The sequence below is a fragment of the Nonlabens sp. Asnod2-A12 genome (genome assembly GCF_045063745.1).
GTDB classification, from domain to species: Bacteria; Bacteroidota; Bacteroidia; order Flavobacteriales; family Flavobacteriaceae; genus Nonlabens; species Nonlabens xylanidelens.
Genome location: NZ_JBEFOB010000003.1, coordinates 3,121,030 through 3,178,700 on the forward strand (window position 1 = coordinate 3,121,030; position 57,671 = coordinate 3,178,700).

The 57,671-nt window shown below is 35.1% G+C and carries 52 protein-coding genes and 5 tRNA genes (2 of these 57 only partly in view); 24 read left to right on the top strand and 33 right to left on the bottom strand.

Annotation, left to right across the window (positions count from 1 at the left end):
* Together ACJJVJ_RS14145 and ACJJVJ_RS14150 are read left to right on the top strand one after the other, a co-directional pair.
* Nucleotides 1-21, top strand: the end of a protein-coding gene (locus tag ACJJVJ_RS14145; RefSeq protein WP_104516513.1) for a bifunctional aconitate hydratase 2/2-methylisocitrate dehydratase. 2,760 nt of this gene lie to the left of the window's left edge; only the last 21 of its 2,781 coding nucleotides appear in the window; the start codon falls outside the window, past its left edge; its stop codon occupies nt 19-21.
* Between the two features lie 184 nt (nt 22-205).
* The gene (locus tag ACJJVJ_RS14150; RefSeq protein ID WP_405371070.1) at nt 206-2,473 is read left to right on the top strand and encodes an aconitate hydratase; all 2,268 of its coding nucleotides are present in this window, start codon (nt 206-208) and stop codon (nt 2,471-2,473) included.
* A gap of 209 nt (nt 2,474-2,682) precedes the next feature.
* Here the strand turns inward: ACJJVJ_RS14150 and ACJJVJ_RS14155 are convergent, their stop codons facing one another.
* The gene (locus ACJJVJ_RS14155) at nt 2,683-3,231 is read right to left on the bottom strand and encodes an REP-associated tyrosine transposase (RefSeq protein WP_405371072.1); all 549 of its coding nucleotides are present in this window, start codon (nt 3,229-3,231) and stop codon (nt 2,683-2,685) included.
* A 165-nt stretch (nt 3,232-3,396) separates the two neighbouring features.
* The gene (locus ACJJVJ_RS14160; RefSeq protein ID WP_405371074.1) at nt 3,397-3,999 is read right to left on the bottom strand and encodes a M23 family metallopeptidase; all 603 of its coding nucleotides are present in this window, start codon (nt 3,997-3,999) and stop codon (nt 3,397-3,399) included.
* Between the two features lie 102 nt (nt 4,000-4,101).
* Here ACJJVJ_RS14160 and ACJJVJ_RS14165 point away from each other — a divergent pair, with 102 nt between their 5' ends.
* Both ACJJVJ_RS14165 and ACJJVJ_RS14170 read left to right on the top strand, forming a co-directional pair.
* Nucleotides 4,102-4,662, top strand: coding sequence for a TlpA family protein disulfide reductase (locus ACJJVJ_RS14165; protein WP_405371076.1), 561 nt, complete (start codon nt 4,102-4,104; stop codon nt 4,660-4,662).
* Nucleotides 4,663-4,767: 105 nt separating this feature from the next.
* On the top strand, nt 4,768-5,475 hold the full coding sequence (locus ACJJVJ_RS14170) for a DUF3291 domain-containing protein (protein ID WP_405371077.1): 708 nt from the start codon (nt 4,768-4,770) through the stop codon (nt 5,473-5,475).
* Here ACJJVJ_RS14170 and ACJJVJ_RS14175 read toward each other — a convergent pair.
* The 9 genes from ACJJVJ_RS14175 to ACJJVJ_RS14215 form a co-directional block, all read right to left on the bottom strand.
* Nucleotides 5,467-6,618, bottom strand: coding sequence for a lycopene cyclase family protein (locus tag ACJJVJ_RS14175; protein ID WP_405371079.1), 1,152 nt, complete (start codon nt 6,616-6,618; stop codon nt 5,467-5,469). The two genes, ACJJVJ_RS14170 and ACJJVJ_RS14175, sit on opposite strands and share 9 nt — an antisense overlap.
* On the bottom strand, nt 6,597-7,214 hold the full coding sequence (locus tag ACJJVJ_RS14180; protein WP_405371081.1) for a carotenoid biosynthesis protein: 618 nt from the start codon (nt 7,212-7,214) through the stop codon (nt 6,597-6,599). Before ACJJVJ_RS14180 ends, ACJJVJ_RS14175 begins: the two co-directional genes overlap by 22 nt.
* Nucleotides 7,211-8,677 carry a 1-hydroxycarotenoid 3,4-desaturase CrtD gene (gene crtD, locus ACJJVJ_RS14185; protein ID WP_405371083.1) on the bottom strand — a complete coding sequence of 489 codons (1,467 nt, stop codon included), beginning with the start codon at nt 8,675-8,677 and terminating at the stop codon, nt 7,211-7,213. Before crtD ends, ACJJVJ_RS14180 begins: the two co-directional genes overlap by 4 nt.
* Nucleotides 8,678-8,680: 3 nt before the next feature.
* Nucleotides 8,681-9,127 (bottom strand): sterol desaturase family protein, encoded by a 447-nt coding sequence (locus ACJJVJ_RS14190; RefSeq protein ID WP_104516531.1) that lies wholly within the window; start codon nt 9,125-9,127, stop codon nt 8,681-8,683.
* 2 nt (nt 9,128-9,129) lie between these two features.
* Nucleotides 9,130-9,969, bottom strand: a complete 840-nt coding sequence (locus ACJJVJ_RS14195; RefSeq protein WP_405371085.1) for a phytoene/squalene synthase family protein — start codon at nt 9,967-9,969, stop codon at nt 9,130-9,132.
* Nucleotides 9,969-11,429, bottom strand: coding sequence for a phytoene desaturase family protein (locus ACJJVJ_RS14200; RefSeq protein ID WP_405371087.1), 1,461 nt, complete (start codon nt 11,427-11,429; stop codon nt 9,969-9,971). The genes ACJJVJ_RS14195 and ACJJVJ_RS14200 overlap by 1 nt, the downstream gene beginning before the upstream one ends.
* Entirely contained in the window at nt 11,426-12,337 is a 912-nt protein-coding gene (locus ACJJVJ_RS14205) for a MerR family transcriptional regulator (RefSeq protein ID WP_104516537.1), read from the bottom strand. The genes ACJJVJ_RS14200 and ACJJVJ_RS14205 overlap by 4 nt, the downstream gene beginning before the upstream one ends.
* A 668-nt stretch (nt 12,338-13,005) precedes the next feature.
* Nucleotides 13,006-13,088, bottom strand: a tRNA-Leu gene (locus ACJJVJ_RS14210).
* 51 nt (nt 13,089-13,139) lie between these two features.
* Nucleotides 13,140-13,212, bottom strand: a tRNA-Lys gene (locus ACJJVJ_RS14215).
* Nucleotides 13,213-13,315: 103 nt separating this feature from the next.
* Here ACJJVJ_RS14215 and ACJJVJ_RS14220 point away from each other — a divergent pair.
* Complete coding sequence (locus ACJJVJ_RS14220; RefSeq protein ID WP_405371088.1) at nt 13,316-13,843, top strand: shikimate kinase; 528 nt, start codon at nt 13,316-13,318, stop codon at nt 13,841-13,843.
* Here ACJJVJ_RS14220 and ACJJVJ_RS14225 read toward each other — a convergent pair.
* From ACJJVJ_RS14225 to ACJJVJ_RS14235, 3 genes are read right to left on the bottom strand one after another with little or no spacing between them, the layout of a single operon-like run.
* A complete protein-coding gene (locus ACJJVJ_RS14225) occupies nt 13,835-14,332 on the bottom strand; it encodes a phosphoribosyltransferase family protein (RefSeq protein WP_405371090.1) in 498 nt (165 codons plus the stop codon). The two genes, ACJJVJ_RS14220 and ACJJVJ_RS14225, sit on opposite strands and share 9 nt — an antisense overlap.
* Complete coding sequence (locus ACJJVJ_RS14230) at nt 14,329-14,910, bottom strand: SAM-dependent methyltransferase (protein WP_405371092.1); 582 nt, start codon at nt 14,908-14,910, stop codon at nt 14,329-14,331. Before ACJJVJ_RS14230 ends, ACJJVJ_RS14225 begins: the two co-directional genes overlap by 4 nt.
* Nucleotides 14,907-15,284, bottom strand: coding sequence for an RNA-binding S4 domain-containing protein (locus ACJJVJ_RS14235; protein WP_104516707.1), 378 nt, complete (start codon nt 15,282-15,284; stop codon nt 14,907-14,909). Before ACJJVJ_RS14235 ends, ACJJVJ_RS14230 begins: the two co-directional genes overlap by 4 nt.
* Before the next feature lie 81 nt (nt 15,285-15,365).
* Between ACJJVJ_RS14235 and ACJJVJ_RS14240 the strand changes: the two genes are divergently transcribed.
* Nucleotides 15,366-16,541, top strand: a complete 1,176-nt coding sequence (locus tag ACJJVJ_RS14240; protein ID WP_104516706.1) for an FKBP-type peptidyl-prolyl cis-trans isomerase — start codon at nt 15,366-15,368, stop codon at nt 16,539-16,541.
* Between the two features lie 169 nt (nt 16,542-16,710).
* Entirely contained in the window at nt 16,711-17,349 is a 639-nt protein-coding gene (locus ACJJVJ_RS14245; RefSeq protein ID WP_405371094.1) for a hypothetical protein, read from the top strand.
* Nucleotides 17,350-17,418: 69 nt separating this feature from the next.
* On the opposite strand, the gene ACJJVJ_RS14250 is transcribed toward ACJJVJ_RS14245, so the two are convergent.
* Together ACJJVJ_RS14250 and ACJJVJ_RS14255 are read right to left on the bottom strand one after the other, a co-directional pair.
* A complete protein-coding gene (locus tag ACJJVJ_RS14250; protein WP_405371096.1) occupies nt 17,419-18,372 on the bottom strand; it encodes a transketolase family protein in 954 nt (317 codons plus the stop codon).
* A 33-nt stretch (nt 18,373-18,405) separates the two neighbouring features.
* Entirely contained in the window at nt 18,406-19,251 is an 846-nt protein-coding gene (locus tag ACJJVJ_RS14255; protein ID WP_405371098.1) for a transketolase, read from the bottom strand.
* A 247-nt stretch (nt 19,252-19,498) separates the two neighbouring features.
* On the opposite strand from ACJJVJ_RS14255, the gene tgt reads away from it, so the two are divergent.
* From tgt to ACJJVJ_RS14295, 8 genes are all read left to right on the top strand, one after another.
* Entirely contained in the window at nt 19,499-20,629 is a 1,131-nt protein-coding gene (tgt, locus tag ACJJVJ_RS14260; RefSeq protein ID WP_104516702.1) for a tRNA guanosine(34) transglycosylase Tgt, read from the top strand.
* Nucleotides 20,629-21,699, top strand: coding sequence for an LptF/LptG family permease (locus tag ACJJVJ_RS14265; protein WP_104516701.1), 1,071 nt, complete (start codon nt 20,629-20,631; stop codon nt 21,697-21,699). Before tgt ends, ACJJVJ_RS14265 begins: the two co-directional genes overlap by 1 nt.
* A complete protein-coding gene (locus ACJJVJ_RS14270) occupies nt 21,686-22,585 on the top strand; it encodes a DMT family transporter (protein WP_405371101.1) in 900 nt (299 codons plus the stop codon). Before ACJJVJ_RS14265 ends, ACJJVJ_RS14270 begins: the two co-directional genes overlap by 14 nt.
* A 315-nt stretch (nt 22,586-22,900) precedes the next feature.
* Entirely contained in the window at nt 22,901-23,854 is a 954-nt protein-coding gene (locus tag ACJJVJ_RS14275; RefSeq protein ID WP_104516699.1) for an acetyl-CoA carboxylase carboxyltransferase subunit alpha, read from the top strand.
* A gap of 286 nt (nt 23,855-24,140) precedes the next feature.
* Nucleotides 24,141-25,682, top strand: coding sequence for a replicative DNA helicase (gene dnaB / locus ACJJVJ_RS14280; RefSeq protein WP_104516698.1), 1,542 nt, complete (start codon nt 24,141-24,143; stop codon nt 25,680-25,682).
* 133 nt (nt 25,683-25,815) lie between these two features.
* On the top strand, nt 25,816-27,078 hold the full coding sequence (locus ACJJVJ_RS14285; RefSeq protein ID WP_211289304.1) for an asparagine synthetase B: 1,263 nt from the start codon (nt 25,816-25,818) through the stop codon (nt 27,076-27,078).
* 3 nt (nt 27,079-27,081) lie between these two features.
* Nucleotides 27,082-27,537 (top strand): hypothetical protein, encoded by a 456-nt coding sequence (locus tag ACJJVJ_RS14290; protein ID WP_405371103.1) that lies wholly within the window; start codon nt 27,082-27,084, stop codon nt 27,535-27,537.
* 119 nt (nt 27,538-27,656) lie between these two features.
* On the top strand, nt 27,657-28,214 hold the full coding sequence (locus ACJJVJ_RS14295) for an REP-associated tyrosine transposase (RefSeq protein WP_405371105.1): 558 nt from the start codon (nt 27,657-27,659) through the stop codon (nt 28,212-28,214).
* 961 nt (nt 28,215-29,175) lie between these two features.
* Here the strand turns inward: ACJJVJ_RS14295 and mqo are convergent.
* From mqo to ACJJVJ_RS14315, 4 genes are all read right to left on the bottom strand, one after another.
* A complete protein-coding gene (mqo, locus tag ACJJVJ_RS14300; protein ID WP_405371107.1) occupies nt 29,176-30,660 on the bottom strand; it encodes a malate dehydrogenase (quinone) in 1,485 nt (494 codons plus the stop codon).
* Between the two features lie 164 nt (nt 30,661-30,824).
* Nucleotides 30,825-30,909 (bottom strand) — tRNA-Ser (locus tag ACJJVJ_RS14305).
* Between the two features lie 212 nt (nt 30,910-31,121).
* A complete protein-coding gene (locus tag ACJJVJ_RS14310) occupies nt 31,122-31,781 on the bottom strand; it encodes a vancomycin high temperature exclusion protein (RefSeq protein ID WP_104516694.1) in 660 nt (219 codons plus the stop codon).
* Nucleotide 31,782: 1 nt separating this feature from the next.
* A complete protein-coding gene (locus ACJJVJ_RS14315) occupies nt 31,783-32,169 on the bottom strand; it encodes an acyl-CoA thioesterase (protein WP_104516693.1) in 387 nt (128 codons plus the stop codon).
* Nucleotides 32,170-32,316: 147 nt separating this feature from the next.
* Between ACJJVJ_RS14315 and ACJJVJ_RS14320 the strand changes: the two genes are divergently transcribed.
* On the top strand, nt 32,317-32,943 hold the full coding sequence (locus ACJJVJ_RS14320; protein WP_104516692.1) for an NAD(P)H-dependent oxidoreductase: 627 nt from the start codon (nt 32,317-32,319) through the stop codon (nt 32,941-32,943).
* A 64-nt stretch (nt 32,944-33,007) separates the two neighbouring features.
* Nucleotides 33,008-33,502 (top strand): thioredoxin family protein, encoded by a 495-nt coding sequence (locus ACJJVJ_RS14325; protein ID WP_104516691.1) that lies wholly within the window; start codon nt 33,008-33,010, stop codon nt 33,500-33,502.
* A gap of 109 nt (nt 33,503-33,611) precedes the next feature.
* On the opposite strand, the gene ACJJVJ_RS14330 is transcribed toward ACJJVJ_RS14325, so the two are convergent.
* Together ACJJVJ_RS14330 and ACJJVJ_RS14335 are read right to left on the bottom strand one after the other, a co-directional pair.
* The gene (locus ACJJVJ_RS14330; RefSeq protein WP_104516690.1) at nt 33,612-34,415 is read right to left on the bottom strand and encodes a DUF4249 family protein; all 804 of its coding nucleotides are present in this window, start codon (nt 34,413-34,415) and stop codon (nt 33,612-33,614) included.
* Nucleotides 34,416-34,419: 4 nt separating this feature from the next.
* Nucleotides 34,420-36,783, bottom strand: a complete 2,364-nt coding sequence (locus ACJJVJ_RS14335; RefSeq protein WP_405371110.1) for a TonB-dependent receptor — start codon at nt 36,781-36,783, stop codon at nt 34,420-34,422.
* 163 nt (nt 36,784-36,946) lie between these two features.
* Here ACJJVJ_RS14335 and ACJJVJ_RS14340 point away from each other — a divergent pair, with 163 nt between their 5' ends.
* The 4 genes from ACJJVJ_RS14340 (at nt 36,947) to ACJJVJ_RS14355 (ending at nt 41,162) form a co-directional block, all read left to right on the top strand.
* Nucleotides 36,947-37,918 carry a nitronate monooxygenase family protein gene (locus tag ACJJVJ_RS14340; protein WP_104516688.1) on the top strand — a complete coding sequence of 324 codons (972 nt, stop codon included), beginning with the start codon at nt 36,947-36,949 and terminating at the stop codon, nt 37,916-37,918.
* 105 nt (nt 37,919-38,023) lie between these two features.
* Nucleotides 38,024-39,592: an NAD(P)/FAD-dependent oxidoreductase gene (locus tag ACJJVJ_RS14345; protein WP_405371112.1), complete on the top strand. Its 1,569-nt coding sequence runs from the start codon at nt 38,024-38,026 to the stop codon at nt 39,590-39,592.
* A gap of 92 nt (nt 39,593-39,684) precedes the next feature.
* A complete protein-coding gene (locus ACJJVJ_RS14350; RefSeq protein ID WP_405371113.1) occupies nt 39,685-40,059 on the top strand; it encodes a hypothetical protein in 375 nt (124 codons plus the stop codon).
* Between the two features lie 125 nt (nt 40,060-40,184).
* Entirely contained in the window at nt 40,185-41,162 is a 978-nt protein-coding gene (locus tag ACJJVJ_RS14355) for a VPGUxxT family thioredoxin-like (seleno)protein, type 2 (protein ID WP_405371114.1), read from the top strand.
* A 3-nt stretch (nt 41,163-41,165) separates the two neighbouring features.
* Here the strand turns inward: ACJJVJ_RS14355 and ACJJVJ_RS14360 are convergent, their stop codons facing one another.
* Complete coding sequence (locus tag ACJJVJ_RS14360; RefSeq protein WP_104516684.1) at nt 41,166-41,687, bottom strand: adenine phosphoribosyltransferase; 522 nt, start codon at nt 41,685-41,687, stop codon at nt 41,166-41,168.
* Between the two features lie 231 nt (nt 41,688-41,918).
* Here ACJJVJ_RS14360 and ACJJVJ_RS14365 point away from each other — a divergent pair.
* Nucleotides 41,919-41,992 (top strand) — tRNA-Arg (locus ACJJVJ_RS14365).
* A 255-nt stretch (nt 41,993-42,247) separates the two neighbouring features.
* On the opposite strand, the gene ACJJVJ_RS14370 is transcribed toward ACJJVJ_RS14365, so the two are convergent.
* The 8 genes from ACJJVJ_RS14370 to ACJJVJ_RS14405 form a co-directional block, all read right to left on the bottom strand.
* Nucleotides 42,248-43,666 (bottom strand): efflux transporter outer membrane subunit, encoded by a 1,419-nt coding sequence (locus ACJJVJ_RS14370; protein ID WP_405371115.1) that lies wholly within the window; start codon nt 43,664-43,666, stop codon nt 42,248-42,250.
* Nucleotides 43,667-43,671: 5 nt separating this feature from the next.
* Nucleotides 43,672-46,809: an efflux RND transporter permease subunit gene (locus ACJJVJ_RS14375; RefSeq protein WP_405371116.1), complete on the bottom strand. Its 3,138-nt coding sequence runs from the start codon at nt 46,807-46,809 to the stop codon at nt 43,672-43,674.
* 22 nt (nt 46,810-46,831) lie between these two features.
* Nucleotides 46,832-47,959 carry an efflux RND transporter periplasmic adaptor subunit gene (locus ACJJVJ_RS14380; RefSeq protein WP_405371117.1) on the bottom strand — a complete coding sequence of 376 codons (1,128 nt, stop codon included), beginning with the start codon at nt 47,957-47,959 and terminating at the stop codon, nt 46,832-46,834.
* A gap of 12 nt (nt 47,960-47,971) precedes the next feature.
* Nucleotides 47,972-48,475 (bottom strand): GbsR/MarR family transcriptional regulator, encoded by a 504-nt coding sequence (locus ACJJVJ_RS14385; protein WP_104516657.1) that lies wholly within the window; start codon nt 48,473-48,475, stop codon nt 47,972-47,974.
* A 288-nt stretch (nt 48,476-48,763) separates the two neighbouring features.
* Nucleotides 48,764-49,606, bottom strand: coding sequence for a M57 family metalloprotease (locus ACJJVJ_RS14390; protein ID WP_405371118.1), 843 nt, complete (start codon nt 49,604-49,606; stop codon nt 48,764-48,766).
* A gap of 707 nt (nt 49,607-50,313) precedes the next feature.
* A tRNA-His gene (locus ACJJVJ_RS14395) sits at nt 50,314-50,389 on the bottom strand.
* 115 nt (nt 50,390-50,504) lie between these two features.
* Entirely contained in the window at nt 50,505-51,221 is a 717-nt protein-coding gene (gene bshB1 / locus ACJJVJ_RS14400) for a bacillithiol biosynthesis deacetylase BshB1 (protein WP_405371119.1), read from the bottom strand.
* A 1-nt stretch (nt 51,222) separates the two neighbouring features.
* Nucleotides 51,223-52,380, bottom strand: a complete 1,158-nt coding sequence (locus ACJJVJ_RS14405) for a trans-sulfuration enzyme family protein (protein ID WP_405371120.1) — start codon at nt 52,378-52,380, stop codon at nt 51,223-51,225.
* Between the two features lie 128 nt (nt 52,381-52,508).
* Here ACJJVJ_RS14405 and hutI point away from each other — a divergent pair, with 128 nt between their 5' ends.
* Entirely contained in the window at nt 52,509-53,759 is a 1,251-nt protein-coding gene (gene hutI / locus ACJJVJ_RS14410) for an imidazolonepropionase (RefSeq protein ID WP_405371121.1), read from the top strand.
* A 5-nt stretch (nt 53,760-53,764) separates the two neighbouring features.
* Nucleotides 53,765-54,784, top strand: a complete 1,020-nt coding sequence (locus tag ACJJVJ_RS14415; RefSeq protein ID WP_405371122.1) for a formimidoylglutamase — start codon at nt 53,765-53,767, stop codon at nt 54,782-54,784.
* A gap of 311 nt (nt 54,785-55,095) precedes the next feature.
* Here the strand turns inward: ACJJVJ_RS14415 and ACJJVJ_RS14420 are convergent, their stop codons facing one another.
* Both ACJJVJ_RS14420 and ACJJVJ_RS14425 read right to left on the bottom strand, forming a co-directional pair.
* A complete protein-coding gene (locus ACJJVJ_RS14420) occupies nt 55,096-56,928 on the bottom strand; it encodes a cytochrome-c peroxidase (protein ID WP_405371123.1) in 1,833 nt (610 codons plus the stop codon).
* A 1-nt stretch (nt 56,929) separates the two neighbouring features.
* Nucleotides 56,930-57,671 carry the 3' portion of an alkaline phosphatase PhoX gene (locus ACJJVJ_RS14425; protein WP_405371124.1) on the bottom strand. It continues 725 nt past the right edge of the window, so only the last 742 of its 1,467 coding nucleotides appear in the window; its start codon lies off the right edge, out of view; its stop codon occupies nt 56,930-56,932.

Here is a 57,671-nt window from a genome sequence, read left to right on the forward strand (position 1 = left end):
AAGAACTTAGTTGTTGCTTAAAACAACAAACTATTTAATAGAATTAAAGCCTGAATCATTAGATTCAGGCTTTTTTAATTGCTATTATTTCTACTTGTTATTAATTTTAACTATCAGTGCAGTGGTCAATTTTATATTTATATTATAAATAGTACTTCTATAATTTTGTATATTTAAAACACTAATAAAACTAATAATATACCTTATGGCATTTGATATCGATATGATTAAGAAAGTGTATAGTGAGATACCGTCTCGTGTTAATAAAGCTCGAGAACTAACTGGTAAGCCCCTTACACTCGCTGAGAAGATTTTGTATTCACACCTTTGGGATGGAATTCCAGGAAAACCCTTCACTAGAGGAAAAGATTACGTGGATTTTGCACCAGATCGTATCGCATGTCAAGACGCCACTGCACAAATGGCTTTATTACAATTCATGCAGGCTGGTAAAACAGAAGTTGCTGTACCTACCACAGTACATTGTGATCACTTGATCCAAGCAAAAAACGGTGCTAGTTCTGACCTTCAAAATGCTTTGAATACTTCTAACGAGGTATTTAATTTTTTAGAGTCCGTATCAGATAAATATGGTATCGGTTTTTGGAAACCAGGAGCAGGTATCATTCATCAAGTAGTCCTTGAAAACTATGCATTCCCAGGAGGTATGATGATCGGGACAGATTCTCACACCGTAAATGCTGGCGGATTAGGAATGGTAGCTATAGGTGTAGGTGGAGCAGATGCTGTAGATGTTATGGCAGGAATGGCTTGGGAATTAAAATTCCCTAAACTTATAGGTGTTAAACTAACTGGTAAATTATCAGGTTGGACAGCGCCTAAAGATGTAATTCTTAAAGTAGCTGAAATCCTTACCGTAAAAGGTGGTACAGGCGCAATTGTAGAATATTTTGGTGATGGTGCTGCAAACCTTTCTTGTACAGGAAAAGGAACAATTTGCAACATGGGAGCAGAGATAGGAGCAACGACTTCTACATTTGGGTATGATGCCTCAATGGAACGTTACCTGCGCGCAACTGATAGAGCTGATATTGCAGACGCTGCAAATGAAGTTAAAGAATATCTTACCGGTGATGATGAGGTGTATGCAAACCCAGAGCAATATTTTGATCAAGTAATTGAAATCGATTTAGATACCTTAATGCCACATTTAAATGGGCCATTTACTCCAGATCTAGCGACTGAAGTTGGTTCTATGAATGAAAAAGCAACTGAAAATGACTGGCCACTTAAAGTAGAATGGGGACTTATAGGTTCTTGTACGAACTCTTCTTATGAAGACCTTTCTCGTGCAAGCTCGATAGCACAACAAGCAATTGATAAAAAATTAAAAACTAAAGCAGATTTTGGTATAAATCCTGGATCAGAAAAAGTGCGTTACACCACAGAGCGTGACGGTATTTTAGGAATATTTGAAAATCTAGATGCTAAGATATTCACCAATGCTTGTGGGCCATGTATCGGTCAGTGGGCACGTTATGAAGATCCTAAAAACGCGCCCAAAAACTCTATCATACATTCATTTAATAGAAACTTTGCAAAGCGTGCCGATGGAAATCCTAACACGCATGCCTTTGTAGCATCACCAGAAATGGTTGCTGCCATTGCTATAGCAGGTAGACTAGACTTTAATCCTATCACGGATAAGTTGATTAATGAAGATGGAGAAGAAGTAATGCTAGACGAGCCTACAGGATGGGAATTGCCTCCTAAAGGTTTTGAAGTAAAAGATGATGGTTACCTAGCTCCACAAGAAGATGGAAGTGGTGTGGAGATAAAAGTTAGCGAAGACTCTGATCGTCTTCAGTTATTAGAGCCATTTACACCTATTGGGACAGATGTTTCTGAAGCAAAATTATTGATCAAAGCATTTGGTAAATGTACCACAGATCACATTTCTATGGCAGGACCATGGTTGCGTTATAGAGGTCACTTAGATAATATTTCAAACAACTGTTTAATAGGTGCCGTAAACGCATATAATAAGCAAACTAACTTTGTTAAGAACCAGTTAGATGGCGAGTATGGAGCTGTACCAGCCACAGCAAGAGCTTATAAAGCAGCAGGGATCCCTTCAGTAGTAGTGGGAGATCACAATTATGGAGAAGGATCTTCTCGCGAGCACGCTGCGATGGAGCCACGTCATCTAGGTGTAGTAGCAGTGATTGTAAAATCATTTGCACGTATTCATGAAACGAACTTGAAAAAACAAGGAATGTTAGGACTTACGTTTGCAAACGAGGCAGACTATGATCTTATTCAAGAAGATGATAACTTCAACTTTGTAGACCTTGCAGACTTTTCTCCGGATGTGCCATTAAACATTGAGGTAACTCATGCAGACGGTTCTAAGGATACCATAAAAGTAAATCATACCTATAATGCTGCTCAAATTGAGTGGTACCGTAAAGGAAGTGCATTGAATAAAATTAAAGAAGATAACGCTGCTTAATACCACGTTTTCTATTATATTAAAATGCCTCTTGAGATTTCAAGAGGCATTTTTGTTTGTTGTAGTTCCGCTTTCGCGAAAGCGGAATAAATTTAAAGACATTTTTAAAGATCAAATTTTAATCTTCTGGTTCTCTCGTCGCGCGCGTTTGCAACGCGTTCGTTTTAAGTTAAGCATTTGCAATGCGATTCACAAAGTTAATTCAACTTTTAATACCATTTAGTAATTTCAACATTACTAGTTCCATCATCTAAATATGCACTAGCACTACTATGAATCCAATGGCGTTCTTCCTTCACATAACCTGCTTCTATAGGATTGTAATGGATGTAGTTAAAAGCGGCTTCTAACTTTTTAACTCTATCCATTATTTTAGGATGAAAGCCATCTTGCCAAACTTTATAATTAGAATGTCTTTTGGACTTATCAGCGAGAAAAGAAAAAGTACCTAACAACCACTCTTTGCGACTTTCTCCAGGTTCATTGATAGCAACAATTATTTTTTTAGAAGTGAACTTTTTAAGATCTCTAATAATATCATTTATTGGTTTACCAGTAGTTCCTACTATCATGTGTACATGACTGGGCATTATGACATAGGCATAAACAATAAGTCCTTTTTCTTTAATACAATGATTTAATGAGTCCTCTAAAACATGAATGTATCGATCTCTAGTGAATATATCAATCCATTTTACAACCGTTAATGTGATAAAATAATTTTCTTCTTGATCTTTTACTTTGTATCGTTCCGACATAGTAGCAAGATAGCTTATTGTGAATCGCATTACAAATGCTCAGCTTGTTGAGCACACGTTGCAAACGCGCGCGACAAAAAAAAGCTTTTTGAGAAACCAAAAGGCTTTTTTGTTGATTGTTGTCTTTGTATTCGCTTTCACTATCCCTTGCAACCTGACTTAATTTCATCGATGGTCCTTAATGAACTTAGTTGGATTCAAATAACCTTCCGTAGTTTCGGAATAACCACCACCGATATGCATTTCTAGGCTATCTCTAATTTCAAAATGTAGATGTGCGAGGTAAGCACCATTTGCAGTTCCTATAGTACCTATTTGATCTCCGCGTTTAATGATGCTATCTGTTGAAACTAAAATTTGATCGCAATGAGCATAAAGTGATTCTATATAAGTACTGTCTGGTAATTTATGTGATATCCTAATTACTTTTCCCCAACCGCTGCCTATATCTTTTGCAAAAGTGACTTGACCATTTGCTATTGCATATATAGGGTCTCCTAAATCTGAATCGCCACCAGTTACAGCATTCCAGTCATCACCTAAATGATCGTTTTCACTAAATTTTTGTGCATTGTAGTATCCCTTTGCATTTGGTTTGCCTACCGGATAATCAAAATGAGTTGCAGTCGGAATCGATTTCTTACGTTCTACTATCAATTCTTTTTTTATAACAACAGTTTCATGTATAACGGAAATAGGTTCTTTGTCACTATCAGATTGTTTACAAGAAAGTAAAAACAGTACTATTACTATCAATATGTGTTTCATTATTTAAAAGGATGGTTCATATTTACAACAGTAAATTAACGATTTTAATTGTACAGCCATTTATCTTTGTTAGCTAAGTCATAGCAATCTATAGAATAGTTTATGAAAAAGCTTTCTCTCAGTAATATAATTTTTATTGTTGTAATAGCATTACTTATTATTCCTCAAACTAGAAAGCCTATTCAGGTAGCGCTTCAAAAAATAAGAGTACAGTTGTTTTCTCCGTCTACTTTAGATAAAGAGGATCAACAACAGCTTGAGCCTTTTACTTATCATTTGAGAACGCTCGATGGAATTTCCAAAGGAATTGAAATAGGACAAGGACGTGTGACTTTTATAAGTTATTGGGCGACATGGTGTCCTCCTTGTATTGCAGAATTTCCTAGTATCGATAAATTGTTTAAAGATTATGGTAATGAAATAGATTTTCTTTTAATTACTAATGAAGATCCAGAAATAGTAAAACGATTTTTAAAAGAAAAAGAGTTTGATATACCAGTTGTGTTACCACAAATGAATACACCTGAAGAACTTTATGAATCTAGCATACCTACCAGCTATATTATAGATGCAACAGGTAAAGTTATAATTAAAGAACAAGGTGCGGTAGACTGGAATAGTACCGAAATAAGAGAAGTAATAGATCAGTTGATTATCAATTAATGAAGGCAGACTTATAAAAGACGGTGCTATAAGTTTTTATTTCCAAATATTAATTTACCACAACATTTTATTCATTTAAAGTAAGAGGCATCTATCTTTGTTCTTATGTCTCAACAAATCACAACGCTTACTTTTTTTAAATATCCTAGCTTTAAACAAAAAGTTTGGGCTTTTGGAATGATGCAATTTGCACACGGTCCATTAAAAAAGACAGCTGGACTAGAGTTCTATAAGTTGTTAGGTTCAGGAAAGGAGAATTTTGATCCCAAACCAGACTGGAGTGTTTATGGATTATTACAAGTATGGGAGAATGAAGAGTCTGCAAAAAGCTTTTTTGCCAATTCAAATTTATACAGTAGATACTTAAAGCACAGTTCTAATCAGCTTACTTTCTATATGAAATGTATAAAAGCGCACGGACAGTGGTCTAAGAAAAATCCGTTTAAGGTGAGTGAGAACTTAGATGAACATAACGAGTTTATAACCGTTATTACTAGAGCCACTATTAAACTAAATATGCTTAAGAAGTTTTGGGATTATGTGCCTAAATCGCAAGTAGATTTAATTGATAACCCTAACTTACTATTCACTGCAGGAGTAGGAGAGCGACCAGTAACTCAAATGGCTACTTTTAGCCTTTGGAACGACGCAAGAGCTTTAAAGAAATTTGCTTACCGCAGTCAGAATCACAGACATGCAGTACAACAAACACAGGCATTGCAATGGTATAAAGAAGAGTTATTTACTAGATTCCAACCCTATAGTATTAAAGGAACATGGGCAGACTTTGAAATACCTCAAAGCTTAAAATAACTTTTTAAAGAAAGCACTTAAAAATGGTACTGATGTCATGGGCAGCATTATACCTAGCTCCTGACTTAAACTAGTTTCTTGGTCTAGAAAACTGAATATAGTCTGTATCTTGTTTTTTCTATATAAAGTATGAAAAACCTCAGGTCCTCGAGCATTATCACTGTGTAATACATCGAGCATGATATCATCATAAAAGCGAAATTTCTTAGAAATCATACCATGATTCAGCTCTCGTTTTAAAGTAATATTATCTACTAATTGTACTGCTTTTTTCTCACTCATTTTAAAACTATAACCAGTAGATGGTTTTACCCAACCACCAGCGGTGCCTATTTTTAAGTGGTTTTTTCTATGGTGCTGCTCAAATTTATAGGAGGTCATAGGTATAACACCTTGCTCTGTTTTTTCAATAGAAAAGTTAGTAAGCTGCAAGTACTTTGCAATATATTCTTGGAGATACTTTTCATAAGTATCATCGCTTACCACATCTTTAGAAAAATAGGTAAATTCTACAAGAGCTTGTGTTGTAGAATAAGGTAAGACGTAGGTAAAGCTAGTCGTGCCAGCATCTCTTAATCTATAATCCATCATGGTAAACACCTCTGGATCAAAAGTAGGTCGCTCTGTTTTAATCACCCAACCCTTAAAATGTTGTTGTAGAGTAGTGGCTTTAGTATCTTTAAAAAACTTGGGATCTATACGACTGTCTAAAACTATAGAAGCGCTTAGGGTTCCAGTGGAGTAATCTATGTGGATTTTTTTATTGTGCCCTTTTTCATCATCATATTCTACGTTGTTTACTTTCTCTTCAATTAAAGTGTAATTAGATTTTTGTTGTAATTCCGCTTTCGCGAAAGCGATAAAATCACGACTCTCAATAGTCTTGTACACATAAGGATCGAGATCGAGAGGTATAAAATCATCAGGCATTATATAGCTGCCTTTTTTCCAACTGTGAGAGATTAAATGGTCCCATTTACCATTTCCTTTTTCCCAAAAAGACCAAGTTTTATCTAACGACAAAGCCTTAAAATCATCTATAATAACAATGTTAAGATCGGTTTTACGGCGCAGTAATTCTTGCACAATGTGGCTGCCAGCGCAACCCATGCCTATTATGGCTATATCGTAATGACTATCCATAGACCTATTGCAAAAAGTAGTTGTACACCATATAAATGATAAGAAAGAATTTTATTTCCTTTAAGTTTAAAATGTAACGCTATGGCATGTAAAATAGCAGCTACCACGTACCAGCAAATATAGTTATACCAGCCGGCACCATTTTTAAAATGCCAGAATCCAGCAAAATCGCATATTTGTTCTAGAAAGAAATCTAGACCTACCATAAGTGCCGCGCCACTAGCTATAATGGCTATAGGTGATGTGAAAACTTTTTTAGCAATAACATGTGTGGTAAAGGTAAGTAAAGCCCAGTTGACACCTATTAGTACAGGGATTCCATCTATTTTAGGACCAAAATTTATACCGTAATAATAATCACCGAATAAGCTACCTGTATGCACACCTATCCATTCTACGAGAATGCCGGTGAACATAAAAGCGATAAATAACAGCACAGCCTTACGTGACTCTATCTTGAAAAAGAATATCAATAGAAATAACAAGTAAATCATCGTAAACGGTGACTTAGGTAAGAAAAAATCTTCATATCCTATAGCAATACCTATAATGGCAGCTATATGAATGATCCATAAAAAGATGATTGCTATTCTCATGAATTAGCTTTAGAGATAAGGTCTGCTGTGATTTGTGCGCTCAATAAACATAAAGGAATTCCACCACCTGGATGCACAGATCCACCTACGTGATAAAGGTTTTTCACTTGTTTATTAAAATTAGGATGTCTTAAAAATGCAGCAAATTTATCATTACTAGCTGCGCCATAAAGAGCACCGCGATAAGAACTGGTATTAGCCTCGATACCTTGAGGTGTCAGGATATATTCTGTTTTAATATGATTTGAAATATGTACACCTAGACATTTTTCAATTTTTTTGATGATGTCTTTTTTAGCTTCTTGCACGATTTGTTTCCAGTCCTGACCATAATCTCCTGGTGCATTAATCATAACAAACCAATTTTCATGTCCTGCAGGAGCGTCTTCTAGTGATTCTTTACTAGTTATATTAATGTAAACAGTAGGATCTTTTGACAAGGTCTTGTGCTCAAATATATGTTCAAATTCTGTATGATAATCTTCAGAAAATAGAATGTTGTGCAGGTCCAGTTCTGAGAAAACTCTATCGATTCCCCAATAAAAAATAAGCGCACTGCTAGATCGCTCTTGCTGGAGTGTCTTTTCTGGAGCCTTGATATCCTTCATTAAATTGCGATAGGTAGGATAAATATCCATGTTGGAAACAACGAGATCTGCTTCATAAGTTGCACGATCTGTTGTGATACCTGTTACTTGATTATCGAGGTGATTGATATGGGTAACGCTTTCGCGAAAGCGGAATTCTATTCCCACCTTTTCACCCATTTCAAACAATGATTGTGAAATGCTGTGCATACCACCGTGCGGATAATAGGTGCCTAGACCCAATTCTAAATGAGGAATCATACTCATAATACCAGGTGTCTGATAAGGAGAAGATCCATTATAAGTGGCATATCTATTAAATAGCTGAGTCAGTTTGGGGTTTTTGAAAACTTGGTTTTCCTGATCTAGTGTATTTGAAATCCCTAAAAAAGGGGTGTTGATCAGAGCTTTTACCGTGTCCATGGACAGATAAGTAGATGCTTTGTGAAGTGATTTTTCTAAGAATAGACTTTTGGTAAGGTTGTATTTCTTTTTGCTTTTTTGAAGATAGGAGTATAGCGTTTTCTCATTTTCATTAAATATGGCAGCCGCAGTACGGACAAATTCTTGTGAATCTGTACTGGCTTTAAAAACGGTGCCATCTTCCCAAAAATAATGACAAGCTATTTGTTTAGAACGGTAAGAAAATAAGTTTTCATGTTCTGGAAACAGTTGTAATAAATCGTCAATAAGGTGAGGTAATGTGAATAAAGATGGACCTAGATCAAATCGATATCCATCTTGATCTATGGCATGTAGTTTACCACCTGCATAGTCATTTTTTTCAATTACTATAACATGATAGTCTTGTTTTTTAAGCCTTAATGCTATGGCAAGACCACCTATTCCAGCGCCTATAACTATGGCTGTTTTCATAAATTATTTAAAATACTTGAACGGGACAACTAGCATACCGAAGTTTTCACCATCTTCTTTACCCAAGTGTTTGTGGTGCATTTTATGAGCACGTCGCAATCCTTTGGCATATTTGTTATTTGCTTTACGCAACCACTTAAAACGTTGATGTATAAAAACATCGTGCACTATAAAGTACGCAATACCATATGCTAGAATACCAGCACTTAAGGGTAATGTCCACCAGATGTCATAAAAACTATGGACTAGTTTTAAACCTATGCTTATTGCAGCATAAAAGACAAAAAAGAAGTCGTTTTTTTCAAACCAGCTATCGTGTTGTTTATGATGGTGATCTTCATGCAGGTTCCATAAAAAACCGTGCATGACATATTTGTGCATCCACCAGGCATTAAATTCCATGATGCAAAATGTGGCAATAAATATGGCTATCCAGTATAGTACATCCATGTTTAGATCATATTGAGTTTATAGGCCATATAGCCTTTGGACAATAAAAATATTTTCTCGTAGTTAGGCACGCGTATTCTTGCGTTTCTAATTTCTTTAGAAGGAGTGCGTTCTAATCTAGTGAGAAGTCTTCTATAATACGTGTATGCGGTATAAACTCCTAATTTGGCTTCTATAGGTAATCTTTGAATACCTTTGAGACCAGCATCAAAGTCTTCCTTTATTTCTTGAATAAGTCTGGCTTTGTCCTCTTCACTTAAATCATGAAGATCTGTATTTGGGAAATAGCTTCGTTCTAGCGTGTCAAGATCTGCTTTAAGGTCTCTCAAAAAGTTCACCTTTTGAAAGGCACTACCTAATCTCATGGCGTCATCTTTAAGATCGTTGTACTTCTCCATATCACCTTTTACAAAGACTTTTAAAGACATAAGCCCTACGACGTCTGCGCTTCCATAGATGTAATTTCTATATTCTTCGTCAGTTAGATAAATGGATTTATCTAGATCCAGACGCATACTGTGAATAAAGGCACCATACATATCTGGTGTGATATCGTATTTATTAACTGTTTCTTGAAACGAATTCAAAATAGGGTTTAGACTTATCTTATCATCGATAGCTCTTTTTACATCTTCTTCAAAACGGTCTAGTAAGTCGCGTTTATCATAATCGTGAAAAGTGTCCACGATCTCGTCTGCAAATCTTACAAATCCATAAATATTATGGATATCCTGACGTATGCTAGGTCCTAACATTTTACTGGCTAGTGAAAATGATGTGCTGTAATTATGTGTTACAGCTCTACTGCATTCTCTTGAAACTTTATCAAATAAGCTCTTCATTAGTGGTCATTTTTTTTAATAAGTTCAGCTGCTAGTTTTCCAGATATAAGTGACGGTGGCACTCCAGGACCTGGTACTGTTAACTGACCTGTAAAATATAGGTTTTTTACTTTGCGACTTCTTAAATTAGGTCTAAGAAAAGCAGTTTGTAATAAAGTGTTAGCCATTCCATAGGCATTACCTTTATAACTATTATACTCTGATATAAAATCATTAACACAAAATGATTCTTTAAATATAATATGATCTGTTACATTTTGTTCGGTTCGCAATTCAAATCTTTTCATGATTTTATTGAAATACTCTTCTCTTAATTCTGGAGTATCTTCTAAATCTGGTGCTAGCGGAATAAGGAAAAAACCATTCTCGCAGCCTTCTGGTGCTGTAGATGGATCTGTTAGGGACGTGAAATTTGCATAAAACAAAGGTTCTTCTGGCCACTTAGGGTCTTCGTAGATTTCATTTGCATGTTTTGTAAAATCAGTGTCAAAGAATAAATTGTGATGATCTATATTCCTTAACTTCTTATCAAAACCTACATAAAAGATCAATGAGCTAGGAGCAAAAGTCTTTTTATCCCAATAGGATTCAGAGTACTGTCTGTGTTTTTTAGGCAATAGTGTTTCAGAGTGATGATAGTCAGCACCAGAAAGAACAATAGGGTAAAGGTGTTTTTGTCCTTTAGTAATTAGTCCTTCTATTCTACCTTTTTCATCAACAAGAATCTCTTCTATAGGACTCTCTGTCTTGATAACTACACCTAGATCTTCGGCAAGTTTTTTCATAGCTAGAATTACTTCATACATACCACCTTTAGGATGCCATGTACCTAAACCGAAATCTGCATAGTTCATGAAGTTATAAAAACTAGGTGTGTTTTGAGGTGTCGCACCTAGAAATAAAACAGGAAATTCTAAGATACTAACTAATTTTGGGTTAGTAAATTTCTTTCTTACATCTTTAGAAACGTTGCCTATAAAAGCTCCTACTTTTTGAGCAGTTTGTGGTGTAATCAATTCTAGCGGAGACTCTCCAGGTCTATAAACAAGATTTTTAATCGCGATCTCATAGTTTTCCTCAGCCTTAGACATAAATTGTTGTAAAGGTTTTGAACTACCTTTTTCTACTTTTTCAAAAGTAGATTTAATGTCTTCTAGATTATCTGCTATTTCAATTTTATCATCTTCAAAAACAACAGAGTATGCAGGGTTAAGCTTATCTAACTGATAATAGTCAGAAGGTTTTTTATTAAAATCTGCAAAGAATCTCTCAAAAATATCTGGCATCCAGTACCATGATGGACCTATGTCAAAGGTAAAACCATCCTTAACAAGTCTGCGCGCTCTACCACCGACAGTGTCGTTCTTTTCATAGATAGTAACTTCGTAGCCGTCTCTTGCTAGATAACAAGCTGCTGCAAGTGATGAAAACCCAGATCCTATAACTGCTACTTTGTTCATGCTTCTACTAATTGAGGTATATTATTTATAACGTCTGATATGCCTTTAAAGACCTTATGATTATCAGATAACTGTTCTGATTTTATTTTTTGAGCCATTTGTCCTAAAATCCAAAGTTCTATATCACTATCTCGGTTCACTTTACGGTTAAATTTCTTTAAGAAAGATGGTAGCTCTTTTTCTACAGGTTGTACAGTTACGTAGGTTATATACGTAGGATTAACACCTTTGTTTTTGAAGAAAGGCAAATCATCTAGTATCATGCTGGCACCTAGGTAAATAGTTTTGTTACCTCTTTTTAATAACTCATAATTTAAGAATAATAATCCTAGATCATGCATTTCATTTTCAGGTAGAAATAGCACATAAACACTATCGCTATCATTTTTAGATCGATATTGAACTTTCTCTAAATTGATAAGAACCTTTTGTTTAATCAAATGACTGATAAAATGTTCATGCGCAATATTGATAGTTTTAGACTGCCATAAGAAACCTAATTCCTCTAGAAAGGGAATGAACAAATCATAGAAAACACCTGTAAAACCTACCTCTTGCAGTACAGAGTCATAAACTCTACTGAACATGGTCTGGTCAAAGTTAACCATCGCAAGTTTTAACTCTTGTATGGCGTGGTCGTTTTTATTATTTCTTATAGCTAGATTACGCACCTGATTTTCAATATCACTGCCCGTTAAACTAGCGATTGTAGATATTTTAATACCAGCATTTTTAAGATAGCTAACATTTAAAATCTTGCGCAATGCACTGAGGTCATAAGTTCTTATATTAGTTTCTGTTCTGTCTGGTTCTAATAGATTGTATCGTTTCTCCCAGATTCTTATCGTGTGAGATTTGATACCACTCAAATTCTCTAGGTCTTTAATACTGAACTTACTTTTTATCAAAACTAATTTGTTTACTTATTACGCGGTAAAGTTAAACAAAATTACTTATCACGAACTAAATTGATATTTAATTAACTATTAAAGTAAATTCTTGATAAACTATATGCGATTCATTTTTATTGATTTTGCATGAACTGGTTTTCTGTTTAGAGTAAAAAAGGCCTTGCTATATAATTAGGTGCAGTGATGGTTTTGAATTCGCTTTCGCGAAAGCGTAACTCAATTAGTAATTATAGTCGTCTAACTGTACTTTTTAAGCAAATGCTCTATGTATAATGAAGGTCTAGCCTCGTACTAGAGGAGTCCTGTTACTAACAGGGTGATGGTAAACCGGATTCTTGCAAGTATTTCTTTATCTATGATTCTCTATTTTACCTAGCAAAAATCAAGTACCGATTTCATTTAAAAGCAATCAATTATTAAATAGATGATAGTATAAAGCAGGTTGATCTATTGGTAGGAATGAGTATTTATGTATGTAGAGCGTTTAAGGTGTTTTAACCGCCTAATTAACATATGTTACGTTATTAACTTTATAAAATCACAAAGTGTCTCTATGGTTCTTAAAATAGATATGGAATGCGACAGGGGCTTATGTAAAAATGATTAAGAAAAGGTCTTAAAATTCAAAAGCTAGATAACATAAATATTATCTAGCTTTTGTGTTGTACCTGGAATGGGACTTGAACCCACACGTACAAAGTACACACGGCCCTCAACCGTGCCTGTCTACCAATTTCAGCACCCAGGTAAATAAAAAAAGTCCTTAATAAATTAAGGACTTTCTCGTTAACAATTGTTGTGATCTGGCTGGGGCTCGAACCCAGGACCCTCTCCTTAAAAGGGAGATGCTCTGCCAACTGAGCTACCAGATCTTCGTGTTAGCGGCTGCAAATATACCGCTTTTTATTTCTTCCAACCTAATTTTTTTTAGATTATTTTTAAAAAATCTTATTTTTAATTAGAAAAATATAAAAAATGGCGTTTAAAATAATCTTATTAGGATATATGGGGTCGGGCAAATCTACTGTAGGTCAGTATCTTGCAAGCGATATCTCTTTTGATTTCTTAGATTTAGATTTTGAAATAGAAAAAGAAGAAAAAATTAAAGTTTCTGAAATTTTTCAGACGAAAGGTGCAATTTACTTCAGAAAGAAGGAAAAAGAAGTTTTAGAAAAATTAATGGGTTTAGATAAAAACATGGTTTTATCATTAGGTGGTGGTACACCATGTTATTTTGATTCTATGAACTTTCTAAATAATCTAGAAGATGTAAAGACGGTTTATTTAGATATTCCTATACCTATATTATCTGATAGGTTGATGAAAGAGAAAGACCAAAGACCTCTTCTACAGAATGTGAATTCTGAAGAAGAGATGTTAGAATTTATAGGAAAGCATTTATTTGAACGTAGACCATTTTATAATCAGGCCAGTTTAAAAATAAAAGTAGATGAAGAAACTGCAAGTGAAGTTGCACAGCAAATAGCGGCTAGTTTATTCTAGCATCACACTAAAGGGCTTCTTTTCTAACTGTACCTCTATATGTTCTTCTATAGTAGTAGAAAGAGAGAGGCCTTTAAAATCTGCTTTTACTGGGTACTTTTTGTGGTTTCTATTTACTAATACAGCTGTTTTTAAACGATCTAGTGGTACATTTAAGAAGTGCTTTACCGCATATATTAAGGTAGTACCACTATTCAGGACGTCATCACAAATAATTACTCCTTTGTTCTCGTAGTCACTAGTAGGTATACTGGTTTGAATAGCTGCAAGTGGGTTGGTCTTATCTATGGTTACTTTGCACAAAACAATTTCTGTGTCTATTATTTTAGATAGAGCCTTTTTAAGCTCTTTTGCAAACGTATAACCGCCGCCCACTATTCCTGCTAGTATGATGCGGTCGTGGTTTAAATATACTTCGGCTATTTGATAAGCAATTCTTCTTATTTTATGTTGTACCTGATTATGGTCTAGAATTTCATTTTTAATCATTTCTTTTTCATATTTATTAGGAGTTCCTTTCCTTTTCTAGAATCTTCAGATGTCTGGCATCTATTCATTTCAATGATATCAAATTTTTTCTCAAACAACTTGATATATTCTTCTTTATTTCCTGTGTATGGTGGTTCCGTTCTTTGAGAGTCAAAATCAAATAGAACACCTTTTACATGACCATTCTCATTTAATAGATCATGACATTTTTTTATATAGCTTTCGCGAAAGCGAGTTTCCAAAGCACAAAAGAACGTTTGTTCTAATATTAGATCATACTTCCCAGTGTGTTGAAAGAAATCATCTTGTACCGTTTTAAGGTTATCATTAAGTAAAAACTTCTTTTTAAGCGACTCTAAAGGCTGGCTAGCAATATCGAGTACGGTAACATTTTTAAAACCTGATTCTATTAAATAAATCGCTTCATAAGAATTGCCAGCTCCAGGAATTAGTATTTTACTGTTCTTGTCACGCAAATTATCTATAATATGGGTAAGCGGTAAAGATGGATGGCCTAGATCCCAACCGGTAGAGTTGTTCTTATATCTGTTTTCCCAATAAATTTTACCGTGTTTCATTCTTCTTCCTCTTGGTTCAAGACATTAGTAAGATCTCTACGATCTTTTTTAGTAGGTCGTCCTTCTCCTTTAATCCTGTAGTAATCCTGATTTAAGGCTATAAGTTTCTTTGCATCAAAATTTTCTTGAGGCGTACGATCTAGTCTATATAGGCTAACAATCTTGTTACCCACACGGCCGTCTGGTAGATCTAGTACTTCTACCTTATATTCTATTTGATCTTTACGCAATTGAATAATGTCGCCAGGATATACATCTCTAGCAGGTTTTACAATAGAGTCATTTACTCTAATACGACCTTTTTTTGCGGCATCTGTCGCTTTACTTCTGGTCTTATAGTATCGTACACTCCATAAATATTTGTCTACTCGCATAAGAAGCTTTGTTATTAAACGTTATCACATCACTACAAAAATAGTTGAAAATACTATCTTTGATCGCTTTAAAAATTGATGATGAAAAAAATTAAGTATTTATTATCCTTTCTTGCAATAGGAATGGTGTTGGTCTCTTGTGGGTCTGACGATGATAACGATGTTGTAATAAGAGATAGGAATGAGGTGTATACAGAAGATCTTGCAGAATTGCAGGAGTATTTAAATACTCATTTTTATAACTATGAAGAATTTGCAACTAACCCTGCAGGTGCAGATTTTAATATAGTTTTTGACACTATAGCAGATGTAAATGCTGGTAAAACGCCACTTGCAAGCCAGGTTAACTCTAGGGTTTTAACTAGAGATGGTATAGATTATACTTATTTTACATTAAACGTACGTCAGGGTGGTGGTGCTTTGAGTCCTACGTTTGCAGACAGTACGCTGGTTTCTTATGAAGGGTTGTTATTGGATAACAGTGTGTTTGATGGGTCTACTAATTCTATATGGTTTGATTTACCTGGAGCAAGTGTCTTTGGTGGTGTGGTAGATGGATTTGCTGCTGGTGTGTCAGAATTGAATGAGGCAACTGCCATAACAGCAAATGCTGATGGTACTTTTTCTTTTACAGACTCTGGAGTAGGAGCAGTTTTTATGCCTTCTGGATTGGCTTATTTTAGTACGTCTCTTACAGGTATACCTGCTTATTCTCCTATTATTTTTACTTACCAATTAAGAAAAGTTAATTTGTCTGATCATGATGGTGATGGTATTCTTTCAAGATTTGAAGATCTGGATGGTGATTTAGATTTGCAATCTCCTGACGATAGAGATAATACTGATGAAGATTTAATAGGTGGTTTTAACTATCTAGATGCAGATGATGATGGAGATGGAGTGCCTACTATTTTTGAGAACCCAGATCCTAATGGTGATGGTGATCCTAGCGATGCTGAAGATCTTGATGGCGATGGAATACCTGGTTATTTAGACTCTAATGAGGTAAATATCGATATCGATGGTGATGGTATCCAGAATAGATTTGAAGGTCCAGATCCTAATGGTAATGGTAATCCTAGCGATGCACTAGATACAGATGGAGACGGTATCCCAGATTATCTAGATGATGACGATGATGGTGATGGAATACCTACAGCTTTAGAAAATGCAGATCCTAATGGTAATGGAAATCCAGATGACGCTTTAGATTCTGATGGTGATGGTATCCCTGATTATCTAGATGCAGATTCATAGATAATACTTCTCATAAAAGACTTTATAAAAAGGAGCTTCATTCTACATGAAGCTCCTTTTTTTATTTCAGTGCAGTTGTGATTTTCGCAAATGATATTTCTTTAGGTTTGATTTATTGCAAATTTAAATGTGATTATCGCTATAAGTTTGAATTATAAAATTACAACTTATGAAAGCATTTCTTATTACTACGATAGCTATACTAGCTGCATGTTCCTTATCTGCTCAAGATTATTATGACTATGATGAGGTTGATGCTCTCGAATCTTCTTTAGAAAACTCGTTTTTGAAAATAGGTGTAGGTTATTGGTTGCCCAATGGAGAGTTATCTCAATTTATTGATAATTCACCTCTGTTTGAATTGGCTTACGTTGTGCCAGATTTAAAAAGAAATAGATCTTTTGAATTAGGAATACAGCTGGCTGTACCACAGCAAAAAGAGTTTTTTCTAATAACAGATGGAATAGAACAATTTGAGATAGAAGCAACATCTATTATTAATGGATATATAAAGTTTAATAAGTATATCTATCAAAAATCTAATGATAAGCTAGGTTTTGGTATTGCTCTAGGGATAGCTTCTATATTTGTTGATCCGCTAGAAACTGCAGGAACGCAAGCGCTAGATTATGACAGTATCAATTCTGTATTGATAGCACCTGGTCTATCTTGGGACCATACCTTTAATGATAGTTCTATGGTGCAATTTTCTATGGACGTTCAATACACACCATTTAAGATGGAGAGAGCTGTTACTAGAGATTTAAATTCTTTTTCTATAGTTCCAAAAATAGCCTATCGTTTTTAAAATAGGCTAAATAAAAAAGAGTCTTTAATATGTTATTAAAGACTCTTTTGATTTATGAGTGTAAGTAAATTACTTTCTTTTAATTACCGCTTCAGCTTTAAGAGCGATATTTTCAGCATTTAAGCCATATTTTTCTAGTAATTGTGCTGGTGTTCCACTTTCACCGAAGGTATCGTTAGTCGCGACAAATTCTTGTGGAGTAGGATGGTTAAGAGATAAAGTTCTCGCAACACTTTCACCTAGACCGCCTAAGAAATTGTGTTCTTCAGCAGTCACTACGCAACCTGTTTTCTTAGCAGATTTGATTATAGCTTCTTCGTCCAGAGGTTTTATCGTGTGAATGTTAATTACCTCTGCGCTTATTCCTTTTTCATTAAGAGCTTTTGCAGCTTCTAGCGCTTCCCAAACTAAGTGTCCAGTAGCGATAATAGTTACATCAGTTCCTTCTTGTAGTAAGACAGCTTTTCCTATTTTAAACTCTCCGTTTTCTGGAGTAAAGTTTGCTACCTTAGGACGACCGAATCTTAAATAAACAGGTCCGTGGTGTTCAGCGATAGCTAGAGTTGCCGCTTTAGTTTGGTTATAATCACAAGTATTGATTACTGTCATGCCTGGTAGCATTTTCATCAATCCTATATCTTCAAGAATCTGGTGTGTTGCACCATCTTCACCTAGAGTTAATCCAGAGTGAGAAGCACATATTTTTACATTCTTGTCAGAGTAAGCAATACTTTGTCTGATCTGGTCATATACACGACCAGTAGAAAAGTTTGCAAACGTACCAGTAAAAGGTATTTTACCACCTATAGTCATACCAGCTGCCATTCCCATCATGTTAGCTTCGGCAATACCTACTTGGAAAAAACGCTCTGGATGATTATTTGCAAAAGCATTCATTTTAAGCGATCCAGTAAGGTCTGCACAAAGTGCTACTACATTTTCGTTTTTTTGTCCTAGTTCAGTAAGTCCATCTCCAAATCCGGATCTCGTGTCTTTACTTCCTGTGTTTTCGTAAATTTTCATATCTAAAATCTGCTGGGCAGATGCTCTTTTAAATTAATAGTCGCCTAAGGTTTCTGGATTCTGTCTTAATGCCTCAGCAAGTTGCTCGTCATTAGGAGCAATTCCATGCCATGCATGAGATCCCATCATAAAGTCTATTCCATTACCCATTTCAGTGTGTAATAAAATACATATAGGTTGCTTTTTACCTGTAAGAGTAAGAGCTTCTTTTATACCTGCAAGAACAGCGTCTACATCGTTACCTTTTGTAACCGTAACTACTTTCCAGCCGAAGGCTTCAAATTTACCTCTTAGATCACCTAGAGCTAGTACCTGGTCTGTGCTACCGTCTATTTGCTGTCCATTAACGTCTATAGTAGAAATAAGATTGTCTACATCGTTTGCCGCAGCATACATAGCAGCTTCCCAGATCTGACCTTCTTGTAATTCACCATCACCGTGTAAAGTAAAGACAGTTTTTGTGTCACCGTTTAATTTCTTTACAGCAGCTGCACCTATAGCAACACTCATTCCTTGACCTAAAGAGCCACTTGCTATACGTACACCAGGTAAGCCTTCATGTGTAGTTGGGTGACCTTGCAATCTTGTGTTTAATTTTCTAAAAGTACTTAACTCTTCTACAGGGAAATATCCTGAGCGAGCTAATACACTATAGAAAACTGGAGATATGTGACCGTTTGATAAGAAGAATAAATCTTCATTAACACCATCCATGTTAAAAGATGGGTCGTGATCCATAACCTCGTTGTATAGAGTTACTAGAAATTCTGTGCAACCTAGCGATCCACCTGGGTGTCCACTACTTACGGCGTGTACTTGTCTAACGATATCGCGACGTACTTGCGTTACTAAATCTTTTAAGTGCTGTGTATCAGCCATTTTGGAGTTTTTAAATGATCCTTCAAAAATAAGACTATTGACTTATAAGATGGTTTAATACTTTGGTCAGTTATTAACGATATGATAGGTTTTGTGAACAATAGAACGTAAATATGTAAAAAGTATGCTAGTTATAAGGTAGGGAATGGGCTGGATGTTGTTCTCGCTTTCGCGAAAGCGAAACATATCAAAAACTCTTAACGCTTAATTCTTAACTCATAACTAACAAATAGTATCTTTGCCATTCATGAAATTTGATTTATTACAAAACGATCCAAAGAGTCAGGCGAGAGCTGGAGTAATCCACACTGACCATGGGAAAATTGAGACGCCTATATTCATGCCGGTAGGTACGGTAGGTACGGTTAAAGGAGTTCACCAGCGAGAGCTAGAACAAGAGATTAATCCAGATATTATTTTGGGTAATACATATCACTTGTACTTGCGCCCAGGAACTGATATTCTAGAAAAAGCTGGTGGACTGCACAAGTTTATGAATTGGGATAGACCTATTCTAACTGATTCTGGTGGTTACCAGGTGTATTCTTTAAGTTCTAATAGAAAGATAAAAGAAGAAGGTGTAAAGTTTAAGTCTCACATCGATGGTTCTTACCATACGTTTACTCCTGAGCGTGCGATGGATATACAGCGCAGTATAGGTGGAGATATTATCATGGCTTTTGATGAGTGTACACCTTATCCTTGTGATTATAATTATGCACGTCGTAGTATGCATATGACTCATAGGTGGTTGAAGAGATGTATTACTCGTTTTGACGAGACGCCAGATCTTTATGGACACAAGCAAACGCTTTTCCCTATTGTACAAGGTAGTACTTATATAGATTTAAGAAAGCAAAGTGCCGAGGCTATCGCAGCAACAGAGCAATTTGGTAACGCCATAGGTGGACTCTCTGTAGGTGAACCTGCTGAAGAAATGTATGCCATGACTGAAGTGGTTACTGCTATTTTACCTAAAGAGAAGCCACGTTACCTTATGGGTGTAGGTACGCCTATTAATCTATTAGAAAACGTAGCATTAGGTGTAGATATGTTCGATTGTGTAATGCCTACTCGTAATGGTCGTAATGGTATGATCTTTACGGCTCACGGTACTATGAATATGAAGAATAAGAAGTGGGAAGAAGATTTTTCTCCATTAGATCCTGCAAATTATGCATGGGTAGATACGGCTTATACTAAGGCTTATGTGCGTCATCTATTTACGGTTAATGAAATGCTAGGTAGACAAATTTGTACCATACACAATCTTTCTTTCTATTTATGGTTAATGAGAGAGGCGCGCAAGCATATTCTTGCTGGAGATTTCTCTACGTGGAAGGATAAAATGGTAAAACAATTAGATAACAGACTCTAGTGTTAAGTATATTAGATAAATACATATTAAAAAGGTACTTAGGTGCATTCTTGCTGTTACTGGCATTGTTTTTACCTATTATGGTAACAGTGCATATTGCAGAAAAGGTGGGTAAAATCATAAGTAAGGATGTTCCTGCTGGTGAGGTTTTTGTGTACCTGTTAGATTTTACGGTGTATTTTTCTAATTTCTTATTTCCTTTATTCCTCTTTATTTCTACCATGTTTTTTACATCAAAACTGGCTATGAATACAGAGATAATTGCCTTTTTAAGTTCTGGTGTTTCGTTTAATAGATTTTTACGTCCTTATATAATAGGTGCGAGTATAGTCTGTGTGGGTGCGTTGATTTTTAGTGCTGTATTTGTGCCAGACTCTGCCGCAGGGTTTAATGAGTTTCAGTACAAATACTTTAAACGTGGAGGTGATAAAAAAACGACCAATGTTTTTAGGCAAATAAATGATAACGATTACATTTATGTAAGTAATTACCAGTCTTCTAGTCAGACAGGTTTTGATTTTACACTGGAACATTTTGAAGAAAATGAGTTGAAGTATAAAATCTATGCCAACCGTATAAAGTTTAAAGACAGTACCTACACTTTAAGTGGATATAAGAAAAGAATCATTCTTGAAAATGGAGAGAAAATAGAACGTGAGCAGAAAAAAGACACGCTCTTTGATTTTGACATTGCAGAACTCACACCATCAGAGTATATAGCGGAAACCTACCAGTATGCAAAGCTCAATGAATTTATAGAGTTAGAAGAAAAGCGCGGTAATGCAAATATGAATATTTACTATGTAGAGAAGTACAAGCGTACCTCGATACCGGTAAGTGCTTTTATTTTTACCATAATAGCGGTCGCAGTGTCATCTGTTAAAAAGCGTGGTGGTATGGGAATTAATCTTGCTATAGGTATAGTGATAGCGATGACTTATGTTTTTCTCGATAAGGTATTCGGTACCATTGCAGAGAAAAGTACCTTTGATCCATGGATAGCAGTATGGTTTCCTAATATATTCTTTGCCATAGTGGCACTTTTCCTGATAAGAAATGCGAGACGATAAATTACTCAATTACCTTCACTTACATCTTATAGTATTTATTTGGGGTTTTACCGCAGTATTAGGTGCGTTAATAAGTATCGACTCTATACCGCTAGTATGGTGGCGCATGAGTATTGCAGTAGCACTCATATTTATCTATATGAAATGGAAAAAAATTCCATTACAGTTAGTAGGTAAAGGAGCTTTACCGCGCAAACGTATTCTAGGTTTCTTATTAGCAGGCGTGGTAATAGCATTGCACTGGGTTACTTTCTTTGGTGCAATAAAAGAATCTAACGTTTCTGTAACACTGGCTATGCTGAGTATGGGAGCGTTTTTCACAGCGTTGCTAGAACCTATATTTACTTCTAAGAAATTTGTGTGGTACGAGCTTATTTTTGGAGCAGTGATAATAGGTGCACTATATTATATTTTCCAGATAGAGACGGAGTATGTAACAGGTATGATATTAGGATTAATAAGTGCTTTTTTGAGTGCTGTATTTTCTATTATGAATGTAAAATGGGCAAAGGATCATCCGCCATCATTGATATCATTTTATGAATTGTCTAGCGGTGTGGTATTGCTTTCTACCTTTTTTATATTCTTGCCAGTAGATTTTGTACTACCTACAGCACTTACTCAAATGGACTGGTTGTGGTTAGGTATTCTAGCTTCAGTTTGTACTGCTTATGCTTTTATAGCAAGTGTAAAAGTGATGAAGGTGTTGAGTGCTTATACCGTTATGTTAACCACAAATTTAGAACCGGTTTATGGGATTTTTCTAGCCTATCTTATTCTAGGAGATTCTGAAGAAATGACACCACAATTCTATATAGGTGCCTTAGTTATTCTAGCGGTAATCATAAGTAATGGAATATTGAAAACACGACTGGCTAAGAAATAGATGTTGTTTCCTATTTAATGACATAGGCAGGCAGTACTCTTTTATAGTAGGAGACTTTACGTGTTTAGTGAATATTGAGCTTAATTATTCATCTAGGGTCATTCCGTTTTAAGTAAAGAATTCATTGCTATTTTATATCGTTTTGAAAAGTTGTTGTTTTGAAGTTCAAATATCTTTAAATCAGTTTTTTAGTGTGTTTTTTTAAAGTGTAGAAGTTATGATTGTTTTAGAATTAGGTATAGTTTCAAAATCAATTAGACGTATACTTCAACTCATATCACTATATTTGTTGACCCAAAATATGAATTCCCTAATATGGAGTATTTAGAATTTGAATTACCGATTAAAGAGCTGGAAGAAAAGCTTCAGCAAACACTAGCGATAGGACAGGAAAGTGATGTAGATGTTAGTGCAACCATTAAACAAATAGAGAAAAAGCTTAAAGCAACTCGCAAAGATATATATGCTAACCTTACGGCATGGCAACGTGTACAAATGTCACGTCATCCTAGCCGTCCATACACCTTAGATTACATAAAAGCTATATGTGGTGATACCTGGTTAGAACTACACGGTGATCGCAATGTTAAAGATGACAAAGCGATGATAGGTGGTCTAGGTAAAATAGGCGAGCAAAGTTTCATGTTTATAGGTCAGCAAAAAGGTTTTAACACAAAGACACGTCAGTACCGCAACTTCGGTATGGCAAATCCAGAAGGTTACCGCAAGGCACTTAGATTAATGAAAAGTGCCGAAAAATTTGGTGTGCCTGTCGTAGCATTAGTGGACACTCCAGGAGCTTATCCAGGTCTAGAAGCTGAAGAGCGCGGTCAAGGTGAGGCTATTGCTAGAAATATTCTTGAAATGACACGCCTTAAAGTACCTATTATCGTTATGATTATAGGTGAAGGTGCAAGTGGTGGAGCACTAGGTATAGGTGTAGGTGATAAAGTAGTCATGTTAGAAAACACATGGTACTCTGTAATCTCACCAGAATCTTGTTCTTCTATTTTATGGAGAAGCTGGGAATACAAAGAAAAAGCTGCCGATGCTCTTAAACTGACATCAACTGATATGAAAAAGTTGAAGCTAGTAGATGAGATCTTACGCGAGCCACAAGGAGGAGCGCATAAAGATAGAGAGACTATATTTAAATCTGTTGCAGATTGTATTCTTAGACAGTACGACGACCTTAAAGATCTAGATTCAAAAGAACTAGTAGATAGTCGTATGGATAAATATGCAAACATGGGTGTTTATAAAGGATAATCCTTCCTTTTACAAAACCATATTATATCATAAAGCTACAAAGTTATATCTATAATTTTGTAGCTTTTTTAACCGCTTGTTTTTAATTTTAAAGTTAAAAGACTTATCAACTTAACAAGCGTATTATAAATCAATAATTATTTTTTGGTAGTAGTGAAGTTTACTAGCTTTCAAAAAACAATCGTGGTTATCAACATGTTATCAACGTGTTTTATGGTGCGATTGTTGACTACCTTATCATAACCCTATTCTAATAAACCTTATTTAAAACCTACTTTTGAGTTCTATGGAAAAAGTTCAAGCACGCGCTAATAATGTATCAGGAAACACCTCTGTTGTCACCCTAGAGAAAGGTAAAATACCGCCTCAGGCAGTTGATTTAGAGAAGGTTGTGATAGGAGCGTTGATGATTGATGGTAAAGGAGTAGATGAGGTTATCGACCTGCTTTCTCCAGATGTTTTTTATCAAAAAAGCCATCAATTTATCTTTGAAGCCATTGATCTACTCTTTAAAGAAGGAAAACCAGTCGACTTATTAACCGTTAGTGCTCAATTGCGTAAAATTGAAAAACTAGAGGCTGCTGGTGGTGACCACTATCTTGTACAGTTATCTCAATTAGTAAGTTCTACAGCGCACATTGAATTCCACGCAAGAATTATTCTTCAAAAATTCATACAACGTAGTCTTATTAAGATCTCTACAGAGATTATTAACGAGTCTTATGAAGAGTCTACAGACGTATTTGATTTACTTGATAAAGCAGAATCAAAACTATATGAGGTTACCCAAGGTAACATAAGAAAAAGTACAGAAACTGCCATGGACTTAGTACGTCAGGCAAAAGAACGTATTGAAGAAATTGCAAATCGTGATGGTCTATCTGGTATACCTACCGGTTTTACAGATCTAGATAGATTAACGAGTGGATGGCAGCCGTCCGATTTAATTATTATCGCTGCACGTCCAGGTATGGGTAAAACAGCTTTTACACTAAGTATGGCTCGTAATGTGGCTGTAGGTAGTAATATACCGGTGGCATTTTTCTCTCTAGAGATGAGTTCGGTACAGTTAATTACACGTTTAATATCTTCAGAAACTGGACTGAGTTCTGAAAAGCTTAGAACAGGAAAGTTAGAAGCGCATGAGTGGGAACAGTTAAACGTAAAAGTAAAAGATTTAGAACGTGCTCCTATTTTTATTGATGACACGCCATCGCTTTCTATCTTTGACCTGCGTGCAAAATGTAGAAGACTTGCCTCTCAATATGGTATCAAGTTAATCATGATTGATTACCTGCAGTTAATGACCGCGCAAACAGGTGCCAAAGGTGGTAACCGTGAACAAGAAATTTCAACTATCTCGCGTAACCTTAAAGCACTAGCTAAGGAGCTTTCTGTGCCAGTAATAGCACTATCGCAGCTATCTCGTGCGGTAGAATCTCGTGGTGGGTCTAAACGTCCACTACTATCTGACCTGCGTGAATCTGGTGCGATCGAGCAAGATGCAGATATTGTATCCTTTATCTATAGACCAGAATATTATGGCCTAGAAGAATGGGATGACGACGACCGCAGCCCGACTAAGGATCAAGGTGAATTTATAGTAGCAAAACACCGTAACGGTGCGACGGACTCTATACGTTTAAAGTTCTTAGGTCAGTTCGGTAAGTTTGATAACCTCGATCAGTTTTTTGGAGCTCCAGAAGAATTTGGTTCTAAAATGAATGCCGCAAACGACGACACATTTAAACCAGACGCATTTGACTCTCCTAAGGCTGCAAGTCCAGGAGATGCATTTGACATCCCTAACGACGACATGCCTTTCTAGTTCTAAGACTTGATTTAATTATTGCTTTACATCTCGTTTTCAATTCTTATATTAGTGGACTGCTTTTATAATTTAGGAATTAGTGGGTTATAATTCCGCTTTCGCGAAAGCGAGATCAACATAATTATCAAGAATGTTTAAAAGATATTTTTTACTGTTATTACTATGTGCAAGTGGGCTATTTGCACAGGCACAATATTTATTTATCCCAATGGATGCAGACACACAGTCGGACCATTTAAAGGCCTATGGGATTTCTTATTGGGTACTTTCTAAAGGGACCAAAGTAAAGTGGTTGCTCAACTATCGTGGTGGTTCTTTTCTAGTGCCTAACGTGCAAGAGATTAAAAACGAGCTGATAGTGAGAGGTGTGAGCTATGAAGAGATGTCTGAGGCAGAGGTAAGCTCTATCCTAGAACTAGTCGCTAGCCCATCACAAAATATGCAAGAAGTCTTGCTAGAAAAAGCACCTAAAATAGCTGTTTATACGCCTAGCGGTAAATTGCCATGGGACGATGCGGTAACCATGGTTCTTACCTATGCAGAGATACCGTATACAAAGGTATATGATGAAGAAGTGCTGTCAGACGAGCTGTTGTTATACGACTGGTTGCACCTACATCATGAAGATTTTACTGGTCAGTATGGTAAGTTTTACCGCAATTATAGAGCAGCACCATGGTATATAGAAGAAAAGAAAAAGGCTGAAGAACTAGCGCAAAAATTAGGTTACAATAAAGTAAGTGAAGAAAAGCGAGATGTAGCTCTTAAAATTAGAGATTACGTAGTAGGTGGTGGTTTTATGTTTGCGATGTGTAGTGCAACAGACAGTTTTGACATAGCACTGGGTGCTGAAGGTGTCGATATTGCAGAGCCTATGTTTGATGGCGATGCAAGTGAGGCTGGTTATCAAAATAAGATAGACTATTCTAAGACGTTTGCCTTTACCGATTATAAACTAGAGCGTTCTCCTATGGTGTATGAATTTAGCTCTATAGATATGACTACAAAGCGTGATATTAAAAGAGAGTTGGATTACTTTTCTTTAATGGATTTTAGCGCAAAATGGGATCCTATTCCTACCATGTTAAACCAGAATCACACCAGTCTAGTTAAAGGTTTTATGGGACAGACCACTAGTTTTTACAGACCTGAAGTAAAGAAAAATGTGCTCGTACTAGGAGAAAATAGAGCCAACAAAGAAGCAAAATACATACATGGAATACGCGGTAAAGGATTCTTTACCTTTTACGGTGGTCACGATCCAGAAGATTACCAGCATAGAGTAGGAGATCCACCTACAGAATTGAGTTTGCACCCTAACAGTCCAGGATACCGCTTGATTTTAAACAACGTATTGTTCCCTGCCGCTAGAAAGAAGAAGCAAAAGACTTGATGTATGGAGTTGTTAAATGATATTATCGGTACCAACAATGTTATCACGAAAGTGGTCCGAGATGAAGAAAATAAATGCTCGTATTATTTTTATTCTTCTAAAAAGTATATTCAAAGTAACTTTAACGATAGATTCATTCTTATAGGTACAGGTCCTGTTCTTGTCAAAGATAATGGACAAATAATAGAGCTTTCTTCTTTTGATTTTTATAATGATCATGCTAACAAAGAAATCTTCTCTAAGATCGTTAAAGAACAAGAATCACATAGTTTTAATGAAGTGATCGCCAATATAAAATTAAGAAAGCATATTAATGGAGATGAATTCGAATTCTTCATGGATCATTTTAATCTAGAACATCATCGATTAAGCATGGAGTCAGACGATTTAATTTATGAAAAAGTTGTTTGTTCATCCCCTGCTGGCGCGAGTATACAAACCGCTAGTGCCAGTTTTTAACTGGTACCGAGTATGAGTGAAATACTAAGAATAACAAAGTCTGTGCAACACGTACAGACTTTGTTGTTTTAAAAAATTAACTCTTAATAAATTATTTTAACTTTCCGTATATTTAGTTGATGAGTAGAAAGTATAAATTCCATAATAAAAGTGGTGCTTACTTTGTAAGTTTTGCAACAGTTAACTGGGTAGATGTCTTTACGAGACATGTTTATTTTAATGAGTTAGCCAGTAGTATAGAATATTGTAGAAAGCATAAATCAATGGAATTATATGCTTACTGTTTCATGCCTAGTCATGTGCATTTAATATTTAGATCATCTATTGATCAACCATCAGAATTACTGAGAGATTTTAAAAAATATACTGCAAAGAAAGTGTTGCAAGCAATTAAAGAAAATCCTCAAGAAAGCAGAAAAGAATGGTTATTATGGATGTTTGAAAGAGCAGGTAAGAAAAGTGCTAATACCTCTCAATATCAATTCTGGCAACACCACAATCAACCTATTGAATTATGGAGCCCTAGCGTAATCAAGCAAAAAGTAAATTATATTCATAATAACCCTGTAGAAACAGGTTTTGTGATAGATCCTGTAGACTGGAAATACTCTAGTGCTAGGAATTTTCAAGATGATCACACTGTTTTACAAATTGATGATATAGGTTTTATGGAATAAGAATTAACTGCTTATCAGTTAAATTGTGTATAATTTAAGTTATCATTTACTTCTTAGTGTACTTAACTATGTATAAAGAAAAAGCCCTTACATCACTATAAAGACTTCTTTATATTCTTTTAAATTATTCTTACTTACTCAAACTCGGTACTAATTACAAATTAGCACTAGCGGCCGTGTATACTGGCGCCAGCAGGGGAGCGCGACGTGGAAAAGACTTCTTTATATATTCTTTTAAACTCTCTTATTTACTCACACTCGGTACCAGTTACAAACTGGCACTAGCGGTCGTTTATACTGGTGCCAGCAGGAGGTTCTGCGATTTGCCCACTCACGCCATCAGGGGTGAATCATTATTTTTTTTCTATACTTTATCATAAATAAAGAGTCGTTTTTCTTAGTAATTGTTTGTTTAATCTCATATTCCAAATTAGATTTCTGATAAGATGTTATAAAGGTAGTATCACTAATAATAAATGACACGTTAAATAGTTCATGATCACCTTCTATTTTCGAAAAGTCAAATCTTATGTCTTTACTATCAGTTGGAATATTCTTAAATGTGAGTTTTTCAGATAAATAATCGTATTCCGAATAACTTAAATATTCTCCAGATAATTTATTATCAGATACCTCTAGTTTTGAACACAGTTCTTCAGAGACTTCATTTTGATTTATAGAAATTGTCCAAATTCCATTAATAATGAGAGTAGAAGCTATAGAAAGAATCACAATTTTTAACAACTTTAGTTTATCAAATTTTATAATTAAAATCAAAACTATTACAACCAAAATATTGAAAATTAAAATCCCTAAATACCCACGTCGCGAGCGTTTGTAACGCGTTCTTATGAACTGGGCATTTATAATGCTTATAGCTTTAAAAGAGCATGAGTAAAAGAGTAAAGGAAAGCTAGTTACAGCTTTCCTTTTTTATTATTAAATCAAGATAGGTAAGAATCTATACTAATGGTTTGTCTAGTTCTAGTAGTTGCTGTGCTTTTACTAGTTCTTGATGGAACAATTCTTCAGTAACATCTGTTTTATAAAACGGAATCATTTGTTGTAGTTTTTCTAAGCATTTTGGGTCTTCTGCTATTTCTGGGAAAGCTTTTTCTAGAACATCTAGCATTATTTTTACCGATGTAGATGCTCCTGGAGAGGCACCTAGTAAGCAAGTGATGCTGCCGTCCTTACTTGATATTACTTCTGTACCAAATTGTAGCTGTCCGCCTTTATAATCGTCTTTCTTAATTATTTGAACGCGCTGTCCGGCAACTTTATATTCCCAGTCCTCATTTTTTGCATTTTTATAGAATTTTCTCAAATCATCCATACGGTCATCAAAGGACATGGATACTTGATGGATCAGGTATTGGGTAAGAGGTAGGTTGTCCCAAAAGGTATCTAGCATAGGTTTGATATTACCTGTTTTAATAGATTTAAACAGATCTAGATAAGAACCTTTCTTTAAAAACTTAGGACTAAAACCAGCAAATGGACCGAATAGCAACTCGCGTTTTCCATTCACATACCTAGTGTCTAGATGCGGTGTACTCATAGGTGGATCGTTAGGTCCTGCCTTAGAATATACTTTACCTAGGTGCTGTTTAATAATTTCTTTATTCTTACAGACTAGCCATGCACCACTTACTGGAAAACCACCATAACCTTCTTTCTCATCTATTTCTACTTTTTGAAGTAGCAATAAACTACCGCCACCAGCGCCTATAAATACATGATGAGCACATAAATGTCTCTCGTTACCAGTAATGGTATTCTTTGTAATGACATCCCATTCTATATTATCATCAGGATCTACATCTTGTACCTCTTCATTGCAACTAACAGTAACGCCATATTCGTTTTCTAAAATGTCAAATAAATGTCTAGTCAGCGCTCCAAAATTCATCTCTGCACCACGATCTATACGTGATCCAGCCATAATATCGCTACCATCTCTATCTTCCATAATTAACGGAAACCACTCTTTCATCTTTTCAATGGAGGTACTATATTCTATGGTGTTAAACATAAAGTGTTCCTTCATTTTTTCATATCGGTGCTCTAGATATTCTACGTTATCCTTACCGTGAACCCAGCTGTTATGTGGTACAGGATTGATAAAAGATTGAGGGTCTTTGATAAGATTTTGATCTACTAGAAAACTCCAGAATTGCTTAGACATCTCAAATTGTGTACAAATATCCACCGCTTTTTTAATGTCTACCGTTCCGTTTTTTTCGGGACAGTAATTAAGCTCACATAGTGCACTATGTCCTGTACCGGCATTATTCCATGCAGCGCTACTTTCTAGGGCTACGTCATCTAGACGTTCTAGAATTAATATGTTATGATCTGGTTTTAATATTTTGGTAATTAAAGCTAGTGTAGCAGTCATTATTCCTGCGCCTACACATATAAGGTCGTAATCTTTATTTTTCATTCCTGTAGAAATTGTTGTTCTAAAGATAGATAATAAGTAGGTGGTTTTACCTTAATGAGTAGATGGATGTTTGTCTCGCTTTTGCAAAAGCGGAATGTCTAATTAAATTGTAAATAGATAGAAAATAAAAAACCCTGATAATCAAAAGATTATCAGGGTTGCAGCGGAGAAGGAGGGATTCGAACCCCCGGAGGTGTGACCCTCGCTGGTTTTCAAGACCAGTGCATTCGACCACTCTGCCACTTCTCCAGTCTATTAAAACAAAAAAAGCTTTTTGTTTTAGCGGTTGCAAATATATAATTAAACTTTTAAAAATCGGCTATTTTTGAAATAAAATAAAGGTTTTAATTTTAATTTATTATTAATGGGTTGATAGTTAAAAGGTTGTAACCAGGTGATTTGTTTAAATAAATACGATAGATTCTTCACTCACCTAATTATAAGGGGAAAAAACGTGAAATTTAATTTTTATCGTGTGATAAGCTGCTTTCTCCTGTAATAGGGATCACCTTGCCTGTGTACGTAGGTGATTTATCTATATTAAGTTCCATCCATGCTTTTATGTTAGCAAGCCATTCTCTTCTTGCAAAATGACTGTTGCCAGGGTATTCACGATTATCTGCAACATAACCTTGTACGTCTAGGCCCATTTTCTTTGCGATGTAAACAGCACGTGGTAAATGAAATTCTTGTGTGAATATGATAGCGTTGTCGACTTTAAAAACATCGCGTGCTCTAAACATGGTGTCGTAGGTGTCAAAACCTGCATGATCTAAGAAGATATCCTCGTCTGGTACGCCTTTATCATTTAGATAATTTTTCATGGCATTTACTTCGTCATAGTTTTTCTCACCATGATCACCACTGAGTAGAAATTTCTTAAACTTTTTATTTTCATAGGCTAGTAGTGCCGCATCTACACGATCTTGTAAAATAGGAGAAAGTGTCTTGTCTGGTTTTACACTAGCCCCTAGAACGATACCGGTATAAGCCGTTTTTAACTCGCTAACATGAGTTGTGATAACGTCTCTAGAGGTACGTTTTACATGTAATTGTAAAATAAGTATACCAGCGAGACCTATTATAATACCGAATACTAGTATGTTTAAGAGTCTGCGCATATTATAGAATAGAGGTAGGGTTTTTATTATCGTCTATTGCGACAAAGGTAAAAGTACCTGTTACTACCTTTTCTCTAGAGTAGCTGTACATGTCTTCCATATAAATGCTGGTTTCTACGACACAACTCGTGTTACCTACTTTAGAAATTTTCCCTACCAGCTCAATAATGCTACCTTGAGGAATAGGTTTTTTAAAATCTATTTTATCAGTACTAATAGTCACTACCTTTTTTCTAGAAAATCTCGTAGCGCATATAAAAGAAACTTCGTCCATGAGATGCAACGCGGTACCACCAAAAAGGGTATCGTAATGATTTGTTGTATTAGGAAAAACGGCTTTAAAAATACTTGTTTCTGATTCTTTAATACGTGTATCGATGTCTTGCATTGAAATAAGTTATTGGAAAGCTAATAAAAGATCTTTTCCGTAGGTTATTTTTACGTTTAAATAAGGAAGATGTTTGGTGTAGATTCCGCTTTCGCGAAAGCGAAACTAACATCCATCTCTCGATCACAAATATAACGCATCATACATATGGATAGTATAGAAAGTTTACAATGGAGGTATGCAACAAAGAAATTTGATGCTGATAAAAAGTTATCGTCTGCACAGTTAGATGTGCTAGCGCAGGCATTTAACTTAACAGCAACTTCTTATGGTTTGCAACCTTGTAAGTTAGTTATCGTTACAGACCAAAAGGTAAAAGACCAAATGGTGGCACATTCTTATGGCCAGTTGCAGGTTAAGGGCGCTAGCGCGGTACTTGTGATATGCATTACAGAGGTAGATGAACCGTTTATCGATTCTTATTTTAAGCTGGTTAAAAAAGTACGCAACACTCCAGACGAGGTTTTAAATCCGTTTAAGGAGTTTTTAATAGATAGTTTTTCAAATAAAAATACATTAGAAATTGAGCAATGGGCAAGGAGTCAGGCTTATCTTATTTTAGGTAATCTACTTACAGTTTGTGCCCATGAACAGATAGATTCCTGTCCTATGGAGGGTTTTGTGCCAGAGAAAATGGATGAGCTTTTGAATCTAAAAAGTAAAGGATTAAAAAGTGTGCTATTGCTTCCTGTGGGACATCGCTCTACTGACGATTTTATGGCTCAACTTAAAAAAGTGCGCAAGCCGCAACAAGAAATGATTTCATACGTTTAGAAAGTGGCAAGATAATTGTCTGTTATCTACTATTAATTTACCTTTGAATTGAAAATTTAAACAAATGAGACTACTTTTTATTCTTCCGTTTTTACTTTTTTCCATGGCCGTTAGTGCGCAAGACGAGGCTTCTAACGATGTTCAAGTTGCTAATAGTGAAGAAGTGACTTATGATTTACAATGGTTAACTAGTCTAGACGAAGCTAAGAAAGAGGCTAGAAAAACTAAAAAACCTATCTTGGTTTATTTTACAGGTAGTGACTGGTGTACACCATGTGTTAAACTAGAAAAATACTTTTTTCACACCGATAAGTTTGTAGAAGAATCTGCAAAATATCATATCGTGTATTTAGATAATCCTTATCGCGATGATATCATTTCCGAGAATGAGAAAAAGACCAATAAAAAACTCTCAGATAAATATAAAGTAAAGTATCCAACTATAATCGCTCTAGATTATAGAGGTTCAGAACGCAATCGAGTAGAACGTTTTAGTGGTAATGACCCTCGCTATCACTGGCGCTTTATGGATGAAAATAAATCTATTTTCAGATTATAAGTTGTCAATTATAATATGAGACTAAATAATAAAAAGAGTGACTTTTATAAGTCACTCTTTTTTTGTTTAGAATTATGTGCCTTATGTAATATGCGAGTAACTTAGTTATTTATTGAATGGTGTATTCTACTTCAAAAACTTCGGATATTCTAAAATATCCAAATGGGTAACGATCTGAATCTGTAGAATTAATAATATTACCTCTGACTACTGCAGGTTGAGTAGCAAATGGACTGCCGCTATCTCCGGCCTGTTGTAATAATACCTCATAAAAATTAAAGCATCTCTGGTCTATTCCCATTATTTTTATAGTTGCAACTGTACCTGGTACAGCATCTTCTACAAAGAATATGGTATCAGCATTATTACCGTCTATAAATTCATCATCACCTATATCTACTTGGTCATTATCTATGTCGTCATACTTAAATAGATAAAAGTCGCCTAGTCCTGCAGGATCATCAAAGGATGCCGTTATTTGTAAAAACTCGTCATCAAAACCGTCAAAAGATTCTTGCTCTACACCTGTAAAAGTAGAAGTGCGCTCTAGTTGCTCACTGCTGGTATAGGTGTCTGCTTGGTCCACAATGGTTAGTGTGTAGATGTTGCTATCCTGCAGGTTTATAGTGTTATTAGTATAGATGCCTTGATTACCTGTGGTTGTGAAATTGTGTACTGTACCGTTATCTTCAGTTATAAAAACGGTAGCGTCAGTAACGCTAGGATTTTCTTCTATATAAAAGCCTGCCGTGCGAGTTAATTCTACAATAGAACTAGTGGTACCGTCTTCCTGTAGTTCTAGTCTAGCGTCTATAACTAGTCTAGGGTCTGAATTATTAAGATCTAATTCTACCACATCAGAGCAGGATATGAGAAAAAGTAGAGCGATAATTATGTAAGGTGACTTTTTCATTTTCTTAAAATTTAAAATTATAAGTGACGGCTGGTACGACACCAAAAATGGATAATCGTGTAGCTTCATTTCTATCAGTATCTTCATTTTCGGCAAATGAGATGCTTACTGCATTGCGTCTATTATAGGCATTATATAAACTGAAAACCCAGCTCGATTGCCATCCTTTTTTCTTATTAGGTTGAGGTGTGTAAGTTGCCGAAAAATCCAGTCTATGAATAATAGGCAGTCTACTACTATTTCTAGACTCAAATGTGGGAACAAATAAACCGTTAAACTCATACTGTCCGTTTGGATACGTGACCGGCTGTCCTGTTTGTAAAGTGAAATTTGCGCCAAGGTCCCATTTTTTATTCAGGTCGTAATTTGCTGTTATGGTAAGATCATGGGTTTTATCCCACGCAGCATTATACCATTCTCCATTATTAATGCCTGGTTCTACGGCTGTTCTTCCAGGAGTGCGCTGTTCACTTTTTGAGAGTGTGTAGGCTATCCAGCCTTGTAATTTCCCTTCGTTTTTTCTGAATAAAAATTCTAGACCATACGCTCTGGCTTCGCCTTCTAATAGTATTTGTTCTACAGCATCGTTTGCAATAAGATCTGCACCGTCTATATAATCCAGTCTATTTTTTACTGTTTTGTAAAAAACCTCTGTTTCAATAGAATAATCACCTATGTTTTTAAAAAAACCTGCAGCTACTTGATTTCCTTTTTGTGGTTTAATAAATGTACCACTAGGTGCATATAAGTCAAATGGGGTAGGTGCATTAGTATTAGAGATTAAATGTATGTATTGATTAATACGCTGGTAACTGGCTTTAATACTCGTGTCGTCATCTATAGAATAGGCTATAGAAAATCTAGGTTCTAGATTAATAAAGGATTCTAGTGTCTCACTGCGACTGCTGGAAAAAGTATCTACGGCATCTTCACTTTCATAGATTTCTAACTCTTCATTATAAGAAAGTGCTTCATTATTTTCATAAATATTAAGGCTTTCCTGCCCTAATCTATTAAAACTGCTTATTCTTAAACCTGCATTGATATTAATTTTATCGCTTAGGGTAAACTCGCCGTCTGCATAGATGCCGTTTTCCCACGCATATTTTTTAACGAGTTGTCTTTCATTGATGCCACTGGTAGAGCTGGTAGGTTTAATTTTTCCTGGGTCAAATTCATAGTAAATGGTGTTGATTCCATATCTCATTTTCACCTTATCATTTACAAAATGGGTGAGGTCATACTTTGCATTAAGATTAGAAATACCGCTGTCAAAGGTGAATTCAACAAAGTCTAATTCTAATCCATAATTGTAATCGCTGTAAATAAGCGATGCGTTAGAAAACCACTTATCATTAAAAAGGTGGTTCCATCTCAGGTTTACAAAACTATTACCAAAAGTGTTACTGAAAAGATTATCTACATTAAAAACATCACGACCAAAATAACTAGACATATACAAACGGTTACTATCGTCCAGATTAAAACTAGCCTTAGCGTTTAAATCATAAAAATAAGCGACATTATCCACGTCGAATAGTGGTAAGAATAAATGGGCATAACTACTGCGACCGCCTATTAAAAATGATGCTTTTTCTTTAATAATAGGACCTTCTAATAGCAATCTACTTGCCACTAGTCCTATACCACCAGTACCACTCAGTTTATTTTTATTTCCATCACGTTGATAGATGTCCAGCACGCTAGAAACTCGACCACCATATCTAGCCGGTATACCACCTTTATACAGTTTAAGATCTTTAATAGCGTCTGGGTTAAATACAGAGAAGAAACCAAATAAATGATCACTTCCATAAAGAGTAGCCTCATCAAGTAGAACCAGATTTTGGTCGGCAGCGCCACCTCGTACATTAAAACCACTAGCGCCCTCGCCAGCATTAGTAACACCAGGTAATAAAGTAAGAGACTTTATTAAGTCCGTCTCTCCTAGTACGACAGGTATTTTTTTTATAGTTTCTATAGAAAGAGCATTCACACTCATTTGAGGTGATTTTGTGCTTAATTTTTCTACATCGTTAGTCAGTATAATCGCATCTAATTCTTCTCCTTGTTCTTTAAGAGAGATGTTTAATTTGAGATTTTCTTCTAGTAAAATCCTACGTTCTATCGTAGCATAACCTATACTGGTAAATTGAATGTTGTAGGTTCCTACAGGCAGTGTGATAGAGTAGTAACCGTATTCATTTGTTATCGTACCGGTTTGTAAATCTGTGATAATAACATTTACGTTAAGCATGGTTTCCCCAGATGCTTCTTCGGTAATAGTTCCTGATAGAGTTGCTTTTTGTGAGTGCGCTTTCGCGAAAGCGAGAACACTAAAAACACTTAATAATATAAACTTTTTCAATGGCTAGAGGTTACAATTTATAAAATAACGGAGGCACAATCAATTTGTTACAAATGTAATGTCTATTGTGATTAGTTCGTGCAGAAGGTAGTTTTTTAAAGATCTGTTTAATTTATTATGCATACATAGTAATACTTTGTTAACTTTGATGAAAACAATATTTATGACCACTTCACAATTCACAAATAAACTATCGTTGCCAGTTGTTGCAGCACCTATGTTTTTAATTTCTGGACCAGAATTAGTTATTTCCTGCTGTAAAAATGGTATCGTAGGTACTTTTCCAGCACTTAATCAGCGTTCTAGTGAAGGTTTTGAAGAATGGTTGATACAGATAAAAGAGGAATTATCCCAATGGGAAAAAGAAACAGGAAAGACGGCAGCACCTTTTGGTGTTAATCTTATCGTTCATGGAAGTAATCCAAGATTAGAAGCAGATTTAAGACTGTGTGTAAAACATAAAGTGCCACTTATTATCACCTCATTAGGTGCTGTGAGCGATGTGGTAGATGCTGTACATAGTTATGGGGGAATTGTATTTCATGATGTAATTAAGAAACGTCACGCTCAAAAAGCTCAAGAAGCTGGTGTGGACGGATTAATATTAGTTTGTGCAGGAGCAGGTGGTCATGCTGGGACTAATAATCCTATGCCTTTTATAAGAGAGACTAAAGAGTTTTTTAAAGGGACTATTTTACTTTCTGGTGCAATGAGTTCTGGTCAGGATGTAGCTAGTGCATTACAAATGGGTGCAGATCTCGCTTACATGGGTACACGTTTTATAAATACAGATGAGTCTAAGGCGACAGATGATTATCGTGATATGATTATCGAGGCTGGTTGCAGCGATATAGTTTATACAGCTGCTATTTCTGGAGTTAGTGCAAACTTTTTAGGCGCTAGTTTAAATGCAGCTGGTATTACAGAAGAGCAAATGAAGGCCAAGGTAAAAATTGACTTTGGTAAAGAAATGAATACCGAGGCCAAAGCATGGAAAACGATATGGAGCGCAGGACAAGGTAGTGCTACCATTAAGGATTCGGTACCAGTAACTGACTTACTCAATAGAATGAAGGCAGAATTTAAAACAGCCATAGAAACACAAATAGAGAATTTAAAGAAGTACAGTAAATAAATCTATATACTGTTTTAATAAAAGCCTTTTTCATATTTGTGGAAAAGGCTTTTTTTCATTTATATGTTTTCCTTTTATTGGTATGTTCTCTATTACCTTTGTCACATGAGCAAACTAGTGCAAATTTCTGTTTTACCGCATCACCTTGAAGACGAAGATCATATACTACATAAGGTTTTTGAAAAAATAGACCTGCGTATGGATGACGTTCAAAAATGGAACGTTAGAAAAAGATCTATAGACGCGAGACAGAAGAAAGTAAAGTACAACTTGCAAATAGAATTATGGCTTACAGGAGAAGAAATCCCTGAAAGAGAAGTCTATAAAATACAAGATGTTTCTGCTGCCACTGAAGTAGCTATAATAGGTGCTGGACCAGCTGGGTTATATGCCGCTTTAAGAGCTGTAGAAGGTGGTCTTAAACCTATAGTTTATGAAAGAGGTAAAGATGTACGTTCTAGGAGACGTGATCTCGCTGCGATTAATAAAGATCATACTGTTAATCCAGAATCAAATTACTGTTATGGAGAAGGTGGAGCAGGTACTTATAGTGATGGTAAATTATATACTAGATCAAAGAAACGAGGTAACGTTCTTAAAGCGTTAGAGTGGTTTGTAGATTTTGGTGCGACGCCAGATATTCTAGTAGATGCGCATCCACATATAGGGACTAATAAACTGCCACAAATTATTACCTCTATGAGAGAAGCTATTCTTGAGGCTGGAGGAGAGGTGCATTTTGAGTCCAAAATGACCGACCTACGTCATGAGAATAATAAAATCAAAGCGATACAAATTAATGATGTAGAGTGGAAGGAGTACGATAATGTAATTCTAGCCACTGGACACTCTGCTAGAGATATATTCAATTTACTGCATAAAAGAGATGTAAAGATTCTTGCAAAACCATTTGCAATAGGGGTAAGAATAGAGCATCAACAAGAGCTTATAGACCAGATTCAATACCATGGAGACGATCAAAACCCATATTTGCCACCAGCTAGTTACAGCCTAGTAGAGCAGGTAGATGGTATGGGTGTTTACTCTTTCTGTATGTGTCCTGGCGGTATAATTGCTCCATGCGCTACAGATACAGAAGAGGTAGTTACTAATGGCTGGAGCCCTAGTAAACGTAATAATCCTTATTCTAATAGTGGGATAGTGGTAAGCGTCTCTCCAGAAGATCTTCCTAATTATGACCCTAATAACCCTAACGATCCATTTGTGTCACTAGATTTTCAAAAACAAGTAGAATACGATTGTTGGCTTGCAGCAGGAAAAACGCAACGAGTACCGGCACAACGCATGATGGATTTTGTAGAAGGAAAGGTATCTACAGATTTCCCTAAAACTTCTTACCATCCTGGATTAACTAGTGTAGATTTAAATAAAGTATTGCCAGACATGTTAGCGAGTCGTTTAAGGATTGCTTTTGTAGCATTCGGTAAAAAGATGAAAGGGTATTATACTAATGATGCTGTATTGCATGCCCCAGAAAGTAGAACCAGTTCACCTATCAATATACCTAGAGACCCTATAACTCTCGAACATGTTGATATTAAAGGGCTTTATCCTTGTGCAGAAGGTGCAGGATATGCCGGTGGTATTATTAGTGCTGGAATAGATGGGATTAATTGTATGGATCGTGTCCTTGAAAAAAATCGATCACGGTAATCTTAAATGTTAATTAATTGCTATTTAGTATAGTAGATGGAGTTGGTGATAAAAGTTAATGTTAGTTTTGCCGGCAATAAACCAACCTATTTATGTCACGAATTTTATATCATAATCTAGATTATGGTGAGCTTTTTATATTTGGGAATTATGTAATAGCTCAAATAAATGAAGGTGTTGTTCTTAAGCCAGAGAATAATGACGAGATGCGAGACATTATCTTGAATCATTTTACAGATAAAAATTGGGTGTACATTTCTAATCGTACGCTGGAGTATACTGTAAATCCTATAACCTACTTAGAAACTTCAAAAATTGATAACCTACTAGGAGTTTGTATTATCACTACTTCCTTAATAGGTAAGAAAACAGCACTTTTTGAGAGTAAATTTTATGCAAAGAGATTTATGGTGGCTTCTACTGTTTTAGAAGCTATTGAGTGGGCATCAGAAGTGTTAGGTGAATAGGGTTAGTTTGATTCTCGCTTTCGCGAAAGCGGAAACCCAATAAACATAATAGATAGTACAAAGTTTATACTACCGTGATACTTCTTATATATTCTTCATTTACCTTTAAATCAAAGGAAAAAGATATGAATATTTTAAAGACAATTCAATGTTGCGCATTTTTATTAGTTGGTATAGCAATGTCCACAGCGCAAACACGTACAAATCCATCTAATCAACCTACAGAGTTAGGTAAAGTTTCATGGTATAGAGATTATGATCAGGCTCTTAAAAGCTCTAAAGAGTCTGGAAAGCCAGTTTTAATTTTATTTCAAGAGGTGCCAGGCTGTTCTACTTGCCAAAACTATGGTAAGGATGTATTGAGTAATCCCTTAATGACAGAGGTTATCGAAAATGAATTTATACCACTTGCCATTTATAATAATAAAGGAGGTAAGGATCGTGTAATTTTAGAAAAATATACAGAAAGTGCCTGGAACAATCCTGTTGTTAACATTGTAAATGATAAAGGAGATAAAATGGTAAAACGTGTAGCAGGTAATTATACAGCCCAAGGACTTTACACCGCTATGGAGGAGGCGCTGGTTATTTATAAGAAAGAAGTGCCTGCTTATATGAAACTGTTAGGAGAAGAGCTGCATGTGAGTAGTGCTAGTCAACAAGATCGTTATTATAGTATGTACTGTTTCTGGACTGGAGAGAAAGAACTGGGTTCACAACTAGGAGTGTTAAATACAGAGGCTGGTTTTATGAAGGGATATGAGGTCGTAAAGGTAACTTATGATAATACAGTGACTAGTAATGAGCAGCTAGATCAATTTGCCAGCCGTAGAGATATGAAATTAATAGGCCTTGATAAATCCTATTATGCATCGAGCAAAGATGAGGACTATTACCTCAAGCATAGCGATTATAAATACTTACCGTTAAGTGAATTACAACGTACCAAAATTAATAGCGCATTGGGGATGAAAAATAATGCAATACAATTCTTAAGCCCTAAACAATATAAAAGATATAAGGGTTTAAGAACCGCAAAGCACAAAGCTATTTTGTTTGATAAAGATTTTCAGTCTAGCTGGAATAGTCTGGCTCTTAATTAATGATTAATAGTGTAAAATAGAATGAACGTTAGGATTTTTTAAGAGGTCCTTACCTTTTAAGAAGTCTAATTCTATAATAAAACTATACCCTACTGTTGTGGCACCAGTTTGTTCTACTAATGATAAGGCAGCTGCTGCAGTACCACCAGTGGCAAGTACATCATCATGGATCAAGACATTATCGCGTGATGATAAGCTGTCTTTTTGTATTTCAAGAGTATCTGTGCCGTATTCTAATTGATATTCTTGAGATATGATCTCTCCTGGTAATTTACCAGGTTTACGCATCATTACAAATTTTGCATTTAGAGCATCGGCCATTAACATTCCAAAAAGAAAACCTCTAGATTCTATGCCTATTACTACGTCTATATTTTTATCCTTATATGGCGCAATAAGAGATTGAGTCATCGATTCCCTCGCTTCTTTTGAGGCTAGTAGAGGAGAAATATCTTTAAAAACGATTCCTTCTTTAGGAAAGTTAGGTATGTCTTTAATAAATTTAGAGAGAGTTGTATTATTCATGCGATAAATATAAAAAAGGGTTTACTGTATTAGGTTATGAAGTGGTATTTAATTAGAAGTAGAAGGGGTTATTGATACTCTAAAATTTATTTTTTAAAATTTATTCAAAAAAAGCCTTGTTGTATTTTTAAATTAAACTATATTTGCAGCCGCTAAAGAATGATATGTTCGGAGGCAAAGGTGATAAGTTTAAAACTTATTTTAAATTGCTACCTTAAAGTAATTAAAAATGGCCTCGTGGCGCAACTGAATAGCGCACTTGATTACGGCTCAAGAGGTTACAGGTTTGAATCCTGTCGAGGTCACAACAAAAGACTTATCATTTAAAATGATAAGTCTTTTTTTATGTCTTGAATATTGATTCTTGGAATCATTGTAATGTAATTTTCAATGAAAGTGAGTGGTCATTTTAATATAAGCCATGCTCTTTTATATAAGTGATCTTATAAAACTTGAAATAAAGTAAAAAAAAGGAGGATTGAGTGTGACTAATCATACCCCAATCCTCCTTTTATATTATTGCTAGTACAATAAAAAATATACTACTCACTTAGTAGTTATTATCTCCATCCACCTCCCAGAGCTTCATATAGATCTACTATAGATGTAAGCTGTAATAGTTTACTGTCGATTACATTAAGCTCTGCCGTTAAGGCACTTTCTCTAGCTGTTAATAAATCTAAATAGGTAGCGTACCCATTTTTGAGTAACTCTTCAGAATTTGTTTCGGCAGTTCTCAAAGCCTCGACTTCGTTTTTTCTGAACTCAAATTTTTTGACCTCGTTTTCATAACTATATAAAGCATTTGATACTTCATTACCAGCAGTCAATAGCGTTTTCTTAAAATTAATAAGAGCGCTTTCTTGATTTGCTAGGGCTACTTCTTTTTGAGTTTTAAGTTTACGCTGGTTTAAAAGAGGCTGTGTTAATCCTCCTATTATATTTGCAAATAAAGAATTAGTTTTAAATAAATCTTCTAGCTGTAAACTTTGTAAACCTCCTGATGCAGTTAATGTTAAAGATGGGTAGAAACTACTATTAGCTACGTTAGTCAACTCAAAAGATTGAATTAGACTATACTCTGCTGCCATTACATCTGGTCTATTGCTTAACAATGTAGCTGGTACACCTAACATGGTTTCTTGTTCTAGATTTTGAAGATCGAGTGAGCTTCTTTCAAAATGTTGAGGTGATCTCCCTAGCAATATACTAAGCATGTTTTCAGTTTTGAAAATAGCTGTTTCAATATCTACTTGTAGAGCTCTTGCATTATTGTATTGTGCAATATTCTGATCTACAGCAACCTGCGTTACCTGTCCAGCATCTTTTAATGCTTTTATAGTTTCTACACCACTTTGTCTAGTTTCAATAGTCTTCTTAGTTATTTCTAATTGAGCGTCTAGAGCTAATAAGTTATAGTAAGTATTTGCAATACTAGATATAAGCTGGGTCTTAACTGCTTGATGAGCTGCAACACTTTGCAAATATGATGCTTGAGTGGCTCTTTTATTACTTCTTATTTTACCCCAGATATCTGCTTCCCAAGATAAATTTGCAGTAACGTCATAAGTGTCTAACCCTCCACTAAAAATAGAGCCAAACTGGCTATTTTCAGAGAACTCCTGTCTCGTGTAATTAGGACCCACATTCAAAGTAGGCAAGAACCCTGCTTTTCCTTGTTTTGCATAAGCTTGTGCGGCAATCATTTGTTGTATTGCTATACGTACATCCATGTTGTTTTTAAGACCATCTTCAACATACTGTTGAAGGTATGGATCTTTAAACAAGGTTTTCCAAGATAAATTTGCAATAGAGACACTATCTGAAGGTAGGTTTTCAGTTCTATAAAGAGCCTCTGTCTCTTTAGTAAGTTCAGGTCTTACATAATCCTTGGCAACAAAACAACTTTGCAGTGTTACCAAGATGATTAATAATAAGATTCCTTTATTTACAATTCTATGTGATATTTTAAATTTCATAGTTTTTAATCTTCAATAGTTTTTACCTGTGGTTGACCAGAAATTTTTTCTTGTAACCATTGAAATAATATAAATAGGATAGGAATAACAAATACACCTATTAGGGTACCTATAAGTAAGCCACCTACTGCACCAGTACCTATTGATTTATTTCCTTCTGATCCTACTCCAGATGCTAGTACAAGAGGCATTAGTCCGAGTATAAAGGCAAATGATGTCATTAGAATAGGACGTAAACGAGATTTTGCTCCATCGATAGCTGCGTCTACTATAGACTCACCGTTTCTACGTTTTTGTAACGCAACCTCCACAATAAGTATGGCATTTTTAGCTAATAAACCGATAAGCATAATTAATGCTATTTGAAAATAGATATTATTTTCCAGTCCTAACAACTTAGTACTTATATAAGCTCCGAATACTCCAAAAGGTAGGGATAGTACGACTGCAAATGGTAATAAGTAACTTTCATATTGTGCACTAAGCAAGAAGTAAACAAATACAATACTTAATATGAATATGAATATTGTCTGACTTCCAGCGCTCACCTCTTCACGAGTTAAACCAGAATAAGCAATGGTATAATTACTCGGTAATTTTGCAGCTTCTTCTTCAATAACTCTAATTGCATCACCTGTACTAAAGCCATCGTTAGTAGCACCAGTAATACTTGTAGAATTAAATAGGTTGAAACGAGTTACCGACTGTGGGCCATAAACACGTTTTAAATTTACAAACTGTGTAATAGGTGTCATTTCGCCAGAGTCCGTTCTAACATACATGCTATTTAATGCACTTACATCAGCTCTATCTTCTGGTAATGCTTGAATATATACTCTGAATTGTTTACCGAATTTTGAAAAATCTGAGGCATAAACACCACCTATATAACCTTGTAGTGTTGAAAATATACTCGATACAGACACTCCTTTTTCTTTAGCTAATGGGACATTAACTTCCATTTCGTATTGTGGATAGTTAGTGCTAAATGCAGATTGTGCATATTTCACTTCTGGATGTTGCATTAACGCGGCAGCAAAATCTTTATTTGCTTGATCCAGGTCTTTGAATTCACCTCCAAATTTATCTAATAAATTTACTTCAAAACCAGAAGCATTACCAAACCCACGAATACTAGGTGGTGAGAAGAAAATGATATTTGCTTCAGGTATACTTGCTGAAATTCCAAATAGTTTTCCAGTAATAGCTTGAGCAGATAGTGATGGATCTTCTCTATCACTCCAGTTTTCTAATTTAATAATTCCAAAACCATAATTACTACCAGAACCATTAATGATACTTCTACCTTTAATAAAGTTAACACCTACTATACCTTCTAAACCTTCAATTTTAGAATACAATTGTCTCGCAACAGCATCTGTTCTATCTAATGATGCTCCAGCAGGAAGTTCTATATTGGCAAAGATTATACCTCTATCTTCATTAGGTACAAAACCAGTAGGTGTAGTGTTTGCAGCCCAATAGATTCCAACCACAGCAATAATCAATAATATTCCAGATATGATTTTCTTTTTATACAAGAACTGAATTGATCTTCCATACCTTTCTATAGTAGCATTAAATCCACGGTTAAATAAAGCGTAAAAACGTTTTACAGGACCTTTGCTTTTTAGTTCTTCATCTTCATTGTGGCCTTTTAATAATAGCGCACAAAGGGCAGGACTAAGAGTTAATGCATTAACAGCAGAAATTAAAATTGCAATAATAAGAGTAACACCAAATTGCTCATAAAATACTCCAGTAGGACCAGTTATAAACGTTACTGGAATAAATACAGCAGCCATTACCAATGTGATCGATATAATGGCACCTGAGATTTCATTCATCGCAGTTAGAGTAGCATTTTTAGGATTCTTTTCACCTTCATCTAGTTTAGCATGAACCGCTTCTACAACAACAATGGCGTCATCTACCACAATACCTATCGCTAGTACTAATGCAAATAGCGTTAGTAAGTTAATTGAATAACCAAAAATATTTAGGAAGAAGAAAGTACCTATTATTGAAACTGGTACGGCAATCGCAGGAATTAGAGTAGATCTAAAGTCTTGTAGGAATAAGAAAACTACTAAGAAAACAAGTACAAATGCCTCTAGTAAAGTATGAATTACTTTTTCAATGGATGCATTTAAAAATAAACTAGTATCATAAGGTACAAAAATATTTAAGCCATCAGGAAGATCTTTTTCAATCCCATCTAATGTTATTTTTATGTTTTCTATGATTTCCTGTGCATTAGAACCTTTAGTTTGAAAGATTCCCATGAAAACTGCAGGGTGACCTAAACTCATCGCATTTGAAGAGTAAGATTGTGCATCTAATTCTATAGTTGCAACATCTTTTAGTCTTAAAAACTCACCATTTCCAAGTGCTTTTATTACAATATCACTGTATTGACTTTCGTCTTTAAAACGACCGCTATAAGTTAAAGCATATGAGAATGAGGCTCCATTATTTTCACCTAATGAACCGGCGGCAGCTTCTAGATTCTGTTCATCTAATACAGCAGAAATATCAGAAGGAATTAAATTATAAGAAGCTAGTTTTTCTGGGTTTAACCAGATGCGCATTGCATAATCTTGTTGTGAGAATACAGACACATCACCAACACCACTAATACGTTGCATAGCAGGAATTACATTAATCTTTAAATAATTCTGAATAAAAGTAGCGTCGTAATTTTCACTGTCAGAATACATTGATATAAACATTAATGCACTCGTTTCTTGCTTTTGAGTAATTACACCTGTTTGTGTAACCTCTTGTGGCAATAAAGGTGTTGCTCTAGCAACACGGTTTTGAACGTTAACAGCTGCAATATCTGCGTCGATTTCTTGATCAAAGTAAACAGTGATTTCTGCTGTACCATTGTTTGATGCAGTTGATGTGATGTAGGTCATACCTTCTACACCGTTGATTTGTTCTTCTATCGGTATGATTACACTTTCTAATACGGTTTCTGCATTTGCCCCTGTGTAACTAGCTGTTACTTTTATAGTAGGAGGAGCAATATCAGGATATTCTTCTATAGGTAATGTACCGATGCTTATTGCACCTAACAAAACTATGATTATAGAAATAACTGTTGAAAGTACTGGTCTTTCAATAAATGTTTTTAACATGATAAATATGTTTAGTTATAATCTAATTTCTAAATAAGGTTGGTACAGGTTTAGTAGCTTCTTCAAAAGAAGTTTCCACCGGAGAAATGGTCATTCCATTTTTCAATTTACTAGCGCCTGAAATAACGATTTTATCATTAATCTCTAAGCCAGATTCAACAACGTATAAATTGTCTACACTACCTTGTACTTTTAAGATAGTAGTGGAAACTGTATTGTCTTTACCTAGTTTGAATATTAAAATATCTCCTTGTTGTTCAAAAGTTGCACTTTGCGGAACTACTATCGCATCTTTATATTCTATAGGGAATCTAATTTTACCACTATTACCGTTGGTTAATATTTCATTAGGATTAGCAAAAGCTGCTCTTATTTGAATAGTACCTGTATTTTGATTAATCTGCCCAGTGCTAGTTTGAATACGTCCTTTTTCAGAATATTCTTTTCCGTTTGCTAAGATTAGGCTTAGGTCAGGTGAGTTCTTAATACGTTCTTCTTTATTCTTTCCTTTAGATCTTTGTAAATGATCTATGTATTGAGCTTCGTTAAAACTAAAAAAAGCATAAACTTGATCAATTTCACTTACTGTAGTTAACGCTGTTGCATCATTAGGGCTTATTAATGCCCCTTCCCTAAAGTTAATGGAACCTACATATCCATCTATAGGACTCTTTATTGTTGCGTAACCAATATTTGCTGCAACGCCACTATAATTAGCTTTAGCTTGAGCAAGATTTGCTTTAGCTGTTTCTAATTGCACAGGGCTAATGATATTTTTCTCAACAAGAGGTATTAGTTTATCAACTTCTACTTGTGCAACGTTAATTCGTGCTTTAGCAGCACCAGCATCTTGACTTAGAGATTGTGTCTCTAGTTTAAATAATAGCTGGCCTTTACGCACTTTTTGACCTTCATCTACATATACTTTTTCAATATACCCAGATGTTTTTGCTCTCACATCACTGTTTACTATACCTTCTATAGTTGCTGGGTAATCCGTGTAGCCTGTCACTGTCTTTAATTGTAATGTAGTAATTGGTAGGCTAGGAGGTGGTGCTTGTGGTGGTGCTTGGTCTTCTTTACTACCACAACCTGCTAATGTGAAAAATACACTAAGCATTAGTATAAAATATATATTATTCTTTTTCATTATTATTTGTATTTAAATATTGATTTTATTTTCAGTTATTTTTTTTCTTAAAGCTTGTATAGAGGCGCTTGCATCTTCTATGAAGTTGATATAATTATCATGAAAGCTCAAATCGAATTTTTCATCTTCATTTTCGATTTTATCGGTGTTTTGTAATTCCTTGTACACCTTTATTTCTTCATGAATTTCACGTTCCTCTCGCCAATGTTTTACCATTTTATCAATGTGTTGGATGATGGTATCTTTATTAATCACGAAATATTTTTTACGATCGCCAGTTTTAGTGAAGTATTTAATCTTATTTAAATCTTGTAAATGATTCAAATGAGTTGAAACTGTGCTTTTACTAGCGCAAAGTGTAAGTACCATATCTTCAAATGTGGTTCCTTTTTTACCAGTTAGAATAATGTAGGATAAGATGCGAGCCGCAACAGGAGCAAGTTGTTCTCTACCTTCTAAATGTACACCTAGCTTCTCAACTAAATCCATTCTTTTTTTACAAACGTTACTTTCCATTTTTAAAACTTATTTATAAGTTCAATATTTATGGTACAAAAGTATTAATTAAGTTCGGAACAAACCGAACCTTTAAGATATAAGGTATTGTTAAAAAAGTTATTTAGTGTGATTATTTAAGGTTTTTCAGTGTGTCAATGAAGTGTTGATTATTGAAAAATGTCTCTTAAAGTTATTAGTATTAGGATGAAAATAGATAAATTGTTTTATTGGATGTGAATTAATGGAATTAAAAAAGCTCGACCTGTGAGGGTCGAGCTTGAGGCTAATTGAATGATAATTTTTGGATTAGTACATTTGATCTAATGCAATTTTATCATTAGCATTAAATTCTCCATCACTTTGAGCAGAGAAGCAAGCATTCATTAAACTAGTAGGGTCCCATCCATTGACAGTACCGCTGATGTAGTTTGCACCATTAGACCCTGCAGACTCACCACTCTGTCCACAAGACTGTCTTGAAAACCAATCACTGTGACGAAAGCCTATAGAGTGACCTATTTCATGAGTGATAACGTGTTCATTTACATTAGTTGAAAAGCTTTCTAGGTTGTAAATTTGAATAGCATCATGAGGTCTACCGCTAGAATCAGGGAAACCTGCAACACCACCCTGATCAGAAGTGTTAAACGAAGTGTCGTAAACATACATATCTGCATTGTTTAAATTAGTTCCGAAAGTTAATCTGAAATTTAGGGTCACATTGTTAAGTCTGTTGTAGTTAGCTACTGCCCATCTAAGACCTGTTTGAGCTTTGCTAGAAAGACCGTATTGATTATTACCTGTATAGCCTACTATGTCTATAGTCCTGTTATTACCTGTAACAAGGTTGTTAGTTCTGAACTGTTTTGTGAAACTGTTAATTTGTTCTAGTGCAAAAAACTGTTCTTCTAATAGAGCGATGTCATCTTCTATATAGATTCTTTTTTCAATGGTACCGTCTGGATAGTGAAAATCACGGATGTCAATATCGTCTGGATTATAACCTATTTTCTCAGCGTGTTTTTTAGCTAATTCTAAGGTACTTTCCTTTTGATCAACTGTGATTTCTTGATCTTGTTCACATGAAGTAAATAGCATTGCAAAGGATGCTAGTCCGATTAATGAAAGTTTGATTAGTGATTTTTTCATAATAAAAAGATTTAAGGGTTTGAAAAATTATTTATTTGGTGATTTAAAAGTATAGGAAATTTCATATGATTCTAGATATTTAAATAAAACTTGAAATAGTCTTATTTAACGTAAATATTATCATATTCCTATTGATAGTCATGGATCAGAGGTTTTTTCCATGCTTTTAAACGTCTATTTTTTTCGATGAAATACATTTTTGATTTAAAATAAACGATCGATAAGTGTGTTAAAATTTATCGATGGTTAACAGATTTAAGTTTAATTCCCTATTAATTTAGTAGGATTAAGTTGGTTAGAACCGAGAATTCTATCAATAAAGTTCTAATAGGAAGTTTTAAGGGGTTTAATAGTGTATGTTTTGTTCGATTTTAAATACCTATTGTAAACGCAAATATGATCCACATGTAATAAATTTTAACAAATGTTATTTTATTGAATTGTGGTGGCAATGAATTAATGTAGAATAAATAGTGCTTATTTTGATTATCATTTGTGCACTTTATTGCTTTATAACTTTGTTTTAAGGATAGTTTACGTTTATCTGATATTATTAAGAATCTTATAATAAATCACTGAGTATTTATGTAGCAATAAAAGAACTGTATTATGTTCTAATTTATTTTTTTAATAGAGTAGAAGTACAATGTTATAGTTTGAGATTCTATAAAATAAAAAAAGGTCTTAGTAAAAACTAAGACCTTTTAGGGTGGAAGACGGGATTCGAACCCGCGACTTCCGGCACCACAAACCAGCGCTCTAACCAACTGAGCTACAACCACCATATCAATGTGAGTTTTTTAAAGTGGAACTCTAGAATTCAACCACTCGCGTTTAGCGGATGCAAATTTAATATAATTCTTAATACTGTGAACGAATTTCTTGTTTTTTTTTAAAATTATTTCAAATCAAAAATACTATTCACTGCAGGATGTCTTTCAGATGTAAAGCCTTCTGCATATTCAGTACCTATAAGCCTACCGAAATTTGCGCTGCGATACATTATAGAATCTAAAAAGTTCTTTGAGTTGATAGGTGTTTTAGGTCCACTATCATTGGGATTAAAAAATTGTGTTCCATAAGCTTGAACCGATGCCATTTTTTGATCCATGAATCCAGATATGTCAACTACAAAATCAGGCTCTATATCTAACCACTGAATATAATGATAGACATGCTTAGGTCTCCAGTGTTCTTGTGCTATACCATCTAATGTAGTTTCTATTCTTTTTAATCCGGATAGAAAACAGCTGACACTTGTTAATTCAGAACCTTTAGCATGATCAGGATGCCTGTCTTTAACAGCGTTACAGAGTATGATTTCTGGACGGTACTTTCTAATTATTTTGATAATCTCTAATTGGTGTGCTTCATCATTTGTAAAGAAACCATCTTTGAAGGCTAGATTTTCTCTAACTGATAGTTTAAGGATTTTTGCAGCAACAGCAGCTTCTTGATCTCTTATTTCAGCGCTACCTCTTGAGCCTAATTCACCTCTTGTTAGGTCTAGTACTCCTGTTTTTTTTCCTAAAGACTGTTCTTTAAGTAGTACACCAGAACAGCTTAATTCTATATCATCTGGATGTGCGCCTATGGCAAGTATGTCTAATTTCATATTATTTTTTTTTACGACTCTTTTCCATGGCTCCTTCTAAATCTTCAATAAGAATATCTACCTCTTCAATACCTACAGAAAACCTAAGTAATTTATCTGAAATGCCTTGTTCTGACCTTTCTTGTGGAGTTAATAAACTGTGAGATGTTGTGCTAGGGGCTAGAATTGTACTTTCTACACCTGCAAGGCTAAGTGCTGGGAATATAATGTTGAGATTTTCTAAAAACTCAGTTTGATTTATATGGTTTTTCAGCTCAAAAGACATCATACCACCAAATGCTCTCATTTGCTTTTTGGCCAGTTGATATTGTGGATGAGATTTTAAACCAGGATAATTAACCGTTTTAATATCTGGATGTTTTTCTAAGAACTTAGCAATTTTCTTAGCGTTTTTGGATTGTTTTTTAACTCTCAAAGCAAGAGTTTTTATGCTGCGTTCTAAAAGCCACACAGTTTGATCGCTTAAACTACCACCATAATTTTTTGCAGTATTCCATACTCTATCCATGTTTACCTGACTGCAACTAACGGTACCGGCGCAAATATCGCTGTGACCGCCTAAATATTTAGTAGCACTATGTATGATTATGTCGATTCCAAAATCTGCAGGATTCTGGTTAATAGGTGAGGCAAAAGTATTATCTATAACACTTGTTAAGGAGTTCGCTTTCGCGAAAGCGGAAACCAAATCCATGTCTGTAACTTCTAACAAAGGATTACTAGGTGTCTCCATATAGATCATTTTTGTGTTAGGCTGCTTGCTAGCATCTAAACTCTGTTGATCTACATGTTCTATCATGGTGTACTCTATGCCGAGATTTTTAAATTCGGCTGATATGAAATGTGCAGTACCACCATAAATAGCACGTTGAATAATTACGTGATCACCTGTTTTAAGAAACGCTAAGAAAACGGCACTGATAGCTGCCATACCGCTACCGAATATCATACCAGCTTCAGTATTCTCTAGAGCGGCCATTTTTTTACCTAATGCAATCTGATTAGGCGTATTGAAATATCGTGGGTATAAATTTGTTCCCTCGCCGCGGTAATCATAAGCAGTTGAGGTGTATATAGGAGCAGTTGCACCACCGTAAACGTCATCTTTAAGCTGACCTGCGTGAACACAGAGGTAGTTATGGTTGTGTTTTTCTTTCATGTTGCCGAAATTAATAAGATAGTTCTTGCTAAATGTAAATTAAAAGTGAAATATATAATTGAAATAATTGCAAATAAAAGCTGGTAGAATATTCCTTGATTTCTTGAAGAGTTAATTATCTTCACAGTATGAGTATACTATTTACAAATATCAAAGAATTAGTCCAAGTTAGAAAATCAACTACTGAACCATTAAGAGGGAAAGAGATGGATGATTTACCGTCTATTAAAAATGCTTATTTATGGCTAGAAGATGGTTTAATTAAGGATTATGGGAGCATGGACGACTTTTTACCACATCCTGCAGAAGAGGTTTATGATTGTACGGATAAAATCATCACACCTGGATATGTGGATAGTCATACCCATTTAGTTTTTGCAGCTACACGCGAGCGAGAATTTGAGGATAGAATCCATGGTCTTACTTATGAAGAAATAGCTGCTCGCGGTGGAGGGATTTTAAATAGTGCTGCATCGTTAGAGAAAATGACGGAAGATGAGCTTTATGAACAAGCACGCCTGAGGCTGGATAATGTAGTGGCGCAAGGAACAACTGCCATAGAGATTAAAAGTGGTTATGGCTTAAGTGTAGAAAGTGAATTAAAAATTTTAAGAGTCGTATCACGATTGAAAAAAAGTGGTACTAGTAATAATTGTATCATACCTATTAAAGCTACATTCTTGGGAGCACACGCTTTTCCAGTCAAATACAAAGAAAATCGTGAAGAATATATTAAGTTGATAATTGAAGAAATGCTGCCTAAAATAGCTGAGGAGCAACTGGCAGATTATGTAGATGTGTTTTGTGAAAAGAATTATTTTACTGTAGATGAAATGTTGCGTATTATAGAAGCAGGTAGTGCTTATGGTCTTAAATCTAAGGTACATGTGAATCAGTTCACATCATTAGGTGCTATAGATGCAGCTGTTAAAGCAGGTGCGGTAAGTGTAGACCATCTAGAAGTAATGGGAAATGAAGACTTTACTGCGTTATCTGGGGCAAAGACTATTGCCACAGCTTTACCTAGTTGTTCATTTTTTTTGGGGTTAGATTATGCTCCAGTGAACGAAATGATTGATCAAAATGTAGCTGTTTCTCTTGCGAGTGATTATAACCCTGGTAGTACACCATCAGGTAATTTGAACTTTGTTTTTTCTCTTGCTTGTATTAAAATGAGAATGACACCACAACGTGCTTTTAATGCGCTGACTGTAAATGCAGCACATGCGCTAGAAGTTCATGATGAGTTGGGTAGTATAACGATAGGTAAAAGAGCTAATTTAATGGTGTTTAAAAATATAGATGGTATTGCTGCTATACCTTATAACTTTGGTCAGGTGATTATTGATCAGGTAGTTGTTGATGGTGAATTTATTTAAAGTCTATGAAGTCGCATTTTGAGTTATTTACCAGAGAAAATTTAGATCAATATGTTTCTAAGCGATTTGACCTTAATGAAGAAGGTGTTTCTGAATTAGAAGATACTTCTAGAATTTATGCTCAAGAAATAGAAATCAGTGATGATTTAGAAAATCTAGCTGATTTAAAAGCTAACTATATCATAATAGGAATACCTGAAGATATAGGAGTGCGAGCAAATTTAGGTAGAGCAGGAGCGAGTGAGGCATGGTCTTCTTTTTTAAATTCCTTTCTAGGTTTACAGAATACATCTTTAAATGCTGTGAGTAGATTTTGCGTTTTAGGAAACGTGAATACCGAAGATCTTATGTCACGAGCTGCTGGTCTAGATTCTTCCCTACATGATGATAGGCTGGAATTAAGTCACCTTGTACAGGTGCTGGATCAACGTGTGAGTGAAATTGCATTAAAAATTATAGAAGCTGGTAAAATACCAGTGGTGATAGGTGGAGGACATAATAATTGTTATCCCTTGTTGAGAGCTTGTGGTTATACAAGACCTATAGACTGTATCAATATAGATGCACATACAGATTTGAGAGCAGCAAAAGGAAGGCATAGTGGTAATGGTTTTAGTCACGCGATTCAAGAAGGACATTTGAAATCTTATTTTATGATAGGGATTCAAGAGAATTATTTGAGCCAGCCCATGATTGATCTAATTAGTAATAATTATGTTATCGATTACAGTAAGTTTAATCATCAACATGTGGATGTGAATGCAGAAGTAAAAATGGCGTTACAGCATATAGATTCTGATTATTTTGCTCTAGAAGTAGACATGGATGCCGTTGCAAATTTTCCATCTAGTGCGCAATCACCTGTGGGATATTCTTTTCAGGAAATGCGAAGTATGATTAATGAAATAATTAAACAATCAAATCGATTACCTAGATATATTCATATTTGTGAGGCTGCGCCTAAGTATGGTTACCCAAATCAGGTAGGTAAAGCACTTGCTACTCTAGTTAATGATCTTCCATAATATGATGCAATCTACTACGCTTATTGAAGAATGGCAGTTTATGTTTTTACCGGTTTTTTTAATTGTTTTCTGGTTGCTTTATGTTTTAAGGAATCTGTCGTCTTTTAGAAAAGAGTTTCAAAAGATGGAGAGGAGAGATAGATCTTCAGAATTAGGTGTGTTACTGCTCGAGGATTTAAAGAAGAAATATATATGGCGTTCTATAATAGCGCTTATAGTCGGCATACTTTTATATATAGCTGTTTACTTTTTTTTGAAGTGATAGAAAAGAAGCGCAATTTTTTAAACTGCGCTTCTTGAATAAGTTAGATCTACTTAGTGGTGTAGGATTCTTTTAAAAACTCTTCGTCAGTCAGTGTATTCATGAAGTTGATAAGATCTGTTTTTTCCTGATCTGTTAAGTTCAATGGGTCTGTCGGGAGTGTCTGGTATTCTTGATCTGTAATGCCTATTCCATAACCGCCACCTAGATCGTAAAATTCAATAACCTCTTCTAGAGTGTTGTATGCTCCATTATGCATATATGGTCCAGTAATAGCTACATTTCTAAGGCTAGGTGTTTTAAAGAAGTGTTTTCTATTCTCTGTTTTATAGACATTAAATCTTCCTAGATCTTCATCAATAACAGCATTTTCGGTCACAGATTTTGTAGGTACACCTAGATGCTCTATTTCAGTTTCCATAAAATCTGGTGGAACGGTGCCGTTAAATACAGGGGCAAAATGACAGGTAGCACATTTTGCTTTACCATTAAAGAGGTTAAAACCATTAATTTCTGAATAGGTAAGCGTATTGACCTCATTTCTGATATTGCGATCCCATTTTGAATTCCAATAATTAAGGCTGCGCACATAATTTGCGATAGCTGTTCTTACCGTATTTTGATCGATAGTAGTGTTGTAAGCGGTTTTAAAGGCTGTTATGTATTCTGCATCTTCATTAATATGCTCTGTAAAGCGTTTTAAATCTGAATGAAATTCTTGTGTATTATTAATAACAGATACTATTTGTCCTTCTAGACTACCGGCTCTTTTATCATAGAAAAAATCTTGTTGATAAGAGCTGTAGGTGAGGCTAGGGCTATTGCGAGTAAGACCTTTGGGTATGGCTAGTCCGTCAGTAAAAGCGATATCACTTTTATGGCAAGTGGCACAGCTTATTTCTTTAGAAGTAGATAATTGATTATCATTAAAAAGACGTTTTCCTAAAGCTATTTTATCCTCTGTTAATGGTGTTACTTTATGCCCTGCAAAATAATCTATAGAGAGAGCTTCTTTAGAGAATAAGCTAGTGGCGTTATTATCAATGGCCATTTGTAAAGGGAATTGCACCTGCCAGTCTTTTGCGGTTTTGTTCCATAATACCAACATAGGATCTATGTGTAGTTTTATGAATTCATACCTATTAAATTCCTCAAAGTTACTAGCTTCTAGGAATTCTTTTGAATCTTGAAATTTTTGCTTCCAGGTTCTTTTTAATTGGTCGTTTTTAAAGTTATGATCATAGAGGTTTAATATTTGTTCCGCTTTCGCGAAAGCGGTAACAGCATCCATCAAACTGTTTTCTAAAACAGGAGAGTCAAAACCGGTTACCCCAGTAGTCGCGGTGCGTATAAACTGTTTACGTATCAACCATAAAACGTGGTAAGGTTTAAAAAATTTTATGTCGGTATTTCTTATTAGAACCTGTAATCTAGACTGTAATTTAGCAGCTGTATTATGAATAGATGCAACGTCTGGAGCATCGCTAAAGATGTTTTCTTCTAGTGTCTGAAAGCTACTAGGGTTGCTGATTTTTATATCAGTAAGATCTTCTTCTTCTACTTTAACAATATTAGGAGAGTTTAAAAAATTATAATTATTTAAATCTTGAAAAGATAGAATAGGTTCCATCTTTTTAAACTCTACACGCGCTTTTTTAAAATAGAATTTTAAGCTGTCTGTATGAGTCGTTGATTTAAGAGAATCTATATAACTGTTGCACGTGGTAAGGTCATTGATAAATAGTTCTTGCAGTTGTAAAGAAGGCTGCAGCTCTACTTGTGTAACGTATTGAGGTGACTCTTGTTTACAAGATATCATTAATAAGAGAAGACCTGCGGTAAAGCAGGTCTTCTTTATTACATTTAAGTAAAATAGTGTCATCTTATCTATCTAATCCAGTTAGAACATATAACATACTACCTTCTTTTCTACTGCTAGCAACGTTAGTTACCGCATTAGGGTCAGAAAAAGAACTACCGTCTGCAGGCTCCCAACCGTGATTTTGGGTAACTACCATAAAAGTACCGTCTATTCCTACCTGTTCAGATACGTCTATCATTCCAGTTATTTCCCATACACTTGTTTCACTACCTATTCCTGCTGCAGTTGCACTAACCTGGTCACATTCTAAGACTACTTTAAGTTCACCAGTGTTTAAATTATATTGATATAATCTAGCGTAGTGATTTCTTACAGCATCATCAAAATAACCATTAGGATCTTCTTGAATATAAGCATAGTTCTCTGTCACAAGAATGTTATCTGGACTATGGAAACCCCATGCAGCGCCACCTATTTTATCACCATCTAAAACGCAAGTAATTTTTGCAGGTCCAGTAGGATCAGTTTCATTTAATTCTACCTTATATACACGACCGTATAAAGAACCTTTACCTACTAGAGCGTCTTGTTTACGTCCAGTTACTGCAAAGTAAATTTCTCTTTGATTACCGTCATCGCCACGTCTCCAGTCTATGTCTTCTAGTCTAGAAAAGCCCATAACGCCTTTAGTTTTTGCCTCAGCATCTAGTAGGTCTATGTTTTTTTCTGTTAATTCAACAAAAGAAGCGTCATATGACTGTCCTTCTATCATATCCATCTCAAAGTTGATGCCTGCAGTATCT

Coding starts and splice junctions, on each gene's coding strand:
- ACJJVJ_RS14200 (WP_405371087.1), bottom strand. CDS start 11,429: ATGAACAAAGTAGCAGTTATAGGATCTGGGTTTTCATCACTTGCAGCA.
- ACJJVJ_RS14420 (WP_405371123.1), bottom strand. CDS start 56,928: ATGACACTATTTTACTTAAATGTAATAAAGAAGACCTGCTTTACCGCA.
- dnaB (WP_104516698.1), top strand. CDS start 24,141: ATGGAAAAAGTTCAAGCACGCGCTAATAATGTATCAGGAAACACCTCT.
- ACJJVJ_RS14275 (WP_104516699.1), top strand. CDS start 22,901: ATGGAGTATTTAGAATTTGAATTACCGATTAAAGAGCTGGAAGAAAAG.
- ACJJVJ_RS14150 (WP_405371070.1), top strand. CDS start 206: ATGGCATTTGATATCGATATGATTAAGAAAGTGTATAGTGAGATACCG.
- bshB1 (WP_405371119.1), bottom strand. CDS start 51,221: ATGAAATTAGACATACTTGCCATAGGCGCACATCCAGATGATATAGAA.
- ACJJVJ_RS14270 (WP_405371101.1), top strand. CDS start 21,686: ATGCGAGACGATAAATTACTCAATTACCTTCACTTACATCTTATAGTA.
- ACJJVJ_RS14345 (WP_405371112.1), top strand. CDS start 38,024: ATGAGCAAACTAGTGCAAATTTCTGTTTTACCGCATCACCTTGAAGAC.
- ACJJVJ_RS14405 (WP_405371120.1), bottom strand. CDS start 52,380: ATGAAAGAAAAACACAACCATAACTACCTCTGTGTTCACGCAGGTCAG.
- ACJJVJ_RS14240 (WP_104516706.1), top strand. CDS start 15,366: ATGAAAAAAATTAAGTATTTATTATCCTTTCTTGCAATAGGAATGGTG.
- ACJJVJ_RS14250 (WP_405371096.1), bottom strand. CDS start 18,372: ATGAAAATTTACGAAAACACAGGAAGTAAAGACACGAGATCCGGATTT.
- ACJJVJ_RS14180 (WP_405371081.1), bottom strand. CDS start 7,214: ATGAGAATAGCAATCATCTTTTTATGGATCATTCATATAGCTGCCATT.
- ACJJVJ_RS14230 (WP_405371092.1), bottom strand. CDS start 14,910: ATGAAACACGGTAAAATTTATTGGGAAAACAGATATAAGAACAACTCT.
- ACJJVJ_RS14225 (WP_405371090.1), bottom strand. CDS start 14,332: ATGATTAAAAATGAAATTCTAGACCATAATCAGGTACAACATAAAATA.
- ACJJVJ_RS14390 (WP_405371118.1), bottom strand. CDS start 49,606: ATGAAAAAATCACTAATCAAACTTTCATTAATCGGACTAGCATCCTTT.
- ACJJVJ_RS14385 (WP_104516657.1), bottom strand. CDS start 48,475: ATGGAAAGTAACGTTTGTAAAAAAAGAATGGATTTAGTTGAGAAGCTA.
- ACJJVJ_RS14355 (WP_405371114.1), top strand. CDS start 40,185: ATGAATATTTTAAAGACAATTCAATGTTGCGCATTTTTATTAGTTGGT.
- ACJJVJ_RS14315 (WP_104516693.1), bottom strand. CDS start 32,169: ATGCAAGACATCGATACACGTATTAAAGAATCAGAAACAAGTATTTTT.
- mqo (WP_405371107.1), bottom strand. CDS start 30,660: ATGAAAAATAAAGATTACGACCTTATATGTGTAGGCGCAGGAATAATG.
- ACJJVJ_RS14330 (WP_104516690.1), bottom strand. CDS start 34,415: ATGAAAAAGTCACCTTACATAATTATCGCTCTACTTTTTCTCATATCC.
- hutI (WP_405371121.1), top strand. CDS start 52,509: ATGAGTATACTATTTACAAATATCAAAGAATTAGTCCAAGTTAGAAAA.
- ACJJVJ_RS14160 (WP_405371074.1), bottom strand. CDS start 3,999: ATGAAACACATATTGATAGTAATAGTACTGTTTTTACTTTCTTGTAAA.
- ACJJVJ_RS14290 (WP_405371103.1), top strand. CDS start 27,082: ATGGAGTTGTTAAATGATATTATCGGTACCAACAATGTTATCACGAAA.
- ACJJVJ_RS14165 (WP_405371076.1), top strand. CDS start 4,102: ATGAAAAAGCTTTCTCTCAGTAATATAATTTTTATTGTTGTAATAGCA.
- ACJJVJ_RS14155 (WP_405371072.1), bottom strand. CDS start 3,231: ATGTCGGAACGATACAAAGTAAAAGATCAAGAAGAAAATTATTTTATC.
- ACJJVJ_RS14295 (WP_405371105.1), top strand. CDS start 27,657: ATGAGTAGAAAGTATAAATTCCATAATAAAAGTGGTGCTTACTTTGTA.
- ACJJVJ_RS14415 (WP_405371122.1), top strand. CDS start 53,765: ATGAAGTCGCATTTTGAGTTATTTACCAGAGAAAATTTAGATCAATAT.
- ACJJVJ_RS14350 (WP_405371113.1), top strand. CDS start 39,685: ATGTCACGAATTTTATATCATAATCTAGATTATGGTGAGCTTTTTATA.
- ACJJVJ_RS14285 (WP_211289304.1), top strand. CDS start 25,816: ATGTTTAAAAGATATTTTTTACTGTTATTACTATGTGCAAGTGGGCTA.
- ACJJVJ_RS14170 (WP_405371077.1), top strand. CDS start 4,768: ATGTCTCAACAAATCACAACGCTTACTTTTTTTAAATATCCTAGCTTT.
- ACJJVJ_RS14370 (WP_405371115.1), bottom strand. CDS start 43,666: ATGAAATTTAAAATATCACATAGAATTGTAAATAAAGGAATCTTATTA.
- ACJJVJ_RS14235 (WP_104516707.1), bottom strand. CDS start 15,284: ATGCGAGTAGACAAATATTTATGGAGTGTACGATACTATAAGACCAGA.
- ACJJVJ_RS14325 (WP_104516691.1), top strand. CDS start 33,008: ATGAGACTACTTTTTATTCTTCCGTTTTTACTTTTTTCCATGGCCGTT.
- ACJJVJ_RS14255 (WP_405371098.1), bottom strand. CDS start 19,251: ATGGCTGATACACAGCACTTAAAAGATTTAGTAACGCAAGTACGTCGC.
- ACJJVJ_RS14320 (WP_104516692.1), top strand. CDS start 32,317: ATGGATAGTATAGAAAGTTTACAATGGAGGTATGCAACAAAGAAATTT.
- ACJJVJ_RS14310 (WP_104516694.1), bottom strand. CDS start 31,781: ATGCGCAGACTCTTAAACATACTAGTATTCGGTATTATAATAGGTCTC.
- ACJJVJ_RS14375 (WP_405371116.1), bottom strand. CDS start 46,809: ATGTTAAAAACATTTATTGAAAGACCAGTACTTTCAACAGTTATTTCT.
- ACJJVJ_RS14380 (WP_405371117.1), bottom strand. CDS start 47,959: ATGAAAAAGAATAATATATATTTTATACTAATGCTTAGTGTATTTTTC.
- tgt (WP_104516702.1), top strand. CDS start 19,499: ATGAAATTTGATTTATTACAAAACGATCCAAAGAGTCAGGCGAGAGCT.
- crtD (WP_405371083.1), bottom strand. CDS start 8,677: ATGAAAACAGCCATAGTTATAGGCGCTGGAATAGGTGGTCTTGCCATA.
- ACJJVJ_RS14190 (WP_104516531.1), bottom strand. CDS start 9,127: ATGGATGTACTATACTGGATAGCCATATTTATTGCCACATTTTGCATC.
- ACJJVJ_RS14175 (WP_405371079.1), bottom strand. CDS start 6,618: ATGGATAGTCATTACGATATAGCCATAATAGGCATGGGTTGCGCTGGC.
- ACJJVJ_RS14360 (WP_104516684.1), bottom strand. CDS start 41,687: ATGAATAATACAACTCTCTCTAAATTTATTAAAGACATACCTAACTTT.
- ACJJVJ_RS14220 (WP_405371088.1), top strand. CDS start 13,316: ATGGCGTTTAAAATAATCTTATTAGGATATATGGGGTCGGGCAAATCT.
- ACJJVJ_RS14245 (WP_405371094.1), top strand. CDS start 16,711: ATGAAAGCATTTCTTATTACTACGATAGCTATACTAGCTGCATGTTCC.
- ACJJVJ_RS14195 (WP_405371085.1), bottom strand. CDS start 9,969: ATGAAGAGCTTATTTGATAAAGTTTCAAGAGAATGCAGTAGAGCTGTA.
- ACJJVJ_RS14340 (WP_104516688.1), top strand. CDS start 36,947: ATGACCACTTCACAATTCACAAATAAACTATCGTTGCCAGTTGTTGCA.